42 protein-coding genes, 1 tRNA gene and 3 pseudogenes (2 of these 46 running past the window's edge) are annotated in these 57,671 nt (G+C 34.6%); 29 read left to right on the top strand and 17 right to left on the bottom strand.

Features of this window, described 5'->3' with window-relative positions; all coding sequences use genetic code 11:
- From BLV35_RS10115 to BLV35_RS10080, 7 genes and pseudogenes are all read right to left on the bottom strand, one after another.
- Nucleotides 1-686: pseudogene (locus tag BLV35_RS10115) on the bottom strand (acetate--CoA ligase); it reaches 1,231 nt to the left of the window's first position.
- A gap of 16 nt (nucleotides 687-702) precedes the next feature.
- Entirely contained in the window at nucleotides 703-1,065 is a 363-nt protein-coding gene (locus BLV35_RS10110) for a response regulator transcription factor (RefSeq protein WP_091089024.1), read from the bottom strand.
- 2 nt (nucleotides 1,066-1,067) lie between these two features.
- Nucleotides 1,068-3,776, bottom strand: coding sequence for a sensor histidine kinase (locus tag BLV35_RS10105; protein WP_091089021.1), 2,709 nt, complete (start codon nucleotides 3,774-3,776; stop codon nucleotides 1,068-1,070).
- Nucleotides 3,777-4,045: 269 nt separating this feature from the next.
- Entirely contained in the window at nucleotides 4,046-5,797 is a 1,752-nt protein-coding gene (locus BLV35_RS10095; RefSeq protein ID WP_091089017.1) for a sodium:solute symporter family protein, read from the bottom strand.
- Between the two features lie 28 nt (nucleotides 5,798-5,825).
- The gene (locus BLV35_RS10090; protein WP_091089014.1) at nucleotides 5,826-6,086 is read right to left on the bottom strand and encodes a DUF4212 domain-containing protein; all 261 of its coding nucleotides are present in this window, start codon (nucleotides 6,084-6,086) and stop codon (nucleotides 5,826-5,828) included.
- A gap of 27 nt (nucleotides 6,087-6,113) precedes the next feature.
- Nucleotides 6,114-7,352 (bottom strand): hypothetical protein, encoded by a 1,239-nt coding sequence (locus BLV35_RS10085; RefSeq protein WP_091089009.1) that lies wholly within the window; start codon nucleotides 7,350-7,352, stop codon nucleotides 6,114-6,116.
- A 108-nt stretch (nucleotides 7,353-7,460) separates the two neighbouring features.
- The gene (locus BLV35_RS10080; protein ID WP_091089002.1) at nucleotides 7,461-7,880 is read right to left on the bottom strand and encodes an IS1/IS1595 family N-terminal zinc-binding domain-containing protein; all 420 of its coding nucleotides are present in this window, start codon (nucleotides 7,878-7,880) and stop codon (nucleotides 7,461-7,463) included.
- A 218-nt stretch (nucleotides 7,881-8,098) separates the two neighbouring features.
- Here BLV35_RS10080 and BLV35_RS10075 point away from each other — a divergent pair, with 218 nt between their 5' ends.
- From BLV35_RS10075 to BLV35_RS10015, 12 genes and pseudogenes are all read left to right on the top strand, one after another.
- Nucleotides 8,099-10,018, top strand: coding sequence for a DUF294 nucleotidyltransferase-like domain-containing protein (locus tag BLV35_RS10075; RefSeq protein WP_176980602.1), 1,920 nt, complete (start codon nucleotides 8,099-8,101; stop codon nucleotides 10,016-10,018).
- The gene (locus BLV35_RS10070) at nucleotides 10,019-10,633 is read left to right on the top strand and encodes a 3'-5' exonuclease (RefSeq protein ID WP_091088999.1); all 615 of its coding nucleotides are present in this window, start codon (nucleotides 10,019-10,021) and stop codon (nucleotides 10,631-10,633) included.
- Nucleotides 10,634-10,684: 51 nt separating this feature from the next.
- Nucleotides 10,685-11,089 (top strand): annotated as a pseudogene (locus BLV35_RS10065) (CoA-transferase); the annotation flags it as partial.
- Between the two features lie 238 nt (nucleotides 11,090-11,327).
- Nucleotides 11,328-11,933 (top strand): RNA polymerase sigma factor, encoded by a 606-nt coding sequence (locus tag BLV35_RS10060; RefSeq protein ID WP_176980601.1) that lies wholly within the window; start codon nucleotides 11,328-11,330, stop codon nucleotides 11,931-11,933.
- A 254-nt stretch (nucleotides 11,934-12,187) separates the two neighbouring features.
- Nucleotides 12,188-13,390 carry a FecR family protein gene (locus BLV35_RS10050; protein ID WP_091088991.1) on the top strand — a complete coding sequence of 401 codons (1,203 nt, stop codon included), beginning with the start codon at nucleotides 12,188-12,190 and terminating at the stop codon, nucleotides 13,388-13,390.
- A gap of 140 nt (nucleotides 13,391-13,530) precedes the next feature.
- Nucleotides 13,531-17,010, top strand: a complete 3,480-nt coding sequence (locus tag BLV35_RS10045) for a SusC/RagA family TonB-linked outer membrane protein (protein ID WP_091088987.1) — start codon at nucleotides 13,531-13,533, stop codon at nucleotides 17,008-17,010.
- Nucleotides 17,011-17,063: 53 nt separating this feature from the next.
- A complete protein-coding gene (locus tag BLV35_RS10040; RefSeq protein WP_091088984.1) occupies nucleotides 17,064-18,293 on the top strand; it encodes a M14 family metallopeptidase in 1,230 nt (409 codons plus the stop codon).
- A gap of 23 nt (nucleotides 18,294-18,316) precedes the next feature.
- The gene (locus BLV35_RS10035; protein WP_091088982.1) at nucleotides 18,317-21,523 is read left to right on the top strand and encodes a SusC/RagA family TonB-linked outer membrane protein; all 3,207 of its coding nucleotides are present in this window, start codon (nucleotides 18,317-18,319) and stop codon (nucleotides 21,521-21,523) included.
- An 11-nt stretch (nucleotides 21,524-21,534) separates the two neighbouring features.
- A complete protein-coding gene (locus BLV35_RS10030) occupies nucleotides 21,535-22,932 on the top strand; it encodes a SusD/RagB family nutrient-binding outer membrane lipoprotein (protein ID WP_091088977.1) in 1,398 nt (465 codons plus the stop codon).
- 111 nt (nucleotides 22,933-23,043) lie between these two features.
- The gene (locus BLV35_RS10025) at nucleotides 23,044-24,219 is read left to right on the top strand and encodes a M14 family metallopeptidase (protein WP_091088974.1); all 1,176 of its coding nucleotides are present in this window, start codon (nucleotides 23,044-23,046) and stop codon (nucleotides 24,217-24,219) included.
- Nucleotides 24,220-24,346: 127 nt separating this feature from the next.
- Complete coding sequence (locus BLV35_RS10020; protein ID WP_091088971.1) at nucleotides 24,347-25,633, top strand: dicarboxylate/amino acid:cation symporter; 1,287 nt, start codon at nucleotides 24,347-24,349, stop codon at nucleotides 25,631-25,633.
- Between the two features lie 123 nt (nucleotides 25,634-25,756).
- A complete protein-coding gene (locus BLV35_RS10015; protein ID WP_091088967.1) occupies nucleotides 25,757-28,051 on the top strand; it encodes an NADP-dependent malic enzyme in 2,295 nt (764 codons plus the stop codon).
- Between the two features lie 661 nt (nucleotides 28,052-28,712).
- On the opposite strand, the gene BLV35_RS19480 is transcribed toward BLV35_RS10015, so the two are convergent.
- On the bottom strand, nucleotides 28,713-29,204 hold the full coding sequence (locus tag BLV35_RS19480; protein ID WP_317040168.1) for a site-specific integrase: 492 nt from the start codon (nucleotides 29,202-29,204) through the stop codon (nucleotides 28,713-28,715).
- A gap of 36 nt (nucleotides 29,205-29,240) precedes the next feature.
- On the opposite strand from BLV35_RS19480, the pseudogene BLV35_RS19735 reads away from it, so the two are divergent.
- From BLV35_RS19735 to BLV35_RS09985, 3 genes and pseudogenes are all read left to right on the top strand, one after another.
- A pseudogene (locus BLV35_RS19735) lies at nucleotides 29,241-29,842 on the top strand (isoaspartyl peptidase/L-asparaginase family protein).
- Between the two features lie 348 nt (nucleotides 29,843-30,190).
- A complete protein-coding gene (locus tag BLV35_RS09990) occupies nucleotides 30,191-30,730 on the top strand; it encodes a lipid-binding SYLF domain-containing protein (protein ID WP_091088958.1) in 540 nt (179 codons plus the stop codon).
- A gap of 324 nt (nucleotides 30,731-31,054) precedes the next feature.
- Entirely contained in the window at nucleotides 31,055-31,402 is a 348-nt protein-coding gene (locus tag BLV35_RS09985; protein WP_091088955.1) for a hypothetical protein, read from the top strand.
- Between the two features lie 244 nt (nucleotides 31,403-31,646).
- Here the strand turns inward: BLV35_RS09985 and BLV35_RS09980 are convergent.
- A tRNA-Phe gene (locus BLV35_RS09980) sits at nucleotides 31,647-31,719 on the bottom strand.
- A gap of 126 nt (nucleotides 31,720-31,845) precedes the next feature.
- On the opposite strand from BLV35_RS09980, the gene BLV35_RS09975 reads away from it, so the two are divergent.
- The 6 genes from BLV35_RS09975 to BLV35_RS09950 all read left to right on the top strand — a co-directional run bounded on the left by BLV35_RS09975 (nucleotide 31,846) and on the right by BLV35_RS09950 (nucleotide 38,099).
- The gene (locus tag BLV35_RS09975) at nucleotides 31,846-32,580 is read left to right on the top strand and encodes a type III pantothenate kinase (RefSeq protein WP_091089292.1); all 735 of its coding nucleotides are present in this window, start codon (nucleotides 31,846-31,848) and stop codon (nucleotides 32,578-32,580) included.
- Complete coding sequence (locus tag BLV35_RS09970) at nucleotides 32,573-33,823, top strand: BamG family beta-barrel-assembly machinery protein (RefSeq protein WP_091088951.1); 1,251 nt, start codon at nucleotides 32,573-32,575, stop codon at nucleotides 33,821-33,823. The genes BLV35_RS09975 and BLV35_RS09970 overlap by 8 nt, the downstream gene beginning before the upstream one ends.
- A gap of 41 nt (nucleotides 33,824-33,864) precedes the next feature.
- On the top strand, nucleotides 33,865-34,419 hold the full coding sequence (gene lptC, locus BLV35_RS09965; protein WP_091088948.1) for an LPS export ABC transporter periplasmic protein LptC: 555 nt from the start codon (nucleotides 33,865-33,867) through the stop codon (nucleotides 34,417-34,419).
- Between the two features lie 18 nt (nucleotides 34,420-34,437).
- Nucleotides 34,438-34,632 (top strand): DUF6526 family protein, encoded by a 195-nt coding sequence (locus BLV35_RS09960; RefSeq protein WP_074720896.1) that lies wholly within the window; start codon nucleotides 34,438-34,440, stop codon nucleotides 34,630-34,632.
- A 3-nt stretch (nucleotides 34,633-34,635) separates the two neighbouring features.
- The gene (locus BLV35_RS09955) at nucleotides 34,636-35,895 is read left to right on the top strand and encodes a hemolysin family protein (RefSeq protein WP_091088945.1); all 1,260 of its coding nucleotides are present in this window, start codon (nucleotides 34,636-34,638) and stop codon (nucleotides 35,893-35,895) included.
- Nucleotides 35,896-36,002: 107 nt separating this feature from the next.
- On the top strand, nucleotides 36,003-38,099 hold the full coding sequence (locus BLV35_RS09950) for a peptidylprolyl isomerase (RefSeq protein WP_091088942.1): 2,097 nt from the start codon (nucleotides 36,003-36,005) through the stop codon (nucleotides 38,097-38,099).
- 102 nt (nucleotides 38,100-38,201) lie between these two features.
- Here BLV35_RS09950 and BLV35_RS09945 read toward each other — a convergent pair whose 3' ends face one another.
- Together BLV35_RS09945 and BLV35_RS09940 are read right to left on the bottom strand one after the other, a co-directional pair.
- The gene (locus tag BLV35_RS09945; protein ID WP_091088939.1) at nucleotides 38,202-39,119 is read right to left on the bottom strand and encodes a GYDIA family GHMP kinase; all 918 of its coding nucleotides are present in this window, start codon (nucleotides 39,117-39,119) and stop codon (nucleotides 38,202-38,204) included.
- Between the two features lie 112 nt (nucleotides 39,120-39,231).
- Complete coding sequence (locus BLV35_RS09940; RefSeq protein ID WP_091088936.1) at nucleotides 39,232-40,548, bottom strand: hydroxymethylglutaryl-CoA reductase, degradative; 1,317 nt, start codon at nucleotides 40,546-40,548, stop codon at nucleotides 39,232-39,234.
- Nucleotides 40,549-40,728: 180 nt separating this feature from the next.
- Between BLV35_RS09940 and BLV35_RS09935 the strand changes: the two genes are divergently transcribed.
- The 5 genes from BLV35_RS09935 to BLV35_RS09915 are packed head-to-tail and all read left to right on the top strand — an operon-like array spanning nucleotide 40,729 to nucleotide 48,041.
- Nucleotides 40,729-42,897, top strand: a complete 2,169-nt coding sequence (locus BLV35_RS09935) for a S9 family peptidase (RefSeq protein WP_091088932.1) — start codon at nucleotides 40,729-40,731, stop codon at nucleotides 42,895-42,897.
- 7 nt (nucleotides 42,898-42,904) lie between these two features.
- Complete coding sequence (locus BLV35_RS09930; protein WP_091088928.1) at nucleotides 42,905-44,419, top strand: peptide MFS transporter; 1,515 nt, start codon at nucleotides 42,905-42,907, stop codon at nucleotides 44,417-44,419.
- Between the two features lie 22 nt (nucleotides 44,420-44,441).
- Nucleotides 44,442-45,956 carry a peptide MFS transporter gene (locus tag BLV35_RS09925; protein WP_091088925.1) on the top strand — a complete coding sequence of 505 codons (1,515 nt, stop codon included), beginning with the start codon at nucleotides 44,442-44,444 and terminating at the stop codon, nucleotides 45,954-45,956.
- 36 nt (nucleotides 45,957-45,992) lie between these two features.
- Nucleotides 45,993-47,534, top strand: coding sequence for a peptide MFS transporter (locus BLV35_RS09920; RefSeq protein ID WP_091088922.1), 1,542 nt, complete (start codon nucleotides 45,993-45,995; stop codon nucleotides 47,532-47,534).
- A gap of 45 nt (nucleotides 47,535-47,579) precedes the next feature.
- On the top strand, nucleotides 47,580-48,041 hold the full coding sequence (locus BLV35_RS09915; protein WP_091088918.1) for a thioredoxin family protein: 462 nt from the start codon (nucleotides 47,580-47,582) through the stop codon (nucleotides 48,039-48,041).
- A gap of 3 nt (nucleotides 48,042-48,044) precedes the next feature.
- Here the strand turns inward: BLV35_RS09915 and BLV35_RS09910 are convergent, their stop codons facing one another.
- From BLV35_RS09910 to surE, 5 genes are all read right to left on the bottom strand, one after another.
- The gene (locus BLV35_RS09910; RefSeq protein WP_091088914.1) at nucleotides 48,045-50,081 is read right to left on the bottom strand and encodes a ComEC/Rec2 family competence protein; all 2,037 of its coding nucleotides are present in this window, start codon (nucleotides 50,079-50,081) and stop codon (nucleotides 48,045-48,047) included.
- A 98-nt stretch (nucleotides 50,082-50,179) separates the two neighbouring features.
- Entirely contained in the window at nucleotides 50,180-50,677 is a 498-nt protein-coding gene (locus BLV35_RS09905; protein ID WP_091088911.1) for a C40 family peptidase, read from the bottom strand.
- Nucleotides 50,678-50,724: 47 nt separating this feature from the next.
- A complete protein-coding gene (gene lpxB / locus BLV35_RS09900; RefSeq protein ID WP_091088907.1) occupies nucleotides 50,725-51,834 on the bottom strand; it encodes a lipid-A-disaccharide synthase in 1,110 nt (369 codons plus the stop codon).
- A gap of 87 nt (nucleotides 51,835-51,921) precedes the next feature.
- Nucleotides 51,922-52,194, bottom strand: a complete 273-nt coding sequence (locus tag BLV35_RS09895; protein WP_091088904.1) for a hypothetical protein — start codon at nucleotides 52,192-52,194, stop codon at nucleotides 51,922-51,924.
- Nucleotides 52,187-52,966 (bottom strand): 5'/3'-nucleotidase SurE, encoded by a 780-nt coding sequence (surE, locus tag BLV35_RS09890; protein WP_091089288.1) that lies wholly within the window; start codon nucleotides 52,964-52,966, stop codon nucleotides 52,187-52,189. The genes BLV35_RS09895 and surE overlap by 8 nt, the downstream gene beginning before the upstream one ends.
- A gap of 206 nt (nucleotides 52,967-53,172) precedes the next feature.
- Here surE and BLV35_RS09885 point away from each other — a divergent pair, with 206 nt between their 5' ends.
- Genes BLV35_RS09885 through BLV35_RS09875 form a run of 3 tightly spaced genes read left to right on the top strand, consistent with a single transcriptional unit; the run spans nucleotide 53,173 to nucleotide 57,402 of the window.
- The gene (locus tag BLV35_RS09885) at nucleotides 53,173-55,428 is read left to right on the top strand and encodes a carboxy terminal-processing peptidase (RefSeq protein WP_091088901.1); all 2,256 of its coding nucleotides are present in this window, start codon (nucleotides 53,173-53,175) and stop codon (nucleotides 55,426-55,428) included.
- Nucleotides 55,429-55,444: 16 nt separating this feature from the next.
- Nucleotides 55,445-56,551 carry an ABC transporter permease gene (locus BLV35_RS09880; RefSeq protein ID WP_091088897.1) on the top strand — a complete coding sequence of 369 codons (1,107 nt, stop codon included), beginning with the start codon at nucleotides 55,445-55,447 and terminating at the stop codon, nucleotides 56,549-56,551.
- Between the two features lie 23 nt (nucleotides 56,552-56,574).
- Nucleotides 56,575-57,402: a DNA/RNA non-specific endonuclease gene (locus BLV35_RS09875; RefSeq protein ID WP_091088893.1), complete on the top strand. Its 828-nt coding sequence runs from the start codon at nucleotides 56,575-56,577 to the stop codon at nucleotides 57,400-57,402.
- 28 nt (nucleotides 57,403-57,430) lie between these two features.
- On the opposite strand, the gene rodA is transcribed toward BLV35_RS09875, so the two are convergent.
- Nucleotides 57,431-57,671: the final stretch of a rod shape-determining protein RodA gene (gene rodA / locus BLV35_RS09870; RefSeq protein ID WP_091088889.1), read on the bottom strand. Its footprint extends 995 nt past the window's final position; only the last 241 of its 1,236 coding nucleotides appear in the window; its start codon lies beyond the right edge, outside the window; the stop codon is at nucleotides 57,431-57,433.

The following is a 57,671-nucleotide window of genomic DNA, read 5'->3' as shown; positions in this document are numbered from 1 at the left end:
TTAACCGGCACACATGGCGTTTCTTCAGATCCATAAATTAAAGCATCATAATCCACATCATATTTCTTAAATGGAACTCGGGCTCCTAATTTTCTGTTGAATACGATTACTTTTTTTGGTCTGTGGGTAGCCAGTTCAATCGCCTCATCTACCAATGGCTTGTAAGTGATTAATCGGTCCACTTCTATTCCAGAAGAGGCAGTTATTATTAATCTAGGTTTGCAATCATCTATTCTAATCGCTAATTCATGTGGTGCGAAACCGCCAAAAACTACCGAATGAGTTACGCCAATTCTAGCACAAGCTAACATTGCAAAAGCAGCTTGAGGAATCATTGGCATGTAAATTATAGCAGTGTGTCCTTTCTTTAATCCTAAAGACTGCATTCCTCCAGCGAGTTTTGCTACTTCAGTTTTTACTTCAGAAAAAGTGTATTTTTTTATGGTTTGGGTCACTGGCGAATCATAGATAATCGCCACTTGATCGCCATAACCATCTTGAATATGTTTGTCAAGTGCGAGGTAGCACACATTTAATTCACCGTCTTTATACCATAATGGGTAGCCGTTCTCATCTTCTGATAAGATGATTTCGGGTTTATTGTACCATTCGATTGTGTTTGCTTGCTCCTTCCAGAAATTTTCAGGTTGAGTAATGCTTTTTGCGTAATAATCATTGTAATTCATAATAGTAATATCTTAATTATTGAATTAATTCCTGTACTTGTTCTACTAGTTTTTTTATCGAAAAGGGTTTTGTTACATAGAGATTTGCTCCTAATGATAGTCCTTTTTCAATGTCCTTCTCCTTGTTCTTTGCCGATAGGAAAATGACTTTGCAATGTTGCAATCGTTCGTCTTTTTTTATTTGTTCTAATGTGGCAAAACCGTCAACCATAGGCATCATAACATCGAGGATGATTACGTCTGGGAATTGTTTATTTAGAATTTCTAATGCTTCTTGTCCGTCACGTGCTATGAAAACTTCAAAATTATTTTTCTTGAATGTATATTCCAAAGACATAACAATGTTGGGTTCGTCATCTACAATTAAAATTTTCTTCATCTCTATTGGTTTTCAGTTGTATTGTAATTGGGTAATGTGAAAATAAATGTTGCGCCATTTCCTTCTGTACTTTCGACCCAAATACTCCCTTTATGGTGTTCTATAATTTGTTTGCAAATGGCAAGTCCTAAACCGCTTCCTACAGGTTTTTTTACATTTTGATTTCGAGACTGATAGAACTTATCAAAGATGGGCTCAAACTCTTCTACTTTTATTCCTTTGCCATTATTGTGAATGCGGACTGCTACATCTTTGTTGTTTTCAGTTACTGTAATTGTAATTTCTCCATTAGTTTCAGGGCAAAATTTTATCGCGTTTGACACTAAGTTATGAATAACCTGAATGATTCTTTCCTCATCATAAAAGGCCTTTATTTCTTCTGACGCTTCATTAAATATAATAGCAATGTTTTTGTTATTTATTAATTGTCTTACTGAATCGATCGTATTTTTTATGGTTTTTGAAATGTTGTTTTTTGAAAGATAAATTTTGTGTTTACCTGTTTCAAATTTTTCTAAATCCAGAATTTTATCAATCAGACGATTTAGACGATCTGATTCTGATATAATACTTTTTAGAAATTGTTTCCTCAATTCATTTGGGATCTCATCATCGTCATCATGTAGGATTTCAGTTGCCGCACGTATCGCAGTAATGGGTGTTCTCAGCTCATGTGTAACGGTGTCCAGAAATTCATCCTTTTGAATATCTTTTTTAATTAATTCCTGATTGGCATGTTTTAGCTGATCTGATATTTTCTTTAGCTCATTCGAAGTATCAGTCAGTTTTTTGTTGATGATAATATTTTCTTTAGATTCCTCTAGAATACGCAATACTTCGGGAAGACTAATTTTGTCTTCTTTAATCACACTTGAAATTAAAATTTTGGCGGAAGCCGTACCAATATGACCGGTCAAGAGATTCTCTGCAAATTTTATAAATCGGGCATCTGCAGTGGTGATATTTTTGTCGATATTGTATTTCAAGTTAAAAATGTTCAAGGCGCGTTTTGTTCGATCCTCACCTAAGAAACGTTGCAACACTTTTTTAATATCAGAGATGTATGCGGTTCCTTTCCATACAAAAGCATTCTCGTGATTCGTAATGTATTTATCGATATCCACAAACATTTCGGCATAGTTGCGCTCTCTGTAATTCCCTTTGAAACTCACTGAAACAGCAAGGTAGCTCATGGTGTTTAGCAGCATACTCCAAAAAAAGGCATTCTGTATAGGTTCTAAATAATCCAGTCCAAAAAGATGGAATGGTTTTAATAGTTCAATTGCCCAAGGTCCTTCTTGAAGGAATGCACTAGAAGACGAGGTGATTCCAATGGCGTATGGAAGCAATAAGGTGTAAAAACAGACAAGGAAACCAAGTACGATTCCTGTTATAGCACCTTTTTTAGAACCTCTTTTCCAAAATAAAGCACCAAAAAAAGCGGGAGCCAATTGTGCGATAACGACAAATGAAACTAGACCTATAGAAACTAACGAGTAATCTAAAACAAAAAATCTATAGATGAAATAGGCTAGAATAATCAATGAAAAAATAGCTATTTTTCTAGAGTTTAAGATTCTTTTGTTGTTTTTTTCTTGCGAAGTATTTTCTAATGAACCCACAAATCCATAAGGAATCAGTAAGTTATTACTTAACATAGTGGATAAAGAAATGGACGAAACAATAATCATTGAAATGGCTGCCGAAAATCCACCTAGAAATACTAAAACGGTCAAGGTGTTATTGTTGAAGAACTGCGGAATCAATAGCGAATAAGTATCTGCATTTAAACCTTGTCCTTCAAAAAGAATGTTGCCACCCCAAGCAATAGGGAATACGAAAATATTGAAAAGTAATAAATACAATGGGAAAAGCCATATCGCTGTTCTAATGTGTGTTTCCTTATTGTTCTCAACAATTGCGGTATGAAATTGCCTTGGCAAAAGAAAAATAGCAAACATGGACAAAACACAGAGAAAAAACCAATTGATACCTTCTGTAAGTCCTCCAATAGTATTTTTTTTGTCAAAGCTGTCAAGTAGTACTGCTTTAGCATAGATGTCATCAAAGCCATCAAACACAAAGTAAGTTACATAGATTCCAATGATTAAAAAGAAGATTAGTTTTAATATAGATTCCATCGCAACAGCGGTAACAATTCCGCGTCTTTTCTCGGAAGCATCGACATATTTTGTTCCATAATAGGATGCAAATAAAGCCAGTGCAAGACATACGTAAGTCGTGGTATCACTAAAGATATTGGAACTCGACTGTGTGTTGGTTACAATATTAAAAGTGTCGGAAATGGATTTTAGTTGTAAGGCAATATACGGTAAAACCCCAAAAATACATATTAAGGTAACTAATGCTCCTAGAAATCTGCTATTGCCATAACGCAAAGAAATAAAATCGGCTATACTGGATATTTTATTGACTCTTGAAATGCGTATAATTCTCTTAAGGATAATCATCCAAGTTGGGATGATGATGATTGGGCCTAAATAGATAGGCAGGTAACTTAAACCTGACTGTGCAGCAACACCAATACTTCCATAATAAGTCCATGCAGTACAGTATACCGCTAAGGAAAAAGAATAGATATAAGGGTTCGTAGTCCATTTAGAATTACTCCTTTTTTCTGCCCAATGCGCTATGTAAAAGAGAATCGATACATAGAGGGTTAAAATCAATAAGAGACCAATACTACTCATAATATTTTTTTATGATTATGTACGATATCGCTATAGAGAACAACCATGCCGAAAAGATATACACGTAGATTATTGGGAATCCAAAAAGAGATTTTGAATTATCGAATAATAGCAATAGCGGAATATTCAATGCTAATATTAAAAGCATTGAAAGGATAACCAACTTTTGTTCGTGTCTTTTTTTCATGGTGTTAAATAATACAATCTCTACAAACAAATGTAGAGATTGTATAGTTTAAAAATAATTTTTATAACCTATTTAATAATTTTTAATGAGTCGCTTCGCCAGCACCAGAAGGAATTCTAATATGCTCTACAATATCTTGAACGTCTTGTGGAGGCGCAGGTGTAAAACTTTTAACTGTAAATGCTACAACAAAGTTTACAATCATTGCTATGGTTCCAAAACCTTCAGGGGAAATTCCAAACCACCAGCTTTCTTTTAAACCAGCAACAGCATCTTGTCCACCATCAAAAAGACCGAATTTGAATTTCAACATGTAGAAAATCATCAATAAAAGTCCGATAACCATACCTGATATAGCTCCTTCTTTATTCATTTTCTTATCAAAAATCCCAAGGATAATCGCAGGGAAAAGAGATGCAGCGGCTAATCCAAAAGCAAGCGCTACAACTGCGGCGACAAAACCTGGAGGATTGATTCCAAAATAACCTGCAATAACTACTGCAACTGCTGCAGCTCCACGGGCAGCCCAAAGTTCTCCTTTTTCAGAAATATTTGGGTTGATCATTTTTTTGATAATATCATGAGATACAGAAGCTGAAATTACTAATAATAAACCAGCAGCAGTAGATAAGGCAGCAGCTAATGCTCCAGCTGCAACTAATGCAATAACCCAGTTAGGTAAGTTCGCAATTTCAGGATTAGCAAGAACCATGATGTCTTTATCGATAACTAACTCGCTACCTTTATTTCCTTTTGCTTCTTCAGCTGCTAAAAATGCAGCGTCTTTAGACTTGTCATTATAATATTGAATTTTACCATCTCCGTTTTTATCTTCAAAAGCTAATAAACCGGTCTTCTCCCATTTAGTAAACCATGCTGGCATTGAAGTGTAGTCTTTTCCGTTAACAGTTTCAATTAAGTTTGTTTTTGCAAAAACAGAAATTGCCGGTGCAGTAGTATATAATATGGCAATTAAAATCAAGGCATATCCAGCTGATTTTCTAGCATCCTTTACTCTTTTAACGGTAAAGAAGCGAACAATAACGTGAGGTAATCCAGCAGTACCAACCATTAAGGCTAATGTGATTGCAAATACATCTATCATTGATTTTGTTCCATCAGTATATACTGCAAATCCAAGGTCTGTAGAAAGACCGTTTAATTTGTCAAGTAAATAGGTATCAGTCCCTAAAACTTTTCCTCCCATTCCTAATTGTGGAACTGGGTTACCTGTCATTTGTATAGAAATAAAGATAGCAGGAACCATGAAGGCGAATATTAAGACACAATATTGTGCTACTTGGGTATATGTGATCCCTTTCATTCCTCCTAGAGTGGCGTAGAACAAAACAATTACCATTCCTATGATAACTCCAGTGTTAATGTCAACTTCTAAAAATTTAGAAAATACGAGACCTACACCGCGCATTTGTCCAGCTACGTAGGTAAAAGAAACGACTAGCGCACAAACGACAGCAACAGTTCTAGCGCTATTAGAATAGTAACGTTCTCCAATGAAATCTGGCACGGTAAATTTCCCAAATTTCCTTAGATAAGGGGCAAGTAAAAGGGCAAGTAATACATATCCACCCGTCCATCCCATCAAATAAACGGCTCCGTCATATCCATCAAAGGAGATGATTCCAGCCATAGATATAAAGGAAGCGGCACTCATCCAGTCAGCGGCCGTAGCCATACCATTTGCTAATGGCGAAATTTCTCCACCGGCAACATAAAATTCTTTAGTTGATGTCGCACGCGACCAGATTGCAATTCCAATATAGAGGGCAAATGTTACTCCAACAAGTATATAGGTCCAAGTTTGTAAATCCATGATGTTTTATTTTTTTATAGTTTTTAAATTATTCGTCGTAACCGTATTTTTTGTCTAGTTTGTTCATTAAATGAACATAAACAAATATTAGTATGACAAATACATAAATTGAACCTTGTTGTGCGAACCAGAAACCAAGTGGAAAGCCACCTAATTTAAAGGAATCTAATGCTTGTTTGAAAAGGATTCCTGCCCCGTAGGAAACAGCAAACCAAATACTTAATAAGATTAGAAGGTATTTTAGGTTTTCCTTCCAATACGCAGTTGCGTTGTCTTGTTTATCGCTCATGATAGTTGTGATTAAAAAGTGAATAGATTATAGGTAAATCATTGCTTGCAGCGTAATTGTATTTACCGCTTTGTTTGTACCATATTTTAAAGTTTGGTATTCTAAAGTTAGTTTAGAATTATGACCGCTAAAAAAAGCATTAGCACCAATACCTACTTGAGAAGCATTGTCGTTTATAGCATCTATTTGTCTTTGGTCATAAGACACATACGGTTGAAAGCGAGTTTTTGATTTTCCAGGCAAAACGTAACCTAGATGTCCATGGACCATTGATCCTGTTTCATAAGTTGTCCCTAGTCTGTAGTCTTTTCCGTAATCATTGTTTTGATATAAGGCATATGCTGTAAGAGCAGCGCCTTGAGTTCCTACTGGGACATCATAAAATGCATCAAGTCCAAAAATAGTAACGTTTTCTCCGCTTAAATTCCCAGCTGCATCAGCAATTACAGAACCATTAGGATGTGAAAAGAAACCAGCTCCTATATTGAATACTTTTTTTGTTCCTAAATAAGTACCTACTTTATAAGGTAAGAAGTTGCTTTCAGAATCTAAAAAGCCATATTCAAAATAACCAGCGTATGTTCTTCCTGCTTCTTTTGAGCCTAATAATCTTTTACCAGTATAAGTTGCTGGACCGTTGTTTGTAGGCGCTGTAGTGGCTTGTAAATTTGTTGTAGCCGCACCATTCATCGAAACGCGATATTGAAATTTCCCAAAAGCTCCTTTGGCGTATACCCCAATATGTCTGGCAAATTGATCAGATAAACCTAAAGTAGCCCAAGCTTGTCTTTGGTTGTCTAAGGTCATCAGGTTTAATGTACTTTGGTTGTTCAAACGAGAGATTCCGTTCCAGTAATGTAATCCACCCCCAATAGCATTGTCTTTTCCAAGGCTGTATTGAGCCCAAACATCATGCATAAATAATTGTGAGCCATCCCCTTTTCCTGTAGGACTCATTGAATCTGCGTTTAGACTATTAAGTCCAAAATGAGTTACAATTAAAAAGTCTTTGTTAATTTGCGCATACATAAGTACACGTGCTCTTCTTACGCTAAAATCTAAATCAGCCTGTTGATTTCCATTTCCGTCAAGTGGACGGTCTGAATTGTATTGTCCCCAAATTTGCGCCCAAGATATCACTCTAAGATACTTTGAGCCATCCTCATTAAGGTTAAATTTCATTCCGGCTCCATAATCAGGAGAGCCTTGTGAAAAGCCTTTTAAGGATAGAAGCAGGACTGCTGCAATCAAATAAACTTTTTTCATAATTAATTATTAGTTTGGTTAAGAGAAATGGTTAGTTTCTAGACCGCCAAAGTCTAATTTTTTGTTAAGAAAAAAAAGTAAGGTATATATTTGTGTAAAAAGATATAGTTAATCTTTGAAACGTTCCCATTTTATAAGCATAAACTTATCCCCTAACTCGGTTATTATCATTCCTGCTCCTGATAGTAAATCTTTGTTTTTGATGTATTCTACTAGTTCTAAGTGATTAAAAATCTTGTAAGTAGGATGGTAGTTACCATGAGAAGGTTTTTTTATATTAAAAGACTTTACCCAGTTACTGACCGTAACATGGGACACCCCAATAATACGCTCGATTTCTCGATAACTCAATCCTTCTAGGTACAGCTGTAATGCTTTTGTTACATAGTAATCATCTATCTTTTTTCCGATTTTATTAACAGTAAAAAAATAATTGCATTTTTTACATAGATACCTTTGTTTGTTGTTGATTACACCGCTTTTTATGATGTGGGTTCCTTGACATTTCGGACAGGCTAAAAGCTCCATATATATAAAATTTGCATAAATATAGTAAATTAGCAATTATAGTAAACGAATAATGTAAATAAAATGGTCTTAATTTATAATAAGTTTATTTATGTTGGCGATTTGTTGAGGTTTTAGCAGTTTTAACCGGGATTTACTCTTGGTTTTTTCAGAGTTTAATTAGTCTATAGTTAGAACCTTGTCTATTTTATGTAATTTTAGATATCAATAAACAGTTTATGAAAAATTCAATAGCAGAACGAGTAGCCGATTTTTTACAAAAACACCCTCCCTTTTTGAGTCTTAGTATGCCTGATTTGATTGCCATCTCCAAAGAATGTCAGGTGGTTTATTTGGAAAAAAATCAGGTGCTTTTTAATGTGAATGACCAGCCGCATTCTTTTTTTTATATTGTGAAAGACGGAGCAGTGGGCTTGTCGATTTCTTATGATGAAAAAGAAATCCTGATCGATAAATGTGATGAAGGTGATATTATAGGGTTGCGTCCTTTCTTTGCTAAGGATAACTATTTGATGGACGCCATGGCTCGCGAGGAAAGTTTACTTTACGCTATTCCAATTGCTGTTTTTAAAACCTATGTTTTTCAGAATCCGGAGGTTTCTGAGTTTTTATTAGAAAGTTTCGCGTCTAATACACGAAATCCCTACGACAAAGAGAATAAGGGAAAACTGATTTCAGAAAATGTTGTTTATAACGAACAGGATGCTATAATTCAGTATTTCAAACCCATTTCGCATACTGAAAACCCGATCACGGCTAACAGAAAAGTAACTGTAAAAAGTATAGCTGAGATGATGGTGAAGTATAAAATAGGAAGTGTTGTTATTGAAGAGAATCAATTGCCAATTGGTATTATTACCGACAAAGATTTGCGTTCTAAAATTGCTACGGGAATGTTTGCTATCAACGATACCGCGGACCAAATTATGTCAACACCGGTAATTACTGTCCCTGCAAATCGATCTGTTGCTGAGGTCCAATTGCTAATGATGCAGCATAATATTGGGCATTTGTGTGTGACTTCAGATGGTACGGCAACATCAGAAATTATAGGGATTATTTCCGAACACGATGTTTTTACCGCTCAGGCTAATAACCCTGGAGTGCTTGTGAAACAAACAAAACGTGCAAATACTGCTGTAGAACTTCAAGGGATTAGAGAGAATCTAACGCAGCTGATTCAGAATGCGTTGTATGAAAATATTCCTGTCGGACACATTTGTCAGATTGTAGGGGAGATTAATACGGCTATTACAAAAAGAGCCATCGAGTTGTCTATTTTAAAAATGAAGGAACAACCTCCCGTTCCATTTGCATGGTTGAATATAGGAAGCCAGGGAAGAAAAGAACAATTGTTATTGACAGATCAAGATAATGCCTTGGTTTTTGAAGATGTAGCCGCAGAACGATACGATGAGGTTAAAAAATACTTTATAGAATTAGCAGAAAATGTGACGAATGTATTAAATGTAGTAGGCTACGAATTTTGCCCCGCTGAAATGATGGCGAGTAATCCATTATGGTGCAAGTCAGTAACAGAATGGAAGGAGCAGTATGGGACTTGGATTCACAGCCCGGGAGAGAAAGGGATTCTAATGTGCTCCATTTTTTTTGATTATGACTTTGTTTATGGAGATAAAACGTTGGTTGACGCAATTACGGAGGCTATTTTTAAAAATATAGATAATAATCAAATCTTCTTTGCTTACTTAGGAGGAGATGCTATGAAAAGCCCACCTCCATTAGGTTTTTTTAGGCAGTTTTTAGTAGAGAAAGACGGCGAATATAAAGATAGTTTTGATGTTAAAGGTCGTGGGTTAATGCCTTTAATTGATGCGGCCAGATTGTTGTGTTTGAATCAGAAAATTACCGGGACTAATAATACTTTGGTACGATTTAAAGAATTAGCAGCTTTAGAGCCGCAAAACGCTGCGATTTATGAGGCTTGTTCGGAGGCATTCTCTGTATTGCAAAAATTTAGAACCGAAGAAGGTTTCGCTAGTAATTCCAGTGGACGATATCTAGACTTAAATAAATTGTCAAAGCTGGATAAGGTAAAGCTCAAAAATGCTTTTCAGCCGATACACGAGGTGCAGGAAATTCTCAAAACTCGATTTCAACTTACTTATTTTACTTAAATGAAGCTATTTAATTGGTTTAAAAAAGATGAAAAAGTCTATCCTGAATTTTGGCAAAGCTATTTGTCCTGTTTTGATTCTAAAGTAAAAAAGAATTTAGAACAACGGATTGTGGCTTTTGATACAGAAACTACAGGCTTGGATTATAGAACAGATGTAATTCTGTCTATTGGTGCTGTTGGTATTTATGAAAACACTATTAGCGTAAGTGATTATTTAGAGTTGTTTTTGAGTCAAGATATTTTTAAAAAAGAAACAGTGCCTATTCATGGAATTTTAAAAGAAGGGAAGGAAGAAAAAATAATAGAAACTGAAGCAGTGATACAATTTCTTGGCTTCATAAAGGATGCTGTACTTGTGGGTCATCATGTGAGTTTTGATGTTAAAATGATAAATGAAGCATTAAAACGGATGGGGCTGGGTAAGCTTAAAAATAGAAGTATTGATACTGATGCGATGTATCAAAAATTTAAAGGGCTACAGGAAGATCAGCATACAGGTTTGGATGAATTATGTGGAATTTTCAAGATCCAAAGTAGTGACCGACACACGGCAATTGGGGACGCGTACATAACAGCATTGATTTTTTTGCGACTTAAAAACAAATGGAAGTAGTAAAGATGTTTGTAAAGGTTCAATCATAAGTTTGATAGTGGGCATTTAGGATGGACTTGCAACACGATGATTCGGGCTCAAAAAGTAGATTTAACAATTTTGGGTGCCATGGAAGTGTCTGAAAATGGAGATATTGCCAATTGGAAAATTCCAGGAAAGATGGTAAAAGGCATGGGTGGTGCGATGGATTTAGTAGCATCTGCTGAAAATATCATCGTGGCAATGATGCACATTAATAAAGCAGGAGAATCTAAAATTCTAAAAAAATGTACGCTGCCATTAACCGGTGTTGGTTGTGTAAAAAAGGTAGTTACTGAGTTAGCTGTTTTAGAAGTTACGCCTAATGGTTTTAGGTTAGTAGAAAGAGCGCCTGGAGTTTCGGTTGAAGAAATTATAAAAGCTACAGCTGCTCAATTAATCGTTGATGGTGAAATTCCAGAGATGGCAATCGATTAAAATTCCAATTTATAGAAAAAGTGATTCCTAGTTATTCAATATGGTTTGATTAGGAATCTTTTTAGGTTTGATTCTTATTTGAGTAGCGTATCTAGGAAAACGTATCTCGAGAATATAAACTTAGCCTTTTTATGCGAAGCAAAGTAATTTAACAAAAAATTGGGGAAGCATACAAAATTGTATATTTTTGTTTTTTAAGTTTACTTCAAAAGTTAAAAGCAAAACAGATCATTATATTTTGGCTAATAATAACGACAAGCATTTTTTGGAAGATTTTAAGAATGGCAATGAAAAAGCTATTCGCAAACTGTACACCCTATATTATCGACCATTATGTTATTTCAATCAAAAAATAATTAACTATTCACAGGAAGCAGAAGATATATCTACTGAAACATTTTTAAAATTACTACAGAAAAGAAAAGATTTTGAAAGTCTTTCTGAAATCAGATCTTTTTTATTTACCGCATCTAAAAATTCTTGTTTGGATTTCTTGAGAAAGGAAAAACGACACAATAAATCTCATCAGGAAATCTCTCTTTTGTCTCCCTTAGAAGAATTACTTGTAGATCAAGAAGTGATATCGGCTAAAGTATTGCAATCTATTTATGCCGAAATAGAAAATCTTCCCAATCAATGCCAGCAAATATTCAAATCTATTTATATAGAAGGTAAGACTACAGCCGAAATTGCTAAAGAAATGGGTATAAGTACTCAAACCGTTTTAAATCAAAAAGCAAAAGCCTTGCGTAAAATCAGATTGGCTTTGAGTCATGAAAATTTATTTTCTATGGCTATGCTTCTGAAGACGTTATCCTTGATTGCCTTGGATTCAAAACAATAATCATCAAAAACAATAATAAGCAGCATGTTTATATACCACTATGGGAAAGAATTTTATTTCCTTGTTGTGATGTAAATAGTTGTCATTGTGTGTTATATAAAACCAAAAATCACTGAACTTAAGTAGCGATTTTTGGTTTTTTTTCGTTGGATTTTTAGGCTTGAATAATTTTTTTTCAAAAAACATGTTTTTTGGATGGTTAAAAATACTTTGAGTTCGTGTTACTCTATATATATTAATCCAACGCTACGTTTATGTCAAATATTCAACCTCAAATAGATGAGTTAATTATCAAATTTCTTAACGGAACTCTTGATGACAATGAGCGTGGTACTCTGGATAATTGGATTACAGCTTCAGATGCTAATGCCAAAATATTTGAAAATCTGACAAATGAAAAATGGGTTACTGGGGAGCTGGGGAAAATGTATTCAATTGGGGAAAATGCGGGGTGGAATACTATCGTAACGGCATTAAATTCTGAAGTTGAAATCAAATCTAATAAGCATTTTTGGTATAAATGGGTTGCTGCTGCCATTATTGTTGTGGCATTAGGTTCTGGATATTGGAGCTATATAATGAATAATTCTGATTTCAATCAAACACCGCTAAAAGAGTTCGCTATAGATATACAAGCTCCTGCTACTAATAAAGCAATTTTGACACTTGCTGATGGAACAAAAATTGTTTTGGAAGAAGCTTCAAATGGAAAATTAGTTGCAGAAGGAGATGTTCAGGTAACAAAAACAGAAGGAGGTAAAATAATCTATGAAGACTCAAAAAACAATGGTAGTAGCGTTGTTAACGAAAACACTTTGTTTGTGCCAAGGGGGAGTAAGCCCGTACAATTGGTGCTGTCTGATGGAACGGAAGTCTGGTTGAATACGGGGTCTTCATTGACTTATCCTTCAAGGTTTGTAGGTATCGATAGAAAGGTAAAGATGACAGGAGAAGTTTTCTTTGATGTGGCAAAAAATCCTGCCATGCCATTTAAGGTAATGGCAAACGGAATTGAAACGCAGGCATTAGGAACGCAATTCAATATTAATGCTTATTCAGATGAGCCTATGGCCAAAATAACTTTGATCGAAGGAAGTATTAAGGTGGAACGCAAGAAAAGTAATACTGAAAAAGACCACTTAATTGTTAAACCAGGTCAGCAGGTGCTGGGAGCTAATCATTTGAAATTAATAGAAAACGCAAATCTCGAGGAAGTTATGGCTTGGAAAAACGGACAATTTCATTTTGAAGGAGCCAATATTAGAACAATTATGGGGCAAATCTCTAAATTTTATAATGTGGATGTAGAGTATAGAGACGATATTAAGTATTCTTTTGTAATGAAATCGTCCAGATCGGTGCCCGTTTCAGAACTGCTTAAAGTGATGGAATTAACAGATTTAGTACGTTTTAAAATTGAAGGAAATAAAATTATAGTTCTTGCGAATAAAAAGTAATAAAGATAAAAAAATGCCTTTTTGAGTTTCTTTTCGTGAACAATAAACCTTGATTTCTAGCAAAATCAAGGTGGTCAAGTAAAATCAAATTCCAGACTTAGTCTAGGAGATGAGTACAAAAAAATAAAATTGAGTTAAAGATGAAAATTACTTATGTCTTACTGTTTATATTCTCTATGCTTTTTTGCAGTGAAGGAATGGCGCAAAAGGTTAGCCTGAAGTTTAAAAACGTCGAGATATTAACCGTTTTTAAAGAAATAGAAAAGCAAACCAAATTTAGTTTTGTGTATAGCGAGGAGCACCTAGCGCGAACAAAAAAGATTGATCTTTCGCTGCACAATGAAAATTTGGAACTTGCACTACAGCTTATTTTTAAGGATCAGCCTCTAACTTATACAATTGTTGGGAAGCATATTGTATTGAAAGAAAAGTTAATTATTCCTCTCAAAAATGGAACTTTCATTGTACCTGCTACAAAGTATATATATGGTACCGTCACCAATGAAGTAGGGGGGGCTTTGCCTGGTACAAATATCCTTGAAAAGGGAACTAGAAATGGGGTGCAATCTGATTTGGACGGGAATTTTTCTATCGAGCTTGCAAATAATAAAGCTGTCATGCAGTTGAGCTACATAGGTTATGCAGCTATTGAGGTTACTGTTGGAGAGCTAAGTACATTCAATATTATTTTGTCTAAGGATACGCAAGCTTTAGAAGATGTAGTGGTAAACGTGTCTGGTTTTAAGGAAAAAAGAGATGATATAGCATCAACTTATTCGGTAATTGATGTTGAGGATATCTCACGATCAAAAGAGCCAACATTAATTAATAGCTTGGCAGGAAAAGCAGCGGGACTTTCAATTACGGGTACTAGCGCTGATCCTGGTGCGGGTTCTAACATTCAGATTAGGGGCGTTAGTTCTATCAACGGTAGTTCGCCTTTAATTGTGGTTGACGGTATTCCTCTTAATAATAGTAACCTTGAAGGGATAGCAAGTGGTGCTGATGCGGGAGTTTCGCAACAGTCCAGATTAAATGATATCAATCTTGATGATATTGAAACGATTCAGATATTTAAAGGGGCTTCTGCTGGGGCTTTATTCGGGTCTCAAGCTTTAGGTGGAGTAGTAGTAATTACTACAAAACGAGGAAAAGCAGGGAAGTTGAAGGCGTCAGTAACCTCCACTGTTTCTATTGATAAAATTAACAGAAGGCATTCTTTGCAAACTAATTATGGTCAAGGTTCAGGGGGGAAGTATAGTCCTACAGCCGCTAATTCTTGGGGAGATAAAATAGCAGACAGAGTAGGAGGAGATGATACGGTGAATACTTCAGGTAGATATTTTAAAGCAGCAGATGGTACTTTGTATTATCCAATAATTACAAAAAACTCTAAAAACGTATATCGAGATAGTAATTTTGATCAAATTTTTCAAGATGGAATTACCCAAGATATTAAATTTAATTTATCGGGTGGTAATGAAAAAGGGACCTTTTATTTTAGTGCTTCGCATTTAGATCAAGAAGGGATAATCAAACAAAGTAATTATTTAAAAAGCACCATCACCTTCGGTAATACCTACAAATTTAACGATTGGTTGGATACTTCTGCCAAAGTTTCCTATATCAATAGTTCTTCTAATAGAATTCAACAAGGGTCTAATACAGCAGGAATTTATTTGGGTTTGCTAAGGAATCCGGCTGATTTTGATATTAGCGATTATATTGGAACCTATTATGATAACCTGGGGGCCCCAACAGCTTTAAGGCACAGGAGTTATAGAAGGTATATGGGAGACACAGAAAATCCAACTTATAATAATCCATTATGGACCATTAATGAACAGATTAGTGAAACAGTAGTGGGTAGGGTTTTTGGGTCGATTGATTTTAATATTAAGGCTACTCCTTGGTTGAATTTTGTCTTAAGATCTGGACTTGATACTTATAATGACGATAGAGTGTATTTTTTTCCAATGTTCTCAGGAGACGGAGCTAATAGAGGAAGATATCAAAATGAAATTTATAAGAATACGGAATTATCGGCTGATTTAATTTCCTTGATGAATTTTAATTTAACAGAAAAACTCTCGGCAAAAGTAACCGTTGGAAGTGCCCTTAATGATCGAAAAAGAAAACAAATATATGTTGAAGCCATTGACTTTCTCTTTAATAGCCGACTTCAAAACGCATCAATTGCCTCTGTCAAAGATGAGCAAGAGCTAAATAGAAGGATTAGGAATGTCCGTCTATATGGTCAATCGAGTTTTGATTATAATGAAGTTTTGAATCTAAATTTGGGACTTACCTATGAAGATGCTTCTTCTAGTGTAAAGTCAATAATTTATCCAAGTGTTGAAGTTGGTTTTAAGTGGAGTGAGTTACTTCAATTAGATACTGATAGCCCCCTTTCATTTGCAAAGCTTCGACTGGCTTATGGAGAAGTTGGTTTAGCTCCTGAGCCACATGGTTGGGAAACGGGCTATGAAACAGCAACTTATTCAGGGTATTCAGATGGAATTTCTTTAACGGCCTTTGGTAGCGGATATAGATTGAATGATGATCAGGGAAATCCATATTTAGAATTTGAAAAAAAGAAGGAATATGAAGCAGGATTAGATTTTAGATTCTTTAGAAATAAATTGAAGCTTTCTGGAACTTATTATTTTAATAAAACAGATGATATGCTGCTACCTATTTCTTTAAATCCGTCTTCTGGATATGATACTTTGTTAGGCAATGTAGCTTCACTTCAAAATAAAGGTTTTGAATTTGAATTTGATTATAATTTCCTAAAGAAAAAGGACTTTTCGGTAGATGTATATGGTAATGTTTCAACCAATAAAGGCGAAGTAACTGATTTGGCAGGCGTAGTTTCAGTTGACTTTACTCCAGGTTCATCTACTAAATCAGCTGCGGTGGTAGGACAGCCAGTGGGTATTTTGTTAGGAAGTGCTGCGTTGCGTAAAAGTGATGGTTCACTAGACTTAGACGCAAATGGATTTCCGCAATTAGACACAACGGGAGATAAAGTTCTTGGCGATCCAAATCCAGATTGGAAAGCTGCCGCAGGAATACAAATTAATTATAAAAATTTTTCAGTAAACGCGCTGTTTGACACTAGTCAAGGAAATGATATTGCCGAACGTACAAGATATGTATTGTATGGTTTTGGAGCGCACGCTGATGTGGGTAACGAGGTAATACTTACGCAAGATTTAAAAAACTTTAAAGGAGTAACTGTCGCTAGTGGATCAACAGTACGAGGTAATATTCAAAATTTTGGAAATGGCCCTGTATTGTTAGATGAGAGTTGGTACACTACCCTTGGAGGAGGGATTGGAGGGTCTGTTATTAATGAATTTGCTGTGGCAGATGCTAGCTGGACTCGCTTAAGAGAGCTCAGTTTAAGTTATAGTTTGAGAGGAAACCTTATAAAAAAGACAGGGATGGAGTCTATTGATTTATCCATAACGGGGAGGAACCTAGCTTTATGGACTAAGATTAAAGGAATTGACCCAGATGTGAATCAATACGGAACAGGGGTAGGTAAGGGAATAGATTATTTTACGAATCCAAGTTCAAAGTCTGTAGTTTTTGGAATGAAAATAAATTTGTAAAAAAAGGAATGTAACAGATGCTGTTAAGAATTAACCAAAAGAATTAACCAAATATGAAAACAACCAATCGCCAATTATTTTGTTTTTTACTGCCGATCGCTTTCGTCGCATGTACTACTGTAAAGGAAGTTGCATTTAAAACTCCAGTTGATACAACCACAAAACGTATAGAAATACAAACAAAGCAAACCTATGAGCTAAAGGATATGGGAGTTTTTGCTAGTAATGATTTTGATGGAGCGCGTTTAAATGGTTTTGTCAAAGAAAATGACAGTACGGCAATAGTGGTAATAAACCCTGAAAATACACCAATAAATAATAGTGGGTATTATGCTTTTAACACCTGGTCCACTACTCCTAAAACTTTTTATTTTAAGTTTCAATACCCAGAAGGATACAATCATCGATACATCCCTAAGTTAAAAATAGGAAATGATTGGAGCATACTTGATTCTTCGTTTATTTTTAAAAAAGACAGTATTGTAACTATTAAATTAAACTTAAGTAAAGAGCCTGTTGTTGTTGCAGCACAAGTTATAGAATCATCATCAGATGTTAAAAAGTGGTACACAGATGTTGTTAAAGGAAAGGAATATTTTGTCAAATTAAAAAGTGTAGGAAAATCTACCAAAGGGAGAGATTTGCCAGTATTGGATATTTATAAAGGAGATAAAAAGAACAAGGATATCATAATACTATTAACAAGACAACATCCGCCAGAAGTAACGGGATATTATGCATTCCAAAGTTTCTTGAAGACAATATTAAATGATTCAGGGTTGTCTAAGGAATTTTTAGATCATTATAGAATTTTAGCTTTTCCTATTTTAAATCCAGACGGAGTAGATATGGGGCACTGGCGCCATAATGCAGGAGGAGTCGATTTAAATAGAGATTGGTCATCATACAAGCAGCCTGAGATAAAAAAAGTAGTTTCATTTATAGATAAAACTAGTAAAAAAGACTCTGGCAAAATAATACTAGGACTGGATTTCCATTCTACTTGGCATGACGTTTTTTATACGAACAAAACCAGGAAAGAAACGACACTTCCAAATTTTGTTTCAGATTGGTTTGCTGCACTTGAAAAAAATATACCTAACTATAAAGTGAATGAAGAAGCTGGCAACAGTACAAAACCTGTCTCTAAAGGCTGGTTTCTGTATGGTCATGATGCAGTTGGAATTACCTATGAAATTGGAGATGCAACTCCTAAAAAATCGATTGAACTTTTTGGCAGTGTGTCTGCCGAACAAATGATGAGTATTATACTAACCAAATAAATATTAACTAAAACCAATTTAACATGATTAAAAAATTAATTTTATGTACGATAACCATTTTGATGTCAAGTGGTTACCTGTTTGCGCAGCGTACAGTGAAGGGATCCGTAAGTGACAAATCAGGACCTTTGCCCGGAGCAACTGTGATAATAAAAGGAGGGACAATTGGGACTACAACTGATTTTGACGGGAAATTTTCGCTCAGTGTTCCTAATAATAATGCAGTGTTGCAAGTGAGTTATATAGGTTACAAAGCAGTTGATGTAGCTGTTGGAGAAAAAACTACATTCAATGTCATGTTAGCTGGTGATGCACAAGCTTTAGATGAGGTGGTGGTAAACGTATCCGGTTTTAAGGAAAAAAGAGACAACATGGCGTCAACTTATTCGGTAATTGGTGTTGAGAGTGTGTCTAAAGCCAAAGAGCCAACGTTAATTAATAGTTTGGCAGGAAAAGCTGCAGGACTTTCAATTACGGGTACTAGTGCTGATCCTGGAGCAGGTTCTAACATTCAAATAAGGGGAGTCAGTTCTATCAACGGTAGTTCACCATTAATCGTTGTTGATGGTATTCCGCTTAATAATAGTAATCTTGAAGGGATAGCAAGTGGTTCTTCTGGAGGAGTTTCACAACAGTCAAGATTAAATGATATCAATCCAGATGATATTGAGAGTATTCAAGTATTTAAAGGGGCTTCTGCGGGGTCTTTGTATGGGTCTCAAGCTTTAGGTGGAGTAATAGTAATTACTACAAAAAGAGGAAAAGCGGGTAAATTAAAAGCTTCATTAAGCTCTACTATTTCTATCGATAAAATTAATAGAAGACATGCTTTACAAACTAGTTACGGCCAGGGTTCGAAAGGTATCTATAGCCCTACAAGTGCTAATTCTTGGGGAGATAAAATTGCTGATAGAGTTGGAGGAGCTGATATTGTAAATACTTCGGGAAGATATTTTGAGGCAGCAGATGGTTCTCTATATTATCCACTAGTTACTAAAAACTCCAAAGATGTATTTCGCGATAGTAATTTTGATCAAATTTTTCAAGATGGATTGGCGCAAGACGTTAAATTAAATTTATCGGGAGGAAATGAGAGAGGAACTTTTTATTTTAGTGCCTCTCATTTAGATCAAGAAGGGATAATCAGACAAAGTAATTATTTTAAAAACACCATAACCTTTGGTAATACCTACAAATTTAACGATTGGTTAAATACTTCAGCTAAAGTATCCTATATCAATAGTTCGTCTAATAGAATACAACAAGGATCTAATACAGCGGGAGTATATTTAGGTTTGTTAAGGAACCCAGCTGATTTTGATATTAGTGATTACATTGGTACGTATTATGATAACGTAGGAACCCCAACTCCTTCAAGACATAGAAGTTATAGAAGGTATTTGGGAGATACTGAAAACCCAACGTATAATAATCCACTATGGACTATTAATGAGCAAACTAGTGAAACAGTAGTGGATAGAGTTTTTGGGTCGATTGATTTTAATGTAAAAGCTACACCTTGGTTAAATTTTGTATTAAGATCTGGACTTGATACGTATAATGATGATAGAACGTATTTTTTTCCAATGTTCTCGGGAGACAGTGCTAATAAAGGAAGGTATCAGAATGAAATCTATAAGAACACTGAAATTTCAGCTGACTTAATTTCGTTGATGAGTTTTGATTTGACAGATAAACTTTCGGCCAAAGTAACAGTAGGAAGTGCTATTAATGATAGAAAAAGAAAACAAATATATGTAGAAGCTATTGACTTTCTATTTAATAGTAGACTTCAAAATCCATCAATTGCCTCGATTAAAGATGAGCAAGAGCAAAATAGAAGAATTAGAAATGTACGTTTATACGGTCAATCTAGTTTTGATTACAATGATGTGTTGAATTTAAATTTGGGACTTACTTATGAAGATGCTTCTTCCAGTGTAAAGTCAATAGTTTACCCTAGTGTTGAAGTTGGCTTGAAATTTAGTGAATTACTTCAATTAGACAATGATAGTCCGCTTTCATTTGCAAAGCTTAGATTGGCTTATGGTGAAGTAGGTTTAGCTCCTGATCCTCACGGATGGGAAACGGGTTATGAAACTGCAACATATACAGGATATTCAGATCCTATTTCTTTAACAGCCTTTGGAGGAGGTTATAGATTGAATGATGATCAGGGAAATCCATATTTAGAATTTGAAAAAAAGAAGGAATATGAAGCTGGATTAGACTTTAGACTCTTTAAAAACAAATTGAAGCTTTCTGGAACTTATTATTTTAATAAGACAGACGATATGCTACTACCTATTTCGTTAAATCCCTCTTCCGGATTTGATAGTTTGTTAGGGAATGTGGCTTCGCTTCAAAACAAAGGTTTTGAATTTGAATTTGACTATAATTTTCTAAAGAGAAAGGCTTTTTCATTAAATCTATATGGTAATATTTCAACTAATAGAAGTGAAGTAACAGATTTGGCTGGGGTAGCCTCAGTTGATTTTAGCGCAGGATCATCTATTCAGTCAGCCGCAGTTGTAGGACAGCCAGTGGGCGTTTTAATAGGAAGTGCTGCATTGCGTAAAAGTGATGGTTCGTATGATTTAGATGCAAATGGTTTTCCTCAATTAGACACTTCAGGAAATAAAGTTCTTGGAGATCCAAATCCTGATTGGAGAGGTGCTGCAGGAATAAGAGCTAATTACAAAAACTTTTCATTAAACGTATTGTTTGAGACGAGTCAAGGGAATGATCTTGCTGATCGTACAAGATTTGTGCTGTATGGCTTTGGAACGCACGCTGATGTAGGAAATGAAGTAACGCTTACACAAGATTTAAAAAATTATAAAGGAGCAACGATAGCTAGTGGATCAACAGTACGAGGGAATATTCAAAACTTTGGAAATGGACCAGTATTATTAGATGAAAATTGGTACACTACTCTTGGAGGTGGTATCGGTGGATCTGTGATTAATGAATTTGCTGTAGTAGATGCTAGTTGGACTCGTTTAAGAGAAGTTAGTTTAAGTTATAGTCTAAAAGGGAGTCTAATAAAAAAGACAGGTTTGGAGTCTATTGACTTATCAGTAACTGGAAGAAACTTAGGTTTATGGACTAACGTTAAGGGAATTGACCCAGATGTTAATCAGTTTGGAACAGGAGTAGCTAAGGGAATAGAATATTTCACAAATCCAAGTTCAAGATCAATTGTAGTTGGAATGAATATTAACTTTTAATAAAAATCACGATGAAAAAATATATAAAACAAATTATATGCTCGACGTTGCTACTCTCTTTATTGGGATGCGATCAGTATTTAGATATTAATGAGGATCCAAATGTATCTACAGACGTTCCTGCAGAGTTATTATTAAAAGGGATGGAGCTGGCAGATGTTCAAATTCAATCTGGGCATTTAATGCGTATATCTCAATTTTGGACCGGACAAATGAAAGGTACAGTAAATTTATACGGACGAATTAATGACTACATAATATCACCTGAAGACTCAAATGATGCTTGGGCATTTATGTATCATGGCATTATGACTCAAAATGATGTTATTCAAAAAAACTCGCAAGATGAGTTGGTAAAGGGTATTGCTAACGTTATTGAGGCACACGGAATAGGAAGTATGGCTTCAATGTTTGGAGATGTTCCATATTCAAAAGTGGGTGTTGAAACCAAAGCCGCATTTGATGGGCAATTAGAAGTGTATAAAGCAGCTCAAGATTTACTATCTACCGCAATCACTCAATTAAGTAGCGTTTCGACTACCAGAAGATTTACAAATGATATTTTATTGGGTGGAAACCCAATTGCTTGGATACAAGTTGCCAATAGTTTAAAAGCACGGTACTACATGATGACAAGACAATATCCTGAAGCGTATCAAAGTGCACTTTTAGGGGTTAAGTCAAAAGCCAATTCGCTTCGATTTGCCGCTGGATTTGCTGGCTATGGAACTACTAGAGAAAATAGCAATTTGTATAACCTGATTTTAACAGGAAGTCGCTCAGGAGATTTGACATCAACAGGGTCATTTATGCAAAATTTATTAGATGTAACTAAAACATCTTCAAGAAATAATTCAAAAACGACTGAGAGTAGAAGACGTGATTATTTAATAGTTGATCAAACAGGAATTAACAGTACTAGAATAAGCGCCGTTAATGCTCTTACTCCCCTAGTAAGTTATGAAGAAAATTTATTGATTTTAGCTGAAGCAGGGTATAGAACAGTTGGCTTTAATGAAGGGTTAATACGTTTAAATGCTTTAAGAGCTTATTTAGCGACGGGAACTGCATTTGCAGGAAATCCAATTCTTGCCTTAAAATATGATGCTTATGTATCAACAGATTTCGACGCTGGAGGAATTGAAAATAAGGATAATGTAACGGCTAATAAAGCATTGTTAAGAGAAATTGTAGAAGAAAAATATGTGTCTTGTTTTGGGACGTTAGTTCCTTTTGATGATTCTAGAAGAATTCGTTCGACAGATAATGATATCGCTTTGCCTATTCCTATTAATTCAGGGACTGCATATCCAGAGCGATTTTTAATAGCTCAAGATGAAATAAATGGAAATGAATTTGCTCCATCACCTATTCCAGGTCTTTTTGTAAAAACTCCTGTGAACCAATAAATTTAAATGTTTTATAAAAAAGGAGGTTGCTTAAAGGTTAACTTGAGCAGCCTCTTTTTTAATTAATATTTATTCTTTTTAGCAGAAAATTTTTAACATAAAGCCATTAATATGGGAATAAAAAAAATAATTGTTTTACTCATTTTCGGGGTTAATTATTTCTCATTTGGGCAAAATATAGTACCTCTTTATAAAATAGATGGACTTGTGGTAGATGCTTCTTTTGCTGGAGGTAGATTAAATAAATTTGAAAAGCAAAAGGATGACCTTTATAATGCTTATATATTTCCAGAGAATGAACCGGTAAATGAAAGTCCGTGGTATGCATTTAGTATCAGTTCAAAACAAGAAAAAACAATACAAGTAACACTTAATTATGGCGCTTATAAGCACCGCTATATTCCTAAAATAAGCACTGATAAGGTAAAATGGACCCTTATAGATGTGTCCGAAATAGCTGTCGATCCCATTTCTGGTATTGTCACATTACAACTGAAAGTTTCACCTCAAAAAATTTATGTTTCTGCTCAAGAAATAGAATCTAGTGAAGATACGTATTTGTGGATGGATAAGCTTTTGGAGAGGAATTCGCAATTAAAAAAAGTAATTGCGGGAAAAACAGGGTTAAACAAAGACAACTATTGTTTAGAGTTTGAAAATAAAAACATTAAAAATTCCATTGTCCTTATTGCAAGGCAGCATCCTCCAGAAATAACTGGAGGAACCATTGGCTTTAGGGCCTTTTTTGAAGCATTACTTTCAGATTCTGATATCGCTAAAGCATTTAGAGACCGGTTTAATATATATGCATTTCCCTTGTTTAATCCAGATGGCGCAGATATGGGGAATTGGAGACACAATGCTAACGGAGTAGATTTAAATAGAGACTGGGTAGACTTTAAGCAACCAGAAACGAAAATGGCCAAAATGTTTTTTGAAAATAAAATAAGGCAAGGGCATGAAATAAAATTTGCTATTGATTTTCACGCTTCCTATTCTGGACCATACTTGTTAGTCTTAGATTTTATAAATGAAATGAAGACACAGAAAATTATACCTACTTGGCTAGCAAACATAGAGAGCAATTCAGCGTTTAGAATAGAATCCAGAAGACGAAGTCAAGAATTACCGTATTGCTATAATTATTTTTTTAATCAGCTGGGAAGTGAAGCCGTTACTTATGAAGAAGGCGACGAAATAGATAGGGGTGTAATTAGAAAAAGGGCTCAAGTTTATGCCACTGAACTAATGAGAACCTTAATTGAAAAATTCGATAAAAATAAATAACAATTTTTTATATAAAAAATAGTGCTTATGGTTCCTTGTGTTCTATGTGGCAGCTAGTAAGCCATGAAAAAGGAGACGGCAGAATTCCTGATTCTAAATAAATGATTTCTAAAATAAAATTATTACAATGAAAAAAATTGCATTACACTGGAAAATATTACTTGGAATGATTTTGGGAGTAGGTGTTGGAGTACTAATGACACAATTTAGCGGCGGTAAAGAATTAGTTCAAGATTGGATAAAACCATTTGGCAGTATTTTTATTAATTCATTAAAACTTATCGCAGTGCCTTTAATCTTAGGTTCGCTAATAAAAGGAGTTTCGGACTTGAAGGATATTTCAAAACTCTCTAAAATGGGCGGTAGGACAATTGGGATTTATCTAATTACTACTCTTATTGCTGTTTCCATAGGATTATTATTAGTTAATATAATTAAACCTGGTGAGGCTATTTCAGCCGAAACTCGTCAAGATTTAGTTCAAAATTATAGTAGTGATGCCGCTAAATATTCTGATGCTGCATTAAAACAAAAAGAGAATGGTCCACTACAAGCGTTGATTGATATTGTTCCCGAGAATATATTTGGGGCAGCTACGGAAAACAAAAACATGCTTCAGGTCATATTCTTCTCTATTTTTTTTGGTATTGGTCTTATTTTAATTCCGGAAAAAAAATCAAAACCTGTCAAAAAATTCTTTGATGGTTTTAATGAAGTTATTTTAAAAATGATAGATCTGATAATGCTTGCGGCTCCTTTTGGTGTTTTTGCGCTGTTATCAGCTTTGGTTGTTGAATCTCCAAGTGTAGGTTTGTTTAAAGCCTTAATATGGTATGCTTTTACCGTTATTCTTGGATTGTTTCTTATGATGGTGTTTTATAATTTATTGACCTTGTTAGTGGCAAAAGTAAATCCTTCAACTTTTTTAAAAGGAATTTCCCCTGCACAATTATTAGCCTTTTCTACTAGCAGTAGTGCTGCCACTTTACCTGTAACGATGGAACGGGTAACAGATCATCTAGGAGTAGATGAAGAAGTAAGTAGTTTCGTTTTGCCAATAGGTGCGACAATTAATATGGATGGAACTAGTTTATATCAAGCAGTAGCCGCCGTGTTTATTGCTCAAGCTTTTGGTATGGATTTGTCGCTCGGTGTTCAACTAGGTATTATTGCTACAGCGACATTGGCGAGTATTGGGTCTGCTGCTGTGCCTGGAGCAGGTATGGTAATGCTAGTAATTGTTCTGGCGCAAGCTGGTATTCCGGAAGCGGGCTTAGCGTTAATTTTTGCCATAGACAGGCCCTTGGATATGTGTAGAACGGCTGTTAATGTCACAGGAGACGCTACTGTAGCGGTTATTGTGGCAAAATCTTTAGGGATGTTGCATGATCCTAAAGTGGAAGATAGGAGTTAAAATTACATAGCATCAATATGGCTGAGGTTTTTTTTAAAAATCGTCTAGTGCAGTTGCTAAAGCAAAAATAAGCATTAAACAAGATAATGACAAATTAGTATTAATAATATTATAATTGAGTTTATGAGCAAGGAAAAGTTAAAAAGGGAAGCATTAGATTACCATGAAAAACCGCAACCTGGTAAGATAAAAATTGTACCTACAAAGGCTTATGCTACGCAACGAGATTTAGGATTAGCTTATTCTCCGGGAGTAGCTGAACCTTGTTTAGAAATTGCCAGAGATGTAAATAATGTTTATAAATATACTGCTAAAGGGAATTTAGTGGCAGTTATTACTAATGGTACCGCTGTTTTAGGATTGGGAGATATAGGTCCAGAAGCTTCTAAACCAGTGATGGAAGGGAAGTCTTTATTGTTTAAAATTTTTGCAGATATTGATAGTATCGATATTGAATTAGACACTAAAGATGTTGAAAAATTCATAGAAACAGTAAAAATTATGGCTCCAACTTTTGGAGGGATTAATCTTGAAGATATCAAAGCGCCAGAGGCTTTTGAAATTGAGAGAAGATTAAAAGAAGAATTAGATATTCCGGTGATGCATGATGATCAACATGGAACAGCAATTATATCTGCTGCTGCGTTATTGAATGCATTGGAAATTACCAATAAAAAAATAGAAGAGGTACGCATTGTAGTTAGTGGTGCAGGAGCAGCTGCCGTTTCTTGCACTAAACTGTATAAAGCTTTTGGTGCTCGTGCTGAAAATATTGTAATGATAGATAGTAAAGGCGTAATTAGAAGTGATAGAGATAATCTATCTGTTGAAAAATTAGAATTTGCTTCAGATAGAAAGATAGATACATTAGAAGAAGCGATAGTCGAAGCGGATGTTTTTATAGGATTATCAGTTGCTGATGTGGTTAATCCTGCGATGTTGCTGTCTATGGCAAAAGATCCAATTGTTTTTGCAATGGCAAATCCAGATCCTGAGATTGGTTATGAGTTGGCGGTGCAAACAAGAAAAGATATCATTATGGCTACTGGTCGTTCTGATCATCCTAACCAAGTAAATAATGTACTAGGATTTCCTTATATCTTCAGAGGGGCTTTGGATGTTAGGGCAACCAAAATTAACGAAGAAATGAAAATGGCTGCTGTTAAAGCTATAGCTGAATTAGCAAAAGAATCGGTACCAGAGCAGGTAAATATTACGTATGGTGAAACTCGTTTAGCTTTTGGTCGTGATTATATTATTCCTAAGCCATTTGACCCAAGATTAATTTATTCTATTCCTCCTGCAATTGCTAAAGCTGCGATGGATAGTGGAGTTGCTCGAATTGCAATCGAAGATTGGGATAATTACAAAGAAGAATTATTGCAGCGTTCAGGAAATGACAATAAAGTAGTTCGTATGTTTCATAGTAGGGCAAAAATAAACCCTAAAAAAATTGTATTTGCTGAAGCAGGTCATTTGGATGTTTTAAAAGCAGCTCAAATTGTTTATGAAGAAGGGATTGCAGTCCCTATATTATTAGGTAATAAAGAAACAATAGTAGAACTTAAAAAAGAGTTGGGCTTTAATGCGAATCTTGTTATTATTGATTCTAAAGATGAGGATTCTAAAGAAAAAAGAAGACAATATGCTGAGAAGTACTGGACTAAAAGGAAAAGAAAAGGAGCCACTTTATACAGTTCAGAATCAAAAATGAGAGAACGCAACTATTTTGGAGCCATGATGGTTCTAGAAGGTGATGCTGACGGTATGATTTCAGGATATTCCAGAGCATATCCAACAGTAGTTAAGCCAATTTTTGAAGTGATAGGAAGAGCTTCGAATGTAAAAAAAGTAGCTACGTTTAATATTTTAACAACAGAAAGAGGTCCGATGTTTTTGGCAGATACCGCTATTAGTATTGAACCATCAGCAGAAGAATTAGCAGATATTGCACAAATGACTGCTAATGTTATGACTACTTTTGGTTTTGATCCCGTCATTGCGATGCTTTCTTATTCTAATTTTGGTTCATCAGCACATCCTAATGCAATTAAAGTTAGAAAAGCAGTAAGTATTTTACATGCTCAAAATCCAGAATTGCTAGTTGATGGAGATATTCAGACCGATTTTGCTTTAAATACAGAATTATTACAAAGTACTTTTCCATTTTCAAAATTGGTTGGTAAAAAAGTAAATACTCTTGTTTTTCCAAATTTAGAGTCTGCAAACATTACTTATAAACTGATGAAAGAATTGAATAAATCTGAATCAATAGGACCTATAATGATGGGATTAAGTAAGTCGGTTCATGTACTTCAATTGGGGGCCAGCGTGAATGAAATAGTAAATATGACAGCTGTTGCTGTTATAGATGCTCAGGAGCGTGAAAAAAGAAAAAATGCTAAGATAAAACCTTAGTTACTAAGTGTATTCTAAAATTGTTTGGTTTGTTTTTTTTCAATTTCTCACGTTTAAATAAGTGGGATTTTAAAACCCCGTCTTATCGGGGTTTTTTCTTTATCCAATACAAATACTATAGATAAGATTAATGCTTCTTGAGATTAGCTAAATGACTTGAAAAGGTGAAATCAAGCTAAGTCAAGTCATTAAAAAGGATCCTGATGACGATAACAGACTATCATTAAACAATCCTAAATTTCTTTAAAAACAGAGATACTAATGCTTCTACAAGATCCTTCATTGCGAAAATAAAAGCATTTATATGTTTAGGAACATTGATATCTTCTATTAAGACCAATTAATATTTAGGGCTAATTTTTGAAGCTCCGCAGTGTTTTTCATTTGATTCCAACAAATGATTCTGAATAGTTATTATAAAAAAATTAATTATGCTTATAAAAATTGTAGGTTATTTAAATAGAAATAGTAGAACTGATTAACTTACTTTTTAATTAACTACTGTTTTAAGTTCAATGTTATTAATTTTGAACTTATCCCTCAAAATCATCATATCCTCACTGACTTTTTTATCAAGGGCTTTAGCATAGTGTGGAGTTGTTCTTAAATTTTTATGACCAAGCATTTTGCTTGCACTTTCTATAGGAACTCCGTTAGTTAGTTAGTTAGTTAGTGTTACCGTAGTTGCAAAAGTGTGACGGGCAATGTGAAAGGTGAGTTCTTTTTCAATTTTACAAACTTCCGCAATCTCTTTTAAATAGGCGTTCATCTTTTGATTAGATAAGATTGGAAGTAATCTATTTTGATTATTGCTTTCCGGATGATCCTCGTATTTATCGATAATCATCTGGGTAATTGGAAGAATTGGAATCTTCGAAGCGGTTTTTGTTTTCTGGCGGTGGGTGAATATCCACTTCTCTCCATCAATACCGAGGCTTGTGTGGGACTTTGTTAGGTTTTTGACGTCAATGTATGCCATACCGGTAAAAAAGCTAAAAAGGAAGATATCGCGTACTAGTGATAATCTTTCAGTTTTGAAATTTTTGTTGATGATATTCTCAATCTCTTCCTCTGATAAATACACGCGTTCCACTTCTATGACTTTAGCTTTGTAGTTGCTGAAAGGGTTTCTGTCAATCCAATTATTGGCCAAACATATCTTGATGATTTTACTGAAATTCTTGTTGTGATGGATAGTTCAAAACATGTTTTACTTTCAGGAGTAAGAGCTGAAATAATGGCAAAAAATAATGGTGTTGAAATGGTTGACGAATCTTATTTTTATACTGAAAAAAGATTAAATCAATTACGAAAAATTCAAGGTACGAGCGAAATACGTCTTGATCATAGTGAATTGATTGATGATCATAAATTCGGGACTGTTGGTGCCGTTGCGATTGATAAAAACGGAAATATCGCAGCAGGAACTTCAACTGGAGGAATGACTAATAAAAAGTACGGGCGAATAGGAGATTCACCTATTATTGGTGCTGGAACGTATGCTAATAATTTAACCTGCGGAATTTCAGCTACTGGAATGGAGAATATTTTATGAAAACTGTGGCGGCTCACGAAGTCTCTAATTTGATACAGTATAAAGGATTAAGTCCAAAAGAAGCTTTGCATGAAGTAATTTTTAATCAAATTGGAAAACTTGGAGGCCAAGGAGGAATGATTTTGTTAGACAAAAACGGAAATGTCTCTTGGGATTTTAACTTAGATGGTATGTTTAGAGGTTTCAAAAAATCAAGCGGGGAAAATGTTGTTGAAATGTTTGAACAAAAGGAATAGCTAGTAAAATAGGTGTTTATAGTATTACAGAAAAATTATAAGAAACGAGGAGATCAGCATACAGGTTTGGATAAATTATGTGGAATTTTTAAGATCCAAAGTAGTGATCGACACACGGCAATTGGCGATGCATATATAACAGCATTGATTTTTTTACGACTTAAAAACAAAGGGAAGTAGTATTGTAATTTTGTAATTTATCGATGTATGTCATTGATAATCAGATTATTTTATTATTATTTGGAAAATTTATTTTAAATTTGAAGAACCATATTTCACTTTTTAGTTAATGATTGAAAGTGTGCATATTCGGAGTTGGTTTTTTGATAACAATTTAAAATAGAAGCTATGAAAAAAGTAAATGTTATTTGGATAGTATTGATGGCTTGCGCAATGATGATTACACCTATTTTCGGGCAATCTCGTGCGAAGAAGAATAAAATTATTGCCGATAGCAAGATGGCGAAAGTGGAGTTTATTAAAACGGATCCTCTTATGAAGGGGCTTTTTGATAAAGCCTATGGCTATGTTATCTTTCCAAATGTGGGTAAAGCAGGATTTGGTATAGGAGGTGCGTCTGGTAATGGAGCGGTCTATGAGCGCAATACCTTGATGGGAATTGCAAAGTTGTCGCAACTGAGTATAGGGTTTCAAGCAGGGGCCCAAGCGTATCGCGAAGTCATATTTTTTGAGACAGAAGCGGATATGGAACGATTTAAAAGTAGTCAGTTGGAGTTTGCTGCTCAAGTTTCGGCAGTAGCTGTAACAGAAGGAGCTTCAGCAAATGTGAAGTATGCCGAAGGTGTAATGGTATTTACCATGCAAAAAGGAGGACTCATGTATGAGGCATCAGTAGGTGGACAGCAATTTAAGTTTAGTAAACTGTAGCGTCGTGATAGTTTTTGGGTAGTACGCATTTGCAATTAGTGAATATCTGATTGGAATTGCTAAGTACTTAACGAGTTAAAAGAAAAAAAGGAGCTAGTGGCTCCTTTTTTTATAATAGGATTACGTTGTGAAATAAAAACTTCAATCCCGATGCATCTGGATTATTTGGGTCTTAAAAGGTGCTTCCATTCTCTGCATTTTGGAAGATCTAGAGAAATGTGGATAATGTGATCTTTCTAAAAAAAAAATAGTTACGCTATATGCGGAAAGCCGTAACGGATTGGTGTTTATAAGCATTACCATTGCAGAAAAAAGTATAGCATTATGAGGGTGAATTTTAGGAAGTATAAATTTAAAGGAAGGTTGTTCTCAAAAAGTATTGATTTAGCTGAAGTTAAAATGTTTACGAACAGATTTGAAATTAAGATTTCACCATTCGTTGAATATTCAGGTATTTACCATATCGAATCAATTGTCGAAAAAACCAAACTCCAAACTGTGTATAAAGTTGTGAAGAAAGATTTAAGCGATGAAACTGATTTAGATTTTAGTGTACTAAACCCAAGTGATAATTTTTACATAACCTTAAAAGAAGACAGAAGAGAAATTAGTATTGTTAAAGATAAATTGGAAGGAATTGTATTAAAGACGCCTATTATAAAGCGACATTAAGCTAGCTGTTTGGAAAGTAACCCAATATGTAATTTCAATGGGTTCTCTGGAAAATTATAATCCAGATTTAATAATTGATACTTTAGAATTGAAAATACGGGGTGTAGAAATGTTTGAAGGTATAATTAGTGTAGTCATGGGTGTCTGAGTACAAAGAAAAAAAAGGAGCTAATGGCTCTTTTTTTGTGTCTTATAGTAATATTATAAAACAAAAAACCCGAATATTTCTATTCGGGTTTTAAAGTGGTGCCTCCAGGGATCGAACCAGGGACACATGGATTTTCAGTCCATTGCTCTACCATCTGAGCTAAGGCACCATTGTTGCTTTTCGTAAGCTGTAATGCTTGTTGATTGCGGGTGCAAAGATAGAATGTTTTTTAATATATCCAATACATTTTTTTGAAAAAATCAATTCGTATCTTCGCACAATCAAAATTCAAATTATGATTTTAACAGTTGATGTGGGTAATACAAGAATTAAAGCTGCTGTTTTTGAGGAGGATATCCTTTTGCAGCATTTTGTTTTTATGAAAGAAGAGCTCGAAAAAAATATTGAAAATATTTTAAAAAAATTTAAAAATACTTCTCATTTGGTTGTTGCGTCGGTTGGAAATGTAGAAAAACAGTCTTTTTTGGAGTTTGAAAAAGAGGTAGTAGTTCATTTTATTTCTCATGATGATGTCTTTCCTTTTGTTAATGGGTATGAAACTCCAAAAACATTGGGAATTGACAGGATGGTGCTTGCTGCTGGAGCGACTTTGCAGTTTCCGAGGCAAAATAGGTTGGTCATCGATGCCGGGACATGTGTTACATTTGATTTTGTAAATGAGAATGACAAATATCTGGGCGGTGCAATCGCTCCCGGATTACAGTTACGCTATAAATCATTGCATGATTTTACGGCCAAGTTGCCTTTGTTGTCATTACAAAGTCCTGAAGGTTTAGTAGGGAAGTCAACTTCGGAATCTATTCATTCTGGAGTTGTAAATGGTTTGGCATATGAGATTGACGGTTTCATAGATGAATATAGGGCTGTTTGTCCAAATTTTATAATAATTTTAACGGGAGGTGATGCAGAATTTTTGGCTAAACGATTAAAAAATACCATATTTGCCAATTCAAATTTTCTTTTAGAAAGTTTGAACCAAACATTTCAATATAAAATCAAAAATGATTAAAAAAATTATAATAAGCGCTTGTTTGCTTTTGTCGTTAGTTTCCTTTGCTCAAGAAGGTACTTCATCGCCTTATTCTTATTACGGAATTGGAGATGTTAGGTTTAAAGGAACAGTTGAAAATCGTTCTATGGCAGGCGTAGCAGTCGAACAAGACAGTATTCATATCAACTTACAAAATCCTGCAAGTTTTGCTAATTTAAAATTTACAACATTTGCACTTGGAGGGACTTATAATACTACTACAGTGAAATCAGATTCTAAGAGCGAAAAGGCTAGAAGAACAATGTTAGATTATCTTGCTGTTGGATTGCCTTTCGGTAAAGTAGGAGTTGGGTTTGGATTAATTCCTTATTCTTCTGTTGGATATAAAATAGAATCTATTACAGATGATGCAAACACAAATAACAGGCGTTATAATGGTTCTGGAGGGTTGAATAAAGCTTTTCTTGGAGTAGGTTATAAAATAAATTCTAATTTTAGCATAGGAGCTGATGCTCAATATAATTTCGGAAAAATTGAAACGACTAGTTTAGAGTTTATAACCGGAGTTCCTGTTGGAACAAGCGAGAAGAACCGTGCTGATTTGTCAGGAGTAAATTTTGATATTGGAGCGATGTTTAAGGCTAAGCTAAATAATAAACTAAATGTGTATAGTAGTTTAAACTATACATTAGAAAATACTTTGACATCTAAAAACACAAGAAATATAGCTACTGTAGCTTATAATTCAGGATTTGATTTGTCAGCCGTGGATATTTTAGCGGAGCAATCAAGTGTTGTAGAGTTAAAATTCCCAAGTAAGATCTCTTTAAGTGCTGGTATTGGAGAATCGCAAAAATGGTTAATTGGTGGAAAAGTGGCTTATTCAAAAGCTTCAGCACAAGCTAATGAATATAATAACGCTAGCAATGTAGGTTACGGTAAATACGGGAGTGTAAGTTTAGGAGGGTATTTTATGCCGGATTATAACTCTTTTTCAAGTTATGCTAAAAGAATTGTTTATAGAGGAGGTTTGAAATATGAAAAAACAGGCCTGGTTGTTAATGGAGAATCTATAAATGATGTTGGACTTACATTAGGGCTTGGGTTGCCTATTACGGGAACTATTTCGAATGTCAATATTGGATTTGAATTAGGGAAAAAAGGTACTACATCGGCAGGCTTGGTTCAGGAGAATTATGCTAATATTAGTATTGGGTTTTCATTGAATGACAAGTGGTTCGTACAAAGGAAATTCCAATAATAAAATCATTACAATACATTTCACTTTGTCTATATTGACGTATGAATTTATTTAAAACAAATAGAATACTTAACCTAGTCACAGTTTTTGCTGTGACTCTGTTTTTTGGGTGTGAAAGTAATTTTAAAGAAGTTCAAAAAATCAATGTCACGGAATTTACGCCGAGTGGGGATGCTGATAAAGTGAATTTAAAATACACTGATTCGGGGCTTATAAAAGTGGTATTACTTAGTCCTAAAATGCTGGATTTTTCGACTGTTGATTTTCCTTTCACAGAATTTCCTAAAGGAATTGATGTTACATTATATGACGACAAAGGGAAGACTACCCGCGTGACATCAAATTATGCTATATCCTATAAAGTTACTGGTATAATTGATTTACAGGGAAAAGTAAAGATCGTTTCCGAAAAAGGACAAACGCTCGAAACCGAGCAATTGTACTATGATCAAAAAAATGAATGGTTTTTTACTGAAAAAAAGTTTAAATTTACAGATATCAAAGGATCTACTAACGGACAAGGAATAGATTTTTCCAAAGATTTCAAGATTGTCAATTCACAAAGATTAACGGGCGAATTTGAATCGGCTCAATAAACATCAAATATTAATACTATGGGTTACTTAAAATATACACCTTACATTTACCTTATTTTTGCTTTGTATTTCATTTATGAGGCTATTGTGAAATGGAGCGATCCGGAGGCTACGCCTTGGTTGAGTGTGATGATTGCTGGACTTGCAATTTTTATGTTTTTCTTTAGGAGAAAATATGCAAAGAAGATGCAGGACCGTAATGATCAATCCTAGTATATGGAAATTGGTGTTATAATATTATGTCTAATACTAAGTGCCTTTTTTTCTGGGATGGAAATTGCATTTATTTCTTCGAATAAAATATATCTAGAAATAGAGAAGAAACAAGATAATTTTCTTTCTAAAATTCTTACTAAACTTACCGAAAAGCCATCAAAATTCATAGCTGCTATGCTTATTGGAAACAATATTGCACTAGTGGTTTATGGTTTTTTTATGGGGGCTTTACTGATGCGTCAGATTGATTCGTTAGGATATCATTTTTCGGATTTATTGAATTTACTTATCCAGACAGTGCTGTCTACGCTGATTGTTTTGATAACAGCAGAGTTTTTGCCAAAAGTGTTTTTTCAAATTTACGCAAATGGTTTAATTAAGTTTTTTGCGCTGCCAGCCTATATTTTCTATGTGCTGTTCTATTTTATTTCTACTTTCTTAATCTGGGTTTCCGATTTTGTTCTAAAAAAATTCTTTAGAACTGATGGCGACCAGATACAACTTTATTTCAGTAAAGTAGAACTTGGAAATTACATTACAGAGCAAATGAGTAGTGTTGAAGATGATGATGAGGTGGATTCAGAAATACAAATGTTTCAGAATGCCTTAGAGTTCTCGGGTGTAAAGGCCAGAGATGTTATGAGTCCTAGAACAGAGCTTGTAGCCATCGATTTATTTGACACTATAGCGGAACTGAAAGAATTGTTTATTGAAACAGGCTATTCTAAGGTAGTTGTCTATGAAAATTCACTAGATGATATTGTGGGTTACGTACACTCCTTTGATTTGTTTAAGAAACCAAAAAGTATTAAAGCTGTCGTTATTCCTGTCGAATTTGTTCCTGAAACCATTTACATCAAAGATGTCATGAACTTGCTTACTAAAAAGCGGAAAAGTGTGGCCGTGGTGCTAGATGAGTATGGTGGGACTTCAGGTATAATTACTATTGAAGATATTGTGGAAGAGCTTTTTGGAGAGATTGAAGACGAGCATGATTCAGATGAAGAATTGATCGAAAAGGAATTGGGTGATGATACTTATATTTTTTCGGCTCGATTTGACGTGGAATATTTGAATCAAACCTACAAGCTTAATATACCAGAGAGTGATTCATACGGTACGTTAGGTGGTTTTATAGTTGATTTTACTAATGATATACCGTTAAAAGGGGAGGTGATTACTATAGGAACCTATCATTTTATAATAGAAGAGGCTACAAACAAGAAGATTGAATTGGTCAAATTGACCATAAAAGAGTGATTTTTTTTATAAAAGTATTTTTTTTGTAAAATAAAACGCTACTAGTATAATTATTAATTAGATAATTGTATTTTCGCAAACTGAATATAAAATTAACAACAATAAAAATGGCAGTTTTATCAAATATTAGACAACGTTCCGCTTTAATGATTGCAGTAATCGCATTTGCATTATTTGCATTTATCATTGGCGATTTATTCAACAGTGGTAGCTTTAACAGTACATCAAAAGATGTAGGAAGTATCAATGGAAGTGATATTTCATTTGAAGATTTTAGAATTAAAGTAAGTAATGTTGAAAAAAGTAATCAAGGAATCACTTCTACAGCAGCAGCAAACAGAGTTTGGGACCAAGAGGTTTCTGTAGCTTTGTTAACTTCTGAATTTGATAAATTAGGTTTGAGAGTTGGTGAAAAACATTTATTAGCAGTTTTACAAGCTGATCCTAATATTGGAAAAAATCCAATGTTCTTAAATGCAGCAGGTATGTTTGATATTGCAAAATTCAAAGAATACTTCAAGTCAAATCCTGCGCAATCAGAATTCTTGAAAGACAGAGAGAAAGATGCTGAGCTTAGTGCTAAATATCAAATTTATAATACTTTGATAAAATCAGCGGTTTATACTACTCAAAGCGAAGGAAAGTTGAAATATGAAATGGAAGCTAACAAAGTAAACTTTGCTTATGTTGCCGGTTTATATTCTACCATCAAAGACAGTGACGTAAAAGTGACTGATGCGGAGATATTGGATTACATGAAGAAAAACGAAAAGAAATTTAAAGCAGACGAATCTCGTGAAGTGGAGTATGTTTTAATCGCAGATAAAGCTTCGAAAGAAGATGAGGCTGAAGTAAAAGCAAAAATCACTGGTTTGTTATCTGGAAGTGTTGTTTACAACCAAGCAACTTCTAAAAATGATACTTTGGCAGGATTTAGAACTACTAAAAACGCAGTTGAATTTGTAAATTCAAATTCAGATGTACCTTACGATTCTACTTATGTAGCTAAGAAAGATTTACCTGCTGTTGATGCAGATCAATTATTTAACCTTGCTCCAGGAGAAATTTACGGTCCTTACGTTTTTGGAAACTACTACTGTGTTTCAAAATCTATGGGTAAAAAATTAGGAGTGAATGCAAAAGCAAGTCATATCTTAATTAGTTATGAAGGAACACAAGTTCCAAACAAAAAAGAACAAAGAACTAAAGAAGAAGCAAAAGCTAAAGCTGAAGCTATTTTAGCTCAAGTAAAAGCGAATCCAGATAGTTTTATGATGCTAGCTTTTTCTAGCTCAGATGATTCATCAGCACAACAAGGTGGAGAATTAGGATATTTCAGTCAAAATCAAATGGTGAAACCATTTAATGACTTCGTTTTCAATAGTAGTATTGGTTCAATTGGTTTAGTGGAAACTGCTTTTGGATTCCATATTATCAAAGTAACTGACAAACAAGACGGAATTCGTTTAGCTACTGTAGCGTTAAAACTAGAAGCTTCGGAAGCTACTTCAGATAAAGCGTTTACACAAGCGACTAAATTTGAAATGGATGCAACTGATAAAGATTTCAATACTGTTGCAAAAGGAATGGGGCTTACAGTAGTTCCAGGAATTACAGTTCAGGCTATGGATGAAAACTTTGGACCATTAGGAGTACAAAGATCTATTGTAAGATGGGCTTTTGAAGATGATTCTAAAATAGGTACAGTAAAAAGATTTGAAGTAGCTAACGTAGGACACGTTATTGCAAGAGTTAAAGGTATTGATAATTCTGGTTTAGTATCTATTACACAAGTTAAACCTTATGTAGAGCCAATTCTTAAAAACAAGAAAAAAGCTGAATTAATCAAAGCTAAGATGACAGGAAGTTCTATAGAAGCTATTGCTAAAGCGGCAGGTTCTACTGTACTACAAGCAACTGATGTTACTATGGAAAACCCAATGTTAACTGGTGTTGGTCAAGAGCCAAAAGTTGTTGGAAACGCATTTGCCTTGGAAGCAAACAAAATGTCTGCACCAATTGAAGGAAATACTGGAGTATATGTTGTTAAAAACGTAAGTATAGTGAAAGCACCAGCTTTAAAAGATGTTTCTCCTTATGTAGCTAAATTGAAAGCACAATCTGCTGGAGATGTAAACAGAGTTTTACCTGCTCTTAAAGACAATGCGACGATAGAAGACAATAGAAAACAATTTAATTACTAGTTGATTTAAAGTAATTATTAATTTCACAAAAAACCCGATACATTGTATCGGGTTTTTTTATGCTTGAATATTTTTTGAAGCGCTACTTATTTCTTATCGATTCTAACTTAGGATCATGTCACTATAAGGAATAATAGTATCAAAACCTTTTGAGCTAAAATAAGATGTTATGTCTGACTCAGAGAGAACCATAACAAAATCACCGCCCCAAGCGCCCAGGCTTTTTACTTCGCCGTTAAAATCAGAAAACAACGCTTCTTTAACTGTTGTCGTTTCTAAAACAATACTCATTTTAGTCTCATGTTTTTCTATTGCTTGCGCAAAAGAGTGAAGGCTGTTAGCGTGTAAAACTTCAAGTGTTATTTTATTGATTGCATCAATACTTTTGTTTAGACTGTTGGTTTTATTCGTTTGGTAGTTAGCAATGGCTGTCTTACTGCTTTGTTTCTTATTTAGATAAACGAAATAAATATGCTGGGAGAAGTCTGGTTTGAAAGTAGCTTTCTCTACGATAGGCTTTCCTTTTTCAAGATGGTAAAGAATGGGGCTGTTGTTTTGGGCGCAGGCAATATCGTAACCGCTACCTCCAAAACTGTTATTAAGTAATGTAAAAGCATCAATCTGCAGCCACTGTGCTATATTGTTTATTAAGGTAGAGGAGGTTCCTAGGCCCCATTTTTTCGGGAAACTCAGTTGAGTAGTAATGATGTATCCCGATTCGTCCGTTATGAAACTAGGATTTAATACATAAGCTTCATGAAGAATAGATAGTAAAGTAGATTTTATGGTTTCGGGTGCTTGCAGTTCTGGATTTATGATTTCTGAAAACAAAATGCGGTCTTCAAACCAGATTGTGCCGTCAGCATCAAAACTTTTCCAATGAATCTCATGATTTGTGTTCTTTTCGACAATTAAGTTCTGTCCGAATTTTGTAGGCAATGCAAATGCAGTCGCACCGTCCAAAACCAGGTATTCTCCTGTAATCAAAAGTTTTCCGTTACTGTAAAATGTTTCTTTCATTTATGGTGAATTTATTGCAGTATTTTTTTTAGCCCCGATAGCAGCGGTATCCTTTACTTGATTTCTTTAATCAAGTAAAGATTTAGCGTATAGCGGGATTAGCTTCTAATTATTACTTTCTTAAATTGTCAATATAGTCAACAACGGCACTGTGAGACACTGCATGGGCCTTAAAGTGTTTTTGAATTAGGATGCGCTCGTCATCATTTGCTTCAAACTGGTTCAATATGTTGTTTAAATGCATTTTCATATGACCGTCTTGAATACCTGTTGTGGTCAAGGAACGTAACGCAGCAAAGTTTTGTGCTAAACCGGCAACCGCGACGAACTGCATTAATTCTTTGGCAGAAGGGTTTTTAAGCATTTCCAATGATAGTTTTACCAACGGGTGTAAAGTAGTTAGTCCGCCAACAGTTCCTAGTGCTAATGGTATTTCTAACCAGAATGTGAATACGCCGTTTTCAATTTTAGCGTGGGATAAACTAGAGTACTGACCTGATTTTGCTGCATAAGCGTGTATTCCTGCTTCAACGGCACGGAAATCGTTTCCTGTAGCAAGCACAACGGCGTCGACTCCATTCATAATCCCTTTATTATGGGTTACAGCTCTAAAAGGTTCTACTTCGGCAATTTGAACTGCTTGTACGAAGCGTTCCGCAAAATCTTGTGGATTGAGTATGTGTTTTTCGGCTAATTCTTCTACAGGGCAAGAAACTTCTGCGCGTACAATACAATTGGGTACATAATTAGAGAGTATACTCATAATTACGGCGATGTCTTTTTCTATTTGTGAAAACAGTTCGTAGGTCTGCGTTTCTTCTTTTAATGTTTTGGCAAATTGCTCTAAACAAGAATTAATGAAATTAGCTCCCATACTGTCTTTGGTTTCGAAAGTAGCATGAAGTTGGTAGTAGTTGGGAAGCAGGTTTGTTTTGTCTTGTAAGACAATGTCCAGAATTCCGCCCCCTCTTTTTTGCATGTTTTTTGTAATGCTTTCTGTGTCAGAAAAGAATTTTGCTTTGTTTTGAGCAAAAAATAATTCCAGTTTTGAAACATCGCCTTTATAAAGAAAGTGTACTTGACCTATTTTCTCCGTGTTGATTACTGTTGCTTTAAAGCCACCTCTAGTAGACCAGAATTTTGCGGATTTAGAAGCTGCAGCAACAACCGAACTTTCTTCGATAGCCATCGGAATGGTGCTATATTTTCCGTTAATTAGAAAATTAGGAGCCACGCCAAGGGGAATGTAGAAATTAGTGATGGTGTTTTCTATAAATTCATCGTGTAGTTTCTGTATTTTTTCATCTGAATTCCAATAGTTTTTCAATAATGCAATGGCTTGTGAAGGAGTTGAAAAGTATTCCTTGGCAATCCAGTTTATTTTTTCTTCTTTGGATAATTTTGAAAATCCTGCAACGGGCTTATTCATTCTCAATAGATTATAGTGTAATTAGCTGCAAAGATACATTTTTAGTGGTTTTATAGGCATTAAATTATTGTCATTAAAGCGGACTCTTAAATATTGTTTTCAACATTTAACACATCAAATGTGATATAATTGTAATTTTTTCACTAAAATTGGGCTCATTTTTACATATAAATTAATAGTATGAAGTATAAGCAGTTTTCGATCTTATTTTTATTTTTGTGTTTAACGGTTGTTGGACAAAAGAAAATCTCTGTAGAACAAATTTATACGGGCGCTTTTCGAGCTCAAGGAATGGATGAACTACAATCCATGAAGACAACAAATCAATATACAGTATTGAACTTAGATCGCTCTTCTAAAACGATGCAAATCGATTTGTATGATTATGCTACCCTGAAAAAAACGGCAACTTTAATCAATACAAATGATCATGCGGATATGCCGATGATTGATAGCTATACATTTGATGCTAGTGAAAAAATGATTTTGATTGCCTCTAATTCGAATCAAATTTTCCGTCATTCTTTTACGGCAGATTACTATTTATACAATACCGCAACTAAAGAATTGACAAAGCCATTCGATTTTCAAGTGCAGGAGCCAACTTTTTCTCCTGATGGAAAAAAGATTGCCTACGCTAAAGAAAATAATCTTTATGTATATGATGTGGCTTCAAAATCGACTACTCAAATTACAACTGATGGAAAGAAAAATGCCATCATAAATGGTATTACGGACTGGGTTTATGAAGAAGAATTTGCTTTTGTAAGAGCATTCGACTGGAGTAAAGACAGTGAAAAACTGGCCTATATTCGTTTTGACGAAAGTCAGGTTCCTGAATTCTCTATGTCTATGTTTCACAAAGATTTGTATCCTACAATTGAGACATTTAAATATCCAAAAGCAGGAGAGAAAAACTCTCTAGTTTCCTTACATGTATACGATGCTAATTCTAAAGCGACCAAAGAAATCAATTTGGGTAAGTACGATGATTTTTATATTGCTCGTATGGAGTGGACGAATGATGCTAATGTATTATCAGCTCAGGTTTTAAACCGTCATCAAGATAATCTTGATTTATTATTTATTGATGGAACAACTGGAGTGACAAAAGTAGTTTTGAACGAAAAAGATAAAGCTTATGTGGATGTTACAGATAATCTTACGTTCTTAAACGATAACAGTTTTATCTGGACGAGCGAAAAAGACGGGTTTAATCATATCTATTTATACGACAAGAACGGAAAATTACGCAATCAAGTGACCAAAGGGAATTGGGAAGTGACTTCTTATTATGGATTTGACGAAAAAACAAATACTGTTTTTTATCAATCTACTGAGAATGGGTCTGTTAACAGGTCAGTATACAGAATAGCCCTTAATGGAAAAAGCAAAGTGGCTTTGTCCAAAGAGGTAGGGACGAATGATGCTACTTTTAGTCCTAATTTCCAATATTATATTAACACCTTTTCTAGTGCTGCTCAACCAACGACTTATGCTTTAAACGAAGCTAGAACAGGAAAGCAAATAAAAGTCATTGAAGATAATGGGGCATTGGCAACGAGATTAAAAGACTATAATTTACCTACAAAAGAGTTTTTTGTTTTAAAAACGGAAAAAGGAAATGAACTAAATGCGTGGATCATTAAGCCAAAAGATTTTGATGCGTCTAAGAAATATCCTGTTTTTATGTACCAATATTCAGGACCAGGGTCACAACAAGTCGCGAATCAATGGAATTCATCAAATGACTATTGGTTTATGATGCTTACGCAACAAGGATATATTGTAGCTTGTGTCGATGGGAGGGGAACTGGTTTTAAAGGTGCTGACTTCAAGAAAGTGACTCAATTAGAATTAGGGAAGTATGAAGTGGAAGATCAAATCGATGCTGCAAAAGTGATTGGGAATTATTCGTTTGTAGATAAGTCTAGAATAGGTATATTTGGCTGGTCTTACGGCGGGTTTATGTCTTCAAACTGTCTTTTTAAAGGGAACGATACTTTTAAAATGGCAATTGCAGTAGCGCCGGTAACAAACTGGAGATTTTATGATAGTATTTATACAGAACGTTACATGCAGACTCCGCAGGAAAACGCAACAGGATATGATGAAAATTCACCTATTAACCATGTAGAGAAATTGAAAGGAAAATTTCTTTTAATTCATGGTAGTGGTGATGACAATGTGCATCTACAAAACTCAATGCAAATGATGGAAGCATTGATTCAAGCAAACAAACAATTCGACTCACAGATTTACCCTGATAAAAATCACGGGATTTATGGAGGAAATACCAGAATTCAGTTATACAATAAGATGACTAATTTTATTAAAGAAAATCTTTAATTCTTAAATGAATACTACAAATCCATCTTTAGAAGAGATTCAAAACTTTAAAGGCAAGTACCCAAAACAATTGTGGTACTTGTTTTTTAGTGAAATGTGGGAACGTTTTAGTTTCTATGGAATGCGTGGAATGCTGGTTATTTTTATGGTGAATCAACTGGCCATGAATGATAGAGTTGCTAACTTGCAGTATGGCGCGACACAGGCTTTTGTGTATGCTTTTACCTTTATAGGGGGGCTTTTTGCCGATAAAATTCTAGGGTATAGAAAATCCCTTTTCTGGGGTGGTTTACTAATGATTGTTGGAAGTATGATTCTTGCCTATGATCCAAAACAGTTTTTCTTTTTTGGAATTAGCTTTACCATTATAGGAACTGGTTTTTTTAAGCCTAATATTTCTACCATGGTGGGAAAACTATATAAAGATGAGGATCATAGAAGAGATGCTGGTTTTTCATTGTTTTATGCAGGGGTGAATTTAGGAGCTTTAATTGGTGGTTATTTGTGTATTGCTGTCGCCAATGGTTCGATGTTAGCCTCAATCGTTCCAGAACATTTGAGATGGAACGTTGCCTTCGGATTTGCAGCATTTGTGATGGTGATAAGTTTGTTGACTTTTACACAAACACAAAAAAGTTTAGGTGATATAGGTCTTTCTCCTTTGGCTGACTTAGAAAAATCTAAAAGAAAAACGCTTGAAATTGTTACTTACATTGGCTCTTTAGTAATTATTCCAGTAGTTATGACGATGGTTTCTAACACAGAGTATACAGATATATTCATGTTTATTATTGGCCCTGCTTCACTACTATATTTGTTTTATGAGATGAGAAATTTCTCTATTGCAGAAAATAAAAAGTTATTTGCAGCTTTGGTATTTATTATTTTCTCCATATTCTTTTGGGCTTTTTTCGAACAAAGTGGAGGTTCTTTAAGTTTATTCGCGGCACATAATTTAGATAATACGGTGCTTGGAATTCCATTAGATGCTAACGGAGTTAATAATTCAGCAAATTCATTTTTTGTGATTGTTTTTGCAGCATTAGTAGGTTTGGTTTGGATGTGGATGCACAAAAGGAAAATTGAACCGAATACAGTAGTTAAATTTGGATTAGGATTTTTATTCTTGGCAGCTGGTTTTTATGTGTTTTATTACACAAAGTTCTTTGCTGATGCTACAGGAAAAACTTCTTTAGATTTGTTTACTTTTGGGTGGTTTATAATTACTTTTGGTGAGTTGTGCTTATCGCCAATAGGAATGTCAGTAATGACTAAATTATCACCGCACAAAACCCAGGCTGTAATGATGGGAATGTGGTTTCTAGCAAGTGCATATGGTCAATATTTTGCAGGTTTACTAGGAGCTAATATCGCCGAAGCTTCTGAAAACGCATCAAATTTAGAAAAGTTAACGGTGTATGCCGATGGATATAAAGATTTAGCAATTTATGCATTAATTGCTGGAATAGTTTTAATTGCAATTTCTCCTCTGGTGAAAAAATTAATGCAAGAAGTTAAATAAATTACAAACCAAAAAATAAATTATGTCAAACACAACTGCAGATGCTCATTTAAAATCAACATTGTTCGGTCACCCGATCGGATTATTTATCTTGTTTTTTACAGAAATGTGGGAGCGTTTTTCTTATTATGGAATGAGAGCTTTATTGGTGCTGTATATGACAGTTGAAACTGTAGGTGACGCAAGAGGACCAGGTTTAGGATGGACAAGGCAAGAAGCGCTGGCTTTATATGGCTGGTACACGATGCTAGTTTATGTTATGTCAATTCCAGGTGGAATGATAGCTGATAAATTATTAGGGCAAAAGAAGGCCGTTCTCTTAGGAGCAGTAATACTTTGTATTGGTCATGGTGTTTTGGTTTTTACAGATACTTGGGCATTTTATACCGGTTTAGGATTAGTTATTCTAGGGGTTGGTTTATTAAAACCTAATATTTCTACAATGGTAGGAGGGTTATATGCGCAAGGTGATATACGTAGAGATAAAGGATTTAGTATTTTCTATATCGGAATCAATACAGGATCTCTCTTAGCCACTATGGTTATTGGTTTTGTAGTAGCACAATACGGATGGCATGCTGGTTTCGGATTAGCCGGAATTGCTATGGTATTAGGACTTGTTGTTTATTTATGGGGTCAAAAATACTTGACACATGTAGGGAATTTAGAAATTCAAGAAAAAAATACTGTTGATGAAAGTTCTTATGGAGCACTTTTTCAGAATTTATTGACTTCTAAAAAACAATTGACATTCACCATTATTTTAGCTGTAGTTTCTCTTTTTGGATGGTATAGTTTAGGATGGGGATTTGGATTGTTATTTATCTTTTTGACAGTGATTGCTGCTTTAATGATGATGATTTACAAAGAATTAGATTCACAACAAGATAAAGACCGTTTCTTAGTTTTATTACTATCTTTTATCATGGTAATTATTTTCTGGGGTGCTTATGAGCAAGCTGGTGGATTAATGAACTTATATGCTGATTCTAAAACAGACAGAATGCTTTTGGGAATGGAAGTTCCTACGGTGATGTTTCAAAGTTTAAATGCAGGATTTATCATTATTTTTGCTGCTATTGTTGCTTCTTATTGGGCTAAAAGAAAATTAAAAGGAAAAGAAGCTTCTTCAATTTTCAAAATGGCAATTGGTATTGTAATCATGGGATTCGGGTTTTTATTCATGGTTTTCGCTACAATGGAATTCGAAAAAGTAGGTTCATCAAGCATGTTATGGTTAGTAATGGCCTATTTGTTCCATACCATTGGGGAGTTATGTATTTCGCCAGTAGCCTTGTCTTTTATTACTAAATTATCGCCAGTTAAATATGCATCGTTAATGATGGGAGTTTATTTTGCTGCGACAGGTTTAGGAAATAAAGTAGCTGGAATTATTGGAGAATCAGCTAGTGAATTAGGAGAGTATTCAGTATTCTTAGGAATTTTGATTTTTACGATTGTAATAGGAGCTTTGTTCTTAATGTTACTAAAACCACTTAATCGTTTAACTCACGGTGCTGAGGATAATGAAAAATAATAGCTAAAAATAAATTCAATTTAATAATTAGATCATATGAGTCAAAATACGACCGACGAATTTTTTAAAAATCCTGTTCTTGGACATCCAGCAGGATTGTTCGTATTGTTTTTTACCGAAATGTGGGAGCGTTTTTCTTACTACGGAATGCGTGCCTTGCTTGTGTTATTTTTAACATCTTCCCTTGCAAAAGGTGGATGGGCATGGAGTATTGAAGATGCAATGGCATTATATGGAACGTATACTATGTCTGTATATTTCACTCCTGTAATTGGAGGGTTTTTAGCAGATCGTTATTTAGGGTATCGTTGGGCCGTAGTTTTAGGTGCATTAGCGATGACTTTGGGACATGCGTCGATGGCAGTCGAAACTCCTTTGTTTTTATATATTGGGATTGGATTTCTTATTATTGGTAATGGATTATTTAAACCTAATATGACCTCCATTATTTCTAATGCATATCATAACCACCCGGAGAAAAAAGACGGCGCTTATTCAATGTATTATATGGGAGTAAATGCAGGTGCTTTTTTAGGGATTATGCTTTGTGGTTATATAGGAGAAAAAATTTCTTGGAGTTGGGGCTTTGGATTAGCAGGTGTTTTTATGTTGTGTGGAATGCTACAGTTTTATTTTACTCAGGACATATTTGGAGATATCGGTTTAAAACCAACAGCTGCATCTAAACAAGAGTCTAAAGATAAAGCAGCTGCTGAAAATACTCCAGCTAATGTAGTTCGTGATAGAATTATAGCGGTATTGATTTTTTCAGTATTTACAGTTTTCTTTTGGGCTTCGTTTGAACAAGCAGGAGGTTCAATGACTATTTTTGCAGAGAAATTTACACAAAGAGAGTTGTTTGGAAATAGTGCGTCTTTGTTTAAAATTGCCGATGCCTTATTGACAATAGTCCCTCTAATTATTATTACCTATGTTTTAATTAAGTTGTTTAGACAAACCTTTAAAAAGTATGCGACAGGGAATATTATACTGTCTGTTAGTTTTGTAATAATATGGGGTATTGTAATATGGAAAGTAGGTAGAGAATATGCTTCTGCAACTACAGAGGTTCCTGCAACATGGTTCGGAATTTTGAATTCTTTATTTATTGTAGGTTTTGCTCCAGCTTTTTCAAAATGGTGGGAAAGTAAATACAATCTTTCGGGACCAATGAAATTTGGATTAGGGCTTACTTTGTTGGGCTTAGGTTTCGGATTTTTAGCTTACGGAAGTATGGGTATTACTGCAGACTCTGTTGTTAGAGTTAGTATGTTTTGGTTGATAGCTGCTTATTTATTTCATACCCTTGGGGAATTATGTATTTCTCCAGTAGGTTTGTCTTATGTGAGTAAATTAGTTCCTGCAGCTTGGATAGGAATTATGTTTGGAGTGTATTATTTATTTATTGGAATGGGTAATAAACTAGCTGGATCAATGGGAGGAATGATCGAAACAATTACTGCACAGTATAGTTTGACAACTTTTTTCTTGATTTTCACAGTAGTACCTATTGGAGCTGGTTTAATAATGATAATGCTTTCTCCTCTTATGAAAAAGTTAATGCATGGTGTAAAATAGTTTTTAGGTATTATATTTGTTATGTAGAGATTAAAAGAAATAAACATGAAAAAATTAATTTTACTATTCGTTTTGTTTTTTGGGATGCAGGCGGTCCAATCACAAGAATTGAAATGGCATACTAATGTTAAAGAAGCTATTTCCATTGGGAATAAAGAACACAAGCCTTTGATGATGTTTTTTACAGGCAGCGATTGGTGCGGATGGTGTATAAGATTACAGAAAGAAGTGTTGTTGACGCCAGAATTTGCAAAATGGGCATCGGATAATGTGATTCTTGTCGAGTTGGATTATCCAAGAAGAACTCCTCAGGCTCCTGAAGTAAAAAAGCAGAATGATGAATTACAACAAGCTTTTGGAATACAAGGGTTTCCAACGATTTATTTTGCAAACGGTACTGATGCCGATGGCAAAGTGAATTTTGAAGGTTTAGGAAATACTGGTTATGTTGCCGGTGGTCCTGTAGCTTGGTTAGCTGTTGCAAATCAAATTCTTAAAAAGAAATAATACTCAATTTAGTTTGAAAAATCCCTTTTCACCAATAGCGTGAAAGGGGATTTTTTGTTTTTCACAACTCTCTTTCCAATATTTTTGGATGGTCTTATAATTAGATGCATCGGCGACAACTATTTTTGGTTGCAATTCCTTTAGCATGCGGTCTAAATTTATTTTAGGGGATTGCGTGAGTAGTATCACTGTAGGATGTATATCCTTTGGGTAAGTGCCCAAGCTATCTAAAATCAGAATTCTGTTTTCATTATAAAAGGCAGTATTATGAATGTTTTCTTTGCTGGTCAAGGCACTAAAATTAGCGGTTAAATACGATTTAAGAACGCTGTTGTTTTTTGAGTTCTTCCTAATACTATCATTCGCAAAGAGAATTACTTTGGTTCCATGACGCTCCGTTATCATAGTGTTTCTTTTGAGGTTAAAAATAACCCATTCTTGTTGGTTTTGAATGTTCCACTGTGTTTGCATATACGTAAGCTGAATGGTTATAACGGACATTAATACCAAAGCTAGTTTATGAAATGTAGGTTTCTTGAACCAAACGATAGCTGTAATTATCAGTAAATAAGAACTAAGTAATAAATAAGAGTTTAGTGGTATATCTCGAATTATAAATTGTTCGAAAGAAGCTATCGAATTTACTATTTTGTTGAGATAGTATATGCTCCATTCTAGTGGTTTTGACATAAAAATTGGAACCAAGTCAAAAGCAGCTAGTACCATAACTAGAACTCCAAGAATCATTATTAAACTCAGTAATGGGATAACGACTAAGTTAGTGATGAAAAACAAACCTGGAAACTGGTGAAAGTAATAAATACTCAAAGGCATAGTTCCAATTTGTGCAGCGAAGGAAACAGTGAGAATTCCCCAAATGTATTGTAAGGATTTGTTTTTTGGATTCCAAATAGAAGCTAGTAAAGGCTGTAGCCAAATAATGAAAAACAAAGCGATGTAACTCAGCTGAAAACCAACATCAAACAAAAAGGACGGTTGGAATAATAAAATAAGTAATATAGAAACCAATAAAGTATGATAAATGTTGACGCTTCGTCGCAATTGATATCCGATGGCTACAAAAGAAAACATAGTTACTGAACGAACAACAGATGGAGCGAGTCCTGCGATTAATGCAAAAGCAGCTAGACATAGCAGAATTATAATTAACTTGAGTACAGCCCCTCTTTTAGTGTTAGGGATTGGACTCAGGATAAAAGTTAGAAATAGCAATAGAAACCCAACATGTAATCCTGAAACTGATAAAATGTGAATTGCGCCAGCATATTGGTAGTCTTGGATGATATCGGGAGAAATGTCTTGTTTTTGACCCAAAACTAAAGCGATGGCTACACTAAGTTCTTTTTTATGGAAGTTGTTTTTCTCAAGATTATGAATAATTGTTGTTCTTAACTTGGACGCATAATACCAAATGTCTTTTATTAAGTCGGCACTAATATCTATCTGATCTGTGTCGGTGTATAGTTGAGCATAGATTTGTTTTTTCGAAAGGTATTCGCCGTAGTCGAATTGGTTTGGATTATTTGGCAGTTTGTTTTTATAGAGTACTCCTTTAATGCGTAATAAAGTTCCGGTTTCTAATGTGTGATAGACGCTATCTTTCCGAATGTTTAAGAGTATTTTTCCTGAGTAATTTTTTGTTCCAATTTGATTAACGATAGCAATATAACGGTCATTAGTATTACTTCCTTTTAGTTTTTCTCTAATTACCAGAGACAAAAGCTGTGGTTTTTCAAAAACACTGCGATCTTGAGTATAGTTCGTTTTTTGATAAGAATCAGTATGAACAATAAGAGTGGCAGCTCCTATCACAAAAGAGAGCAAATACGTGCTTAATCCAAAACAGCTTGTATTTTTAAGAATGTTTTTTTGCAAATAGTAGCTTGTACAAAAGAACAGCAATGAGACAGCTAATAATCCGAAAAGGAATACTGGAGCCGGTTTTATGTAAAAAGCGATAAGTATCCCCGATACAAAAGCTATTGTGATTTTCGCTAAAGGGAACTGTAGTACTTTCATAGTTCTAAAGTACAGTATTTTAACAATAAAAAACCGATTTATTTTATTCTTTGAAAAAGGTTGTTTTCGCTAGAAAAAAAAGAAATAGATATTGCCTTTTATTTTAAAATGCGATTCAATTGAACAAATGTATTCTGATAATACGGCTCTTTGGTAGAGGAAATTATAACTCCTCTTGAGGTAGAGGAATGAATGAATTTTATGTTGTCGTCTTCAACCGTAATTACGATTCCCACATGATTAATTTGAGACTTTCTATTAGTTTTAAAAAAGATCAGATCTCCTTTTTTTGCCTTTTTTAGATTTTGGCCTAGTTCTATTCCTATTTTTGATTGCTCATACGATGATCTCGGAAGATCGATATCATACATAGCAAAAGTAGAGTAGACTAAGCCAGAACAATCATAGCCTGATTTTGTAGTGCCTGCCGCTTTATACTTAATGCCTATGTTTTCTTCCGCTGTGGTTATTATTTTATCAATAATTTGATTAGAATTTTCTTCTTTATTTTCAGAGGACGTTTGAGTAACAACCGACGAAGATTTGCAGGACGCAAATAAAACAATTAGAGATAGTATGTAAATAGACTTTTTCAAATGATTTTGGATTTTAAGAATTCAATCGCTAGCGATTGGGAATTGAGTTATTTTAAGGATGCAACAATCAGCTTAGCTGTTTTCTCGCTTGCTCCAGTGCCGCCCAGTTTTTTTTCTAATATGTCGTATTTTTGTAATAGTTGTGCGCGATGGTGGGGCTCCAATATTTTTTGTAATTCGGCTTTAATATTTTTTGTATTAAAGTCTTCCTGAATTAATTCGGTGACTACTTCTTCATCCATGATCAGATTGACAAGGGAAATGTATTTTAGGGTTATAATCCGTTTTGCAATTTGGTAGGATGCCCAGCTTCCTTTGTAACATACGACTTCTGGTACTTTGAAAAGTGCAGTTTCTAATGTTGCTGTTCCAGAAGTGACTAATGCTGCTGTGGCATTCTTCAATAAATCATAGGTTTTATTCGAGATGAATTTTATGTTGTCGTTCTTGATGAACTGTTGGTAAAACGAATAATCTTGACTTGGTGCACCAGCAATAACAAACTGATAATCTGGGAAATCATCAACAATACTTAACATCCCAGCAAGCATTTTGGTTATTTCTTGTTTCCGACTACCAGGAAGCAAAGCAATAATAGGTTTTTCACTCAATTGATTTTCAGTTTTAAAAACCGTGGAATCTATTGATGGGTGATTATGAATAGCGTCAATTAATGGATGTCCTACATAGGTTACATCATAATTGTATTTTTCATAGAAAGGCTTTACGAAAGGCAAAACCACATACATATGATCAATTGTTTTTTTAATCGTTTCTACTCTGCTGGCTCTAGATGCCCATACCTGAGGACTTATGTAGTAAAAGGTCTTGAATCCTGCGGGTTTTGCCCATTTAGCAATTCGAAGGTTGAAACCAGAGTTGTCTATAAAGATTAAGGCATCTGGTTTGTAATCTTCAATGTCTTGTTTGCAAGTCTTTATAAAATCCAAGATGGAAGAAAGGTTTTTTATAATCTCCGCAAAGCCCATAAAAGCGCGTTCTTTGTAATGAGAAACTAATTCGGCTCCAGCTTGTTGCATTAAATCGCCACCCCAACATCTTATTTGTGCCTCTTTATCTTGTTTGAATATTTCTTTAATCAAATTAGATCCATGCAAGTCTCCTGATGCTTCTCCAGCTAGAATGTAGTATTTCATTTTAAGGATATGAATTAGTTTTAAAAAACTTCGGCATTCAAAATTAGGTATTGAATGTTCATCAATCAAGCAAATCAATTGTTATTTTTAAATAAACAAAGTCAAAACGGTTAAAGCAATTACGGCGAGGATTACACCTCGCGCGATAAAATCTTTATTTAATTTTAATAATACAGCAAAAATAGCGAGGTCTAGAATAGAACCGAGCGTAATTAATTTACCAAGTGAGCCTTGAGATTTCATAATTTGAATTCCTGACATAAATGAATAAGGGGTAAAAAAGCTTATGAAAATAAAAATACCAAATAGAGATCCAATAATACCAAGTAAAAATCCTTTTAACAACGCTATTTTATTCATTCCACTTCCAGGTATTTAGTTCTTGTGTGGCGTAATGTGCCGTTAAATCAAATTGAACAGGAACGACAGAAATATATCCGTTTCCAAGGGCCCATTCATCTGTGTCTTCGCCTTTATCTTGGTTTACAAACTCACCGGCAAGCCAATAGTAATCTCTTCCTTGTGGTGTTTGTCGTTTGTCAAATTTTTCTACCCAACGGGCTTTCGCTTGACGACATATTTTGATTCCTTTGATGTTCTCTTGTGTTAATTTCGGAAAATTCACGTTTAGTACAACTCCTTTTGGCAAGCTATTTTCTAAGACTTCTAATGTTATTTTTCGAATAAACGGCTTCATAGTCTCAAAGTCGGCGTTCCAATCGTAGTCTAAAAGCGAAAAGCCTATTGCGGGAATTCCTTCTATACCTGCCTCGACGGCAGCACTCATCGTTCCTGAATAAATGACGTTTATGGAAGAATTAGAACCATGATTTACTCCAGATACACATAAATCAGGTTTTCTTTTTAGGATTTCGTTTACCGCTAGCTTTACGCAATCTACCGGTGTTCCAGAACAGCTATATTCTTGAATGCTATCAGTTTCTTTCGAAATTTTGTTTAGATACAAGGTGCTGTTTGTTGTTATGGCATGTCCCATACCACTTTGAGGCTTGTCAGGTGCCACAACTAAAACATCTCCTATTTCTGCCATAACAGCAATTAATGCTCGTAGTCCTGGAGCCGAAACACCATCGTCGTTTGTTATTAAGATTAAAGGTTTTGCTGTGTCCATATTTTTGTGGTTTTTTATGATGTAATTCCTATTTTGAAAGCTAATTTGAATAGGCAGATTTATATAGTTCAAGCAAAGGAAACAAAATTTATTAACTTGGTAGATTAAAGCAAAACAAAAAAACATTTTTATATCTTTAACAAAAATTTATGGAGACCTTGCGAGCCGTGGCATAGTTTTTACCGTATATTAGTTCAAAAATTTGGATGAATACTATTCTTAACTTTATGAAAAGAAATTATAAAATATTACTTGCAATTGTGCTTCTTTCTGCGACATTATTTGCATTTAAAATGAAATCAGGGGTTGATTCTAATCCTGATAAAGACAAACTACTTTTAGAATTATTGACTTTTGTTCTTGAAAAAGGGCACTATAATCCAGCGACTATAGATGATGCTTTTTCAAAAGGTATATATAAAGACTATGTTCAGGCTTTAGATCCCTCAAAACGATTTTTTCTGCAATCTGATATTGATGAATTTTCAAAATATGAAACGGAGTTAGATGATGAGTTGATTAATAAAGACTTGACTTTTTTTAATCTGACTTACGATCGTTTGATGAAAAGAATGGAAGAAAGCAAAAGTATCTATAAAGGGATTATGAGTGTGCCTTTTGACTATTCGATTGATGAGAGTTTTGATACGGATTATGACAAAGCACCTTATGCAAAAAACAGTGCTGAACTTAACGAAAGATGGAGAAAGCAGATCAAATTGTCAACACTTTCTTCTTTAACAGAGCGTTTGAGAGTTCAAGAAAATAAAAGTAAGGGCATTGATACGGTAGCTATTGCTAAATCAGGGGATAGATTAGTTAATGAAGACATAGAGAAGATCAAAAGTGATGACTCTGCGGATAGCGGTAAAACTAAAACTTTTGTAGAGTTAGAAAAAGAAACGCGTGAAAGTGCTAAAAAGTCGTTAGATGAGTACTTTGGTTTCATGAATGATTTAGATAGAGACGATTGGTTTTCAGTTTATATCAATTCAATCACGGCGGGTTTTGACCCACATACAAATTATTTTGCACCGGAAGAAAAAGAACGTTTTGATGTAAGCATTAGCGGGAAATTAGAAGGGATCGGGGCGCGTCTCCAAAAGAAAAATGACTTTACCGAAATTTCTGAATTGATATCAGGAGGTCCGGCTTGGAGAGGAAAAGAGCTTGAAGCAGGAGACTTAGTTATGAAAGTAGCTCAAGGAAATGCATTGGCGGTTGATGTTGTAGGAATGCGACTTGACGATGTTGTTAAAAAAATTAAGGGCCCTAAGGGAACTGAAGTTCGTCTTACGGTGAAAAAAGTAGATGGAACGATTAAAATTATATCTATCATTAGAGATATAGTGGAAATTGAAGAAACTTATGCTAAGTCTAGTGTTGTTACTAAAAATGGTTTGAAATATGGGGTGATTTATTTACCTAAATTCTATATTGATTTTGAAAATAAAGACGGTAGGGATGCCGGAAAAGACATTGCTTTAGAAGTTGAGAGACTGAAAGCGGCACAAGTAGACGGAATAGTATTAGATGTTCGTGATGATGGAGGAGGTTCGTTATCAACAGTTGTGGATATCGCAGGACTGTTCATAGAGCAAGGACCTATTGTTCAAATCAAATCAGCAGGAAGAAAGAAAGAAGTTTTATTCGATAGAGATAAAAAGATAGAATGGGATGGTCCGTTGGTAATTATGGTCAATAGTTTTTCTGCTTCAGCTTCAGAGATTTTAGCTGCTGCGATTCAAGATTATAAAAGAGGAGTAATCATTGGTAGTAAGCAAACTTATGGCAAAGGAACGGTTCAAAACGTTATCGATCTAAACCAATTTGTACGAAATAGTGAGGTTGGAGATTTGGGAGCATTGAAAACAACAACCCAAAAGTTTTATAGAATAAACGGAGGTTCAACCCAATTAGAAGGGGTGAGTAGTGATATAGTTATGCCGGATCGTTATGCTTATTTAAAAATGGGTGAAAGAGATGTTGAGCACGCTATGCCTTGGGATAAAATTGATGCTGCTCCATACACAGTGTGGGATAAAACAGCTAATTTCAGTAAAGCTATTTCAAATAGTAAAGAAAGAATTGCTAATAATGAGCATTTTAAATTAATCGAGGATAATGCTAAATGGATTGATAGCCGTAGCAATGAAAATACCTATAGCTTAAATATTGACAAATTTAAAATTGCCCAAAACGCAATTGAAGAAAAAGCTAAAAAATACAAACCTATTTCGCAGTATAAAAATTCATTACAGTTCTCTTCGCTGCCATATGAAGTAGTGCAAACGGCTAAGGATAGTATTTTAAAAGAAAAAAGAGACAGGTGGCACGAAAGTTTATCTAAAGATATTTATGTTGAGGAAGCATTGAATGTTTTGGATGATTTGCAAGCCAAAGTTGTTTTGAAAAAGACAATTCCTTCAAAAATAAAAAAAGAAAAACTAGCTAAATCATAAGTGTAGCCTTCTTTAAATGAATAATACAACACAATCATTAACTGCAATTGCGCTCCATAAATTCAAAAAGAATTTTTGGGGCGTTTTTAGTTTTGCGTTTATCGTAATCTTACTTTTTATTTCCATTTTTGCGTATGTTTTGGCACCTGATAATTCAGAGAATGCAAACCAGATGCATTTGTCGATTCATTCTAAACCGCCGGGTTTTAATGTGACTATGCTGTCTATTCCTTTAGATGTGAAACAAAAAACGACGGTGGAGAATTATTTTTTAGGTTTTCCAAATACTGTAACAGAGGTTGCAATTGAAAGTTACAAGGTCGTTGGGAATACGATTGTATATGTGGAGTATAACGATGAGCCGTCATTAAAAATGGTTAAAGAAATTGATGTAAAGTCTTTTGTGGGACAAAGTTCAATTGCGTCTGTAGAACAGAAGTTTATTAAGAGTAGAACTTTTTACCTAGGAACTGATAAATATGGTAGAGATTTACTTAGCAGAATGTTGATTGGGTCGAGAGTTTCTATCTCTATTGGTATTGTGGCTGTCTTGATTTCTCTAGTTGTTGGAATCTTTTTCGGAGCAATAGGAGGGTATTTTGGAGGTAAAGTAGATGCGTTTATTATGTGGTTGGTCAATATTATTTGGTCAATACCTACACTTCTTTTAGTGATAGCTATAACATTGGCCTTAGGAAAAGGTTTTTGGCAGGTTTTTGTTGCTGTAGGACTAACGATGTGGGTTGAAGTCGCACGTGTTGTGCGTGGACAGGTCATAAGTGTTAAGGAGATGCAATATGTTACTGCGGCTAGAGCTTTAGGTTTTGGTGATTTCCGAATTATTTTCAATCATATATTACCCAATATTATGGCGCCGGTAATTGTGATTTCGGCGGCTAATTTCGCTTCAGCGATTTTAGTGGAAAGCGGACTGAGTTTTTTGGGCTTGGGTGCTCAACCTCCAATTCCTAGTTGGGGGAGTATCATAAAAGATCATTACAGCTATATCATTTTGGGGAAACCCTATTTAGCAATGGTTCCAGGTATAGCAATTATGTTGTTAACGTTAGCATTTATGATGATGGGGAATGCTTTGCGAGATGCCTTAGATGTTAAGGAATAATAATTAAATAAAAGAAATTGTCGATGAAGTATTCACAGCTTGTAATATTCTCTATGGTAAGTTTGACATTGTTATCTTCTTGTAAAAGAGACTTTGGACCTGCTGACTTACGGATTAAGAATGAGGTCGGTGATACTTTGATAATGAAAGAAACTGTAGCAGTATCGAATATTGTATTCGACTATTTACCAGCAGCCTCTAGAAATGAAATCGTTAAACATAAGTATTATACGTTGTCGTATAATGAGAAGGCGGAACAAGCAGAATGGCTGGCGTATGAATTAAAGAAAGAGTACGTTACCAAGAGTGATTTTAAAAGACCTTACTTTATTGAAGATCCTAAAGTGAAAACTACTTCTGCTGACTGGAGGAATTACAAAGATTCAGGATACGACAAAGGACATCTTTGTCCTGCCGGAGATATGCAGTTTGATAAGAGTGCTTACAATGATACTTTTTATACATCTAATATTTCTCCTCAAAATCATGATTTTAATGCTGGTTTTTGGAACAGACTGGAGCAAAAAATTCGTTATTGGGCGGTTCGATATGATGGAGTTTATGTAGTGACCGGTGGCGTATTTAAGAACTCTACGAAAACCATTGGTAGAGAAAAAGTGATTGTTCCTGATTCTTTTTACAAAATAGTATTAAATAGGACTAATGATAATTATAAAATGATCGCTTTCTTAGTTCCGAATGAACCAAGCGAGAAACCTCTTTATAGCTTTGTCGTTTCCGTAGACAGAATTGAAGAACTAACCGGAATTGATTTCTTCCCGAAACTAGATGATAAATTAGAAAATAGCTTAGAGAAAAACACCGATTATAGTGCTTGGATTTTTAATTAGACACTACACGTTTCGGGCCTTTTTTAGGCTACCATTCATTTACTTTATTAGCATCCATTTTAAGAAATATAAACAGTAAAATAGTAAATCCCCAAAGTCCAGATCCTCCATAAGAAAAGAAAGGTAATGGCACCCCAATTGTAGGGAAAACTCCTACTACCATTGCAATATTTACAAAAAAGTGCGTGAATAAAATACCCGCGACGCAATACCCATAAACGCGACTGAATTTGGTTTTTTGCCTTTCGGCCAAATAAATAACTCTAAGA

The sequence above is a fragment of the Flavobacterium gillisiae genome (assembly GCF_900107635.1).
Taxonomy (GTDB): domain Bacteria; phylum Bacteroidota; class Bacteroidia; order Flavobacteriales; family Flavobacteriaceae; genus Flavobacterium; species Flavobacterium gillisiae.
This window is presented reverse-complemented; position numbering and strand designations above follow the sequence as displayed.

Excerpts from the sequence above, each read along its gene's own strand:
- BLV35_RS10110 (WP_091089024.1), bottom strand. The coding sequence starts at position 1,065 with ATGAAGAAAATTTTAATTGTAGATGACGAACCCAACATTGTTATGTCT.
- BLV35_RS10105 (WP_091089021.1), bottom strand. The coding sequence starts at position 3,776 with ATGAGTAGTATTGGTCTCTTATTGATTTTAACCCTCTATGTATCGATT.
- BLV35_RS10095 (WP_091089017.1), bottom strand. The coding sequence starts at position 5,797 with ATGGATTTACAAACTTGGACCTATATACTTGTTGGAGTAACATTTGCC.
- BLV35_RS10090 (WP_091089014.1), bottom strand. The coding sequence starts at position 6,086 with ATGAGCGATAAACAAGACAACGCAACTGCGTATTGGAAGGAAAACCTA.
- BLV35_RS10085 (WP_091089009.1), bottom strand. The coding sequence starts at position 7,352 with ATGAAAAAAGTTTATTTGATTGCAGCAGTCCTGCTTCTATCCTTAAAA.
- BLV35_RS10080 (WP_091089002.1), bottom strand. The coding sequence starts at position 7,880 with ATGGAGCTTTTAGCCTGTCCGAAATGTCAAGGAACCCACATCATAAAA.
- BLV35_RS10075 (WP_176980602.1), top strand. The coding sequence starts at position 8,099 with ATGAAAAATTCAATAGCAGAACGAGTAGCCGATTTTTTACAAAAACAC.
- BLV35_RS10070 (WP_091088999.1), top strand. The coding sequence starts at position 10,019 with ATGAAGCTATTTAATTGGTTTAAAAAAGATGAAAAAGTCTATCCTGAA.
- BLV35_RS10050 (WP_091088991.1), top strand. The coding sequence starts at position 12,188 with ATGTCAAATATTCAACCTCAAATAGATGAGTTAATTATCAAATTTCTT.
- BLV35_RS10045 (WP_091088987.1), top strand. The coding sequence starts at position 13,531 with ATGAAAATTACTTATGTCTTACTGTTTATATTCTCTATGCTTTTTTGC.
- BLV35_RS10040 (WP_091088984.1), top strand. The coding sequence starts at position 17,064 with ATGAAAACAACCAATCGCCAATTATTTTGTTTTTTACTGCCGATCGCT.
- BLV35_RS10035 (WP_091088982.1), top strand. The coding sequence starts at position 18,317 with ATGATTAAAAAATTAATTTTATGTACGATAACCATTTTGATGTCAAGT.
- BLV35_RS10030 (WP_091088977.1), top strand. The coding sequence starts at position 21,535 with ATGAAAAAATATATAAAACAAATTATATGCTCGACGTTGCTACTCTCT.
- BLV35_RS10025 (WP_091088974.1), top strand. The coding sequence starts at position 23,044 with ATGGGAATAAAAAAAATAATTGTTTTACTCATTTTCGGGGTTAATTAT.
- BLV35_RS10020 (WP_091088971.1), top strand. The coding sequence starts at position 24,347 with ATGAAAAAAATTGCATTACACTGGAAAATATTACTTGGAATGATTTTG.
- BLV35_RS10015 (WP_091088967.1), top strand. The coding sequence starts at position 25,757 with ATGAGCAAGGAAAAGTTAAAAAGGGAAGCATTAGATTACCATGAAAAA.
- BLV35_RS09990 (WP_091088958.1), top strand. The coding sequence starts at position 30,191 with ATGAAAAAAGTAAATGTTATTTGGATAGTATTGATGGCTTGCGCAATG.
- BLV35_RS09985 (WP_091088955.1), top strand. The coding sequence starts at position 31,055 with ATGAGGGTGAATTTTAGGAAGTATAAATTTAAAGGAAGGTTGTTCTCA.
- BLV35_RS09975 (WP_091089292.1), top strand. The coding sequence starts at position 31,846 with ATGATTTTAACAGTTGATGTGGGTAATACAAGAATTAAAGCTGCTGTT.
- BLV35_RS09970 (WP_091088951.1), top strand. The coding sequence starts at position 32,573 with ATGATTAAAAAAATTATAATAAGCGCTTGTTTGCTTTTGTCGTTAGTT.
- lptC (WP_091088948.1), top strand. The coding sequence starts at position 33,865 with ATGAATTTATTTAAAACAAATAGAATACTTAACCTAGTCACAGTTTTT.
- BLV35_RS09960 (WP_074720896.1), top strand. The coding sequence starts at position 34,438 with ATGGGTTACTTAAAATATACACCTTACATTTACCTTATTTTTGCTTTG.
- BLV35_RS09955 (WP_091088945.1), top strand. The coding sequence starts at position 34,636 with ATGGAAATTGGTGTTATAATATTATGTCTAATACTAAGTGCCTTTTTT.
- BLV35_RS09950 (WP_091088942.1), top strand. The coding sequence starts at position 36,003 with ATGGCAGTTTTATCAAATATTAGACAACGTTCCGCTTTAATGATTGCA.
- BLV35_RS09945 (WP_091088939.1), bottom strand. The coding sequence starts at position 39,119 with ATGAAAGAAACATTTTACAGTAACGGAAAACTTTTGATTACAGGAGAA.
- BLV35_RS09940 (WP_091088936.1), bottom strand. The coding sequence starts at position 40,548 with ATGAATAAGCCCGTTGCAGGATTTTCAAAATTATCCAAAGAAGAAAAA.
- BLV35_RS09935 (WP_091088932.1), top strand. The coding sequence starts at position 40,729 with ATGAAGTATAAGCAGTTTTCGATCTTATTTTTATTTTTGTGTTTAACG.
- BLV35_RS09930 (WP_091088928.1), top strand. The coding sequence starts at position 42,905 with ATGAATACTACAAATCCATCTTTAGAAGAGATTCAAAACTTTAAAGGC.
- BLV35_RS09925 (WP_091088925.1), top strand. The coding sequence starts at position 44,442 with ATGTCAAACACAACTGCAGATGCTCATTTAAAATCAACATTGTTCGGT.
- BLV35_RS09920 (WP_091088922.1), top strand. The coding sequence starts at position 45,993 with ATGAGTCAAAATACGACCGACGAATTTTTTAAAAATCCTGTTCTTGGA.
- BLV35_RS09915 (WP_091088918.1), top strand. The coding sequence starts at position 47,580 with ATGAAAAAATTAATTTTACTATTCGTTTTGTTTTTTGGGATGCAGGCG.
- BLV35_RS09910 (WP_091088914.1), bottom strand. The coding sequence starts at position 50,081 with ATGAAAGTACTACAGTTCCCTTTAGCGAAAATCACAATAGCTTTTGTA.
- lpxB (WP_091088907.1), bottom strand. The coding sequence starts at position 51,834 with ATGAAATACTACATTCTAGCTGGAGAAGCATCAGGAGACTTGCATGGA.
- BLV35_RS09895 (WP_091088904.1), bottom strand. The coding sequence starts at position 52,194 with ATGAATAAAATAGCGTTGTTAAAAGGATTTTTACTTGGTATTATTGGA.
- surE (WP_091089288.1), bottom strand. The coding sequence starts at position 52,966 with ATGGACACAGCAAAACCTTTAATCTTAATAACAAACGACGATGGTGTT.
- BLV35_RS09885 (WP_091088901.1), top strand. The coding sequence starts at position 53,173 with ATGAATACTATTCTTAACTTTATGAAAAGAAATTATAAAATATTACTT.
- BLV35_RS09880 (WP_091088897.1), top strand. The coding sequence starts at position 55,445 with ATGAATAATACAACACAATCATTAACTGCAATTGCGCTCCATAAATTC.
- BLV35_RS09875 (WP_091088893.1), top strand. The coding sequence starts at position 56,575 with ATGAAGTATTCACAGCTTGTAATATTCTCTATGGTAAGTTTGACATTG.